Annotated in this window: 55 protein-coding genes, 1 other RNA gene and 1 riboswitch (2 of these 57 running past the window's edge); of the genes, 8 read left to right on the top strand and 48 right to left on the bottom strand. The window is 46.5% G+C overall.

All coding sequences use genetic code 11. The annotated features are described in order from the left end of the window. The 33 genes from rnz to hisS form a co-directional block, all read right to left on the bottom strand. On the bottom strand, positions 1 to 369 hold the 5' end (the start) of the coding sequence (gene rnz, locus HMPREF9708_RS06650; protein ID WP_006309500.1) for a ribonuclease Z. It extends 585 nt beyond the left edge of the window; the window shows 369 of its 954 coding nt (coding positions 1–369); it begins with the start codon at positions 367 to 369; the stop codon falls past the left edge of the window. An 18-nt stretch (positions 370 to 387) separates the two neighbouring features. Continuing rightward, entirely contained in the window at positions 388 to 2,241 is a 1,854-nt protein-coding gene (locus HMPREF9708_RS06645) for an acyltransferase family protein (protein ID WP_006309499.1), read from the bottom strand. Positions 2,242 to 2,250: 9 nt separating this feature from the next. Continuing rightward, positions 2,251 to 3,555, bottom strand: coding sequence for a GTPase ObgE (gene obgE, locus HMPREF9708_RS06640; RefSeq protein WP_006309498.1), 1,305 nt, complete (start codon positions 3,553 to 3,555; stop codon positions 2,251 to 2,253). Between the two features lie 30 nt (positions 3,556 to 3,585). Then, positions 3,586 to 5,622, bottom strand: a complete 2,037-nt coding sequence (gene glyS, locus HMPREF9708_RS06635) for a glycine--tRNA ligase subunit beta (RefSeq protein WP_006309497.1) — start codon at positions 5,620 to 5,622, stop codon at positions 3,586 to 3,588. Between the two features lie 13 nt (positions 5,623 to 5,635). Beyond that, on the bottom strand, positions 5,636 to 6,526 hold the full coding sequence (gene glyQ, locus HMPREF9708_RS06630; RefSeq protein WP_006309496.1) for a glycine--tRNA ligase subunit alpha: 891 nt from the start codon (positions 6,524 to 6,526) through the stop codon (positions 5,636 to 5,638). 1,423 nt (positions 6,527 to 7,949) lie between these two features. Further along, positions 7,950 to 8,723: a DNA repair protein RecO gene (gene recO / locus HMPREF9708_RS06625; RefSeq protein ID WP_006309495.1), complete on the bottom strand. Its 774-nt coding sequence runs from the start codon at positions 8,721 to 8,723 to the stop codon at positions 7,950 to 7,952. A 13-nt stretch (positions 8,724 to 8,736) separates the two neighbouring features. Continuing rightward, positions 8,737 to 9,642, bottom strand: coding sequence for a GTPase Era (era, locus tag HMPREF9708_RS06620; RefSeq protein WP_006309494.1), 906 nt, complete (start codon positions 9,640 to 9,642; stop codon positions 8,737 to 8,739). A gap of 22 nt (positions 9,643 to 9,664) precedes the next feature. Beyond that, positions 9,665 to 10,048: a diacylglycerol kinase family protein gene (locus tag HMPREF9708_RS06615; protein ID WP_006309493.1), complete on the bottom strand. Its 384-nt coding sequence runs from the start codon at positions 10,046 to 10,048 to the stop codon at positions 9,665 to 9,667. Further along, complete coding sequence (gene ybeY, locus HMPREF9708_RS06610; protein WP_006309492.1) at positions 10,032 to 10,505, bottom strand: rRNA maturation RNase YbeY; 474 nt, start codon at positions 10,503 to 10,505, stop codon at positions 10,032 to 10,034. The genes HMPREF9708_RS06615 and ybeY overlap by 17 nt, the downstream gene beginning before the upstream one ends. 52 nt (positions 10,506 to 10,557) lie before the next feature. Beyond that, complete coding sequence (locus tag HMPREF9708_RS06605) at positions 10,558 to 12,780, bottom strand: HD family phosphohydrolase (RefSeq protein WP_006309491.1); 2,223 nt, start codon at positions 12,778 to 12,780, stop codon at positions 10,558 to 10,560. 22 nt (positions 12,781 to 12,802) lie between these two features. Continuing rightward, complete coding sequence (locus tag HMPREF9708_RS06600; RefSeq protein WP_006309490.1) at positions 12,803 to 13,774, bottom strand: PhoH family protein; 972 nt, start codon at positions 13,772 to 13,774, stop codon at positions 12,803 to 12,805. 198 nt (positions 13,775 to 13,972) lie between these two features. Beyond that, positions 13,973 to 14,146 (bottom strand): 30S ribosomal protein S21, encoded by a 174-nt coding sequence (rpsU, locus tag HMPREF9708_RS06595; RefSeq protein WP_006309489.1) that lies wholly within the window; start codon positions 14,144 to 14,146, stop codon positions 13,973 to 13,975. A gap of 248 nt (positions 14,147 to 14,394) precedes the next feature. Then, positions 14,395 to 14,892 carry a Fur family transcriptional regulator gene (locus HMPREF9708_RS06590; RefSeq protein ID WP_006309486.1) on the bottom strand — a complete coding sequence of 166 codons (498 nt, stop codon included), beginning with the start codon at positions 14,890 to 14,892 and terminating at the stop codon, positions 14,395 to 14,397. Between the two features lie 254 nt (positions 14,893 to 15,146). Continuing rightward, positions 15,147 to 15,908, bottom strand: a complete 762-nt coding sequence (locus tag HMPREF9708_RS06585) for an ABC transporter ATP-binding protein (RefSeq protein ID WP_006309485.1) — start codon at positions 15,906 to 15,908, stop codon at positions 15,147 to 15,149. Further along, positions 15,905 to 16,882: a FecCD family ABC transporter permease gene (locus HMPREF9708_RS06580; RefSeq protein WP_232215553.1), complete on the bottom strand. Its 978-nt coding sequence runs from the start codon at positions 16,880 to 16,882 to the stop codon at positions 15,905 to 15,907. The genes HMPREF9708_RS06585 and HMPREF9708_RS06580 overlap by 4 nt, the downstream gene beginning before the upstream one ends. A gap of 55 nt (positions 16,883 to 16,937) precedes the next feature. After that, positions 16,938 to 17,870: an ABC transporter substrate-binding protein gene (locus HMPREF9708_RS06575; RefSeq protein WP_006309483.1), complete on the bottom strand. Its 933-nt coding sequence runs from the start codon at positions 17,868 to 17,870 to the stop codon at positions 16,938 to 16,940. Positions 17,871 to 17,979: 109 nt separating this feature from the next. Beyond that, positions 17,980 to 18,570 (bottom strand): bifunctional adenosylcobinamide kinase/adenosylcobinamide-phosphate guanylyltransferase, encoded by a 591-nt coding sequence (cobU, locus tag HMPREF9708_RS06570; RefSeq protein ID WP_006309482.1) that lies wholly within the window; start codon positions 18,568 to 18,570, stop codon positions 17,980 to 17,982. After that, entirely contained in the window at positions 18,558 to 19,802 is a 1,245-nt protein-coding gene (locus HMPREF9708_RS06565; protein WP_006309481.1) for a cobyric acid synthase, read from the bottom strand. Before HMPREF9708_RS06565 ends, cobU begins: the two co-directional genes overlap by 13 nt. A 3-nt stretch (positions 19,803 to 19,805) precedes the next feature. Next, on the bottom strand, positions 19,806 to 20,771 hold the full coding sequence (gene cbiB / locus HMPREF9708_RS06560; protein WP_006309480.1) for an adenosylcobinamide-phosphate synthase CbiB: 966 nt from the start codon (positions 20,769 to 20,771) through the stop codon (positions 19,806 to 19,808). Further along, on the bottom strand, positions 20,753 to 21,622 hold the full coding sequence (locus HMPREF9708_RS06555; RefSeq protein ID WP_006309479.1) for a GHMP family kinase ATP-binding protein: 870 nt from the start codon (positions 21,620 to 21,622) through the stop codon (positions 20,753 to 20,755). The genes cbiB and HMPREF9708_RS06555 overlap by 19 nt, the downstream gene beginning before the upstream one ends. Further along, on the bottom strand, positions 21,619 to 22,107 hold the full coding sequence (locus HMPREF9708_RS06550; protein ID WP_006309478.1) for an ECF transporter S component: 489 nt from the start codon (positions 22,105 to 22,107) through the stop codon (positions 21,619 to 21,621). The genes HMPREF9708_RS06555 and HMPREF9708_RS06550 overlap by 4 nt, the downstream gene beginning before the upstream one ends. A 127-nt stretch (positions 22,108 to 22,234) precedes the next feature. Then, positions 22,235 to 22,327, bottom strand: a riboswitch (adenosylcobalamin-variant (AdoCbl-variant) riboswitch). Positions 22,328 to 22,360: 33 nt separating this feature from the next. Next, positions 22,361 to 22,942, bottom strand: a complete 582-nt coding sequence (locus tag HMPREF9708_RS06545; protein ID WP_006309477.1) for a histidine phosphatase family protein — start codon at positions 22,940 to 22,942, stop codon at positions 22,361 to 22,363. After that, positions 22,939 to 23,673 carry an adenosylcobinamide-GDP ribazoletransferase gene (locus tag HMPREF9708_RS06540; RefSeq protein ID WP_269534840.1) on the bottom strand — a complete coding sequence of 245 codons (735 nt, stop codon included), beginning with the start codon at positions 23,671 to 23,673 and terminating at the stop codon, positions 22,939 to 22,941. Before HMPREF9708_RS06540 ends, HMPREF9708_RS06545 begins: the two co-directional genes overlap by 4 nt. An 8-nt stretch (positions 23,674 to 23,681) precedes the next feature. Beyond that, a complete protein-coding gene (locus HMPREF9708_RS06535) occupies positions 23,682 to 24,407 on the bottom strand; it encodes a hypothetical protein (RefSeq protein WP_006309475.1) in 726 nt (241 codons plus the stop codon). Between the two features lie 14 nt (positions 24,408 to 24,421). Next, complete coding sequence (locus HMPREF9708_RS06530; protein ID WP_006309474.1) at positions 24,422 to 25,246, bottom strand: metallophosphoesterase; 825 nt, start codon at positions 25,244 to 25,246, stop codon at positions 24,422 to 24,424. Continuing rightward, positions 25,246 to 25,800 carry a cob(I)yrinic acid a,c-diamide adenosyltransferase gene (locus HMPREF9708_RS06525; protein ID WP_006309473.1) on the bottom strand — a complete coding sequence of 185 codons (555 nt, stop codon included), beginning with the start codon at positions 25,798 to 25,800 and terminating at the stop codon, positions 25,246 to 25,248. Before HMPREF9708_RS06525 ends, HMPREF9708_RS06530 begins: the two co-directional genes overlap by 1 nt. 48 nt (positions 25,801 to 25,848) lie before the next feature. Then, positions 25,849 to 26,535 (bottom strand): Crp/Fnr family transcriptional regulator, encoded by a 687-nt coding sequence (locus tag HMPREF9708_RS06520; protein ID WP_006309472.1) that lies wholly within the window; start codon positions 26,533 to 26,535, stop codon positions 25,849 to 25,851. Between the two features lie 171 nt (positions 26,536 to 26,706). Further along, a complete protein-coding gene (arcC, locus tag HMPREF9708_RS06515; protein WP_006309471.1) occupies positions 26,707 to 27,648 on the bottom strand; it encodes a carbamate kinase in 942 nt (313 codons plus the stop codon). Between the two features lie 69 nt (positions 27,649 to 27,717). Next, on the bottom strand, positions 27,718 to 28,719 hold the full coding sequence (gene argF, locus HMPREF9708_RS06510) for an ornithine carbamoyltransferase (protein ID WP_006309470.1): 1,002 nt from the start codon (positions 28,717 to 28,719) through the stop codon (positions 27,718 to 27,720). Between the two features lie 18 nt (positions 28,720 to 28,737). Next, positions 28,738 to 29,958 carry an arginine deiminase gene (gene arcA, locus HMPREF9708_RS06505; RefSeq protein WP_040447823.1) on the bottom strand — a complete coding sequence of 407 codons (1,221 nt, stop codon included), beginning with the start codon at positions 29,956 to 29,958 and terminating at the stop codon, positions 28,738 to 28,740. Between the two features lie 144 nt (positions 29,959 to 30,102). Beyond that, on the bottom strand, positions 30,103 to 31,242 hold the full coding sequence (locus tag HMPREF9708_RS06500) for a transglutaminase-like domain-containing protein (RefSeq protein ID WP_006309468.1): 1,140 nt from the start codon (positions 31,240 to 31,242) through the stop codon (positions 30,103 to 30,105). 285 nt (positions 31,243 to 31,527) lie between these two features. Continuing rightward, the gene (gene aspS, locus HMPREF9708_RS06495) at positions 31,528 to 33,315 is read right to left on the bottom strand and encodes an aspartate--tRNA ligase (RefSeq protein WP_006309467.1); all 1,788 of its coding nucleotides are present in this window, start codon (positions 33,313 to 33,315) and stop codon (positions 31,528 to 31,530) included. Positions 33,316 to 33,317: 2 nt separating this feature from the next. Beyond that, complete coding sequence (hisS, locus tag HMPREF9708_RS06490) at positions 33,318 to 34,637, bottom strand: histidine--tRNA ligase (protein WP_006309466.1); 1,320 nt, start codon at positions 34,635 to 34,637, stop codon at positions 33,318 to 33,320. Between the two features lie 670 nt (positions 34,638 to 35,307). Between hisS and HMPREF9708_RS06485 the strand changes: the two genes are divergently transcribed. Next, positions 35,308 to 36,711, top strand: a complete 1,404-nt coding sequence (locus HMPREF9708_RS06485) for an N-acetylmuramoyl-L-alanine amidase (protein ID WP_006309465.1) — start codon at positions 35,308 to 35,310, stop codon at positions 36,709 to 36,711. A gap of 75 nt (positions 36,712 to 36,786) precedes the next feature. Here HMPREF9708_RS06485 and dtd read toward each other — a convergent pair whose 3' ends face one another. The 6 genes from dtd to HMPREF9708_RS06455 form a co-directional block, all read right to left on the bottom strand. Further along, positions 36,787 to 37,239, bottom strand: a complete 453-nt coding sequence (dtd, locus tag HMPREF9708_RS06480) for a D-aminoacyl-tRNA deacylase (RefSeq protein ID WP_006309464.1) — start codon at positions 37,237 to 37,239, stop codon at positions 36,787 to 36,789. 11 nt (positions 37,240 to 37,250) lie between these two features. Then, positions 37,251 to 39,449: a RelA/SpoT family protein gene (locus HMPREF9708_RS06475; protein ID WP_006309463.1), complete on the bottom strand. Its 2,199-nt coding sequence runs from the start codon at positions 39,447 to 39,449 to the stop codon at positions 37,251 to 37,253. A gap of 342 nt (positions 39,450 to 39,791) precedes the next feature. Then, positions 39,792 to 40,436, bottom strand: coding sequence for a deoxyribose-phosphate aldolase (gene deoC / locus HMPREF9708_RS06470; protein WP_006309462.1), 645 nt, complete (start codon positions 40,434 to 40,436; stop codon positions 39,792 to 39,794). A gap of 32 nt (positions 40,437 to 40,468) precedes the next feature. Further along, positions 40,469 to 41,227, bottom strand: a complete 759-nt coding sequence (locus tag HMPREF9708_RS06465) for an RsmE family RNA methyltransferase (RefSeq protein WP_006309461.1) — start codon at positions 41,225 to 41,227, stop codon at positions 40,469 to 40,471. Between the two features lie 3 nt (positions 41,228 to 41,230). After that, complete coding sequence (locus HMPREF9708_RS06460) at positions 41,231 to 42,166, bottom strand: 50S ribosomal protein L11 methyltransferase (protein WP_006309460.1); 936 nt, start codon at positions 42,164 to 42,166, stop codon at positions 41,231 to 41,233. Positions 42,167 to 42,170: 4 nt separating this feature from the next. Beyond that, positions 42,171 to 42,686: a DUF3013 family protein gene (locus HMPREF9708_RS06455; protein ID WP_006309459.1), complete on the bottom strand. Its 516-nt coding sequence runs from the start codon at positions 42,684 to 42,686 to the stop codon at positions 42,171 to 42,173. Positions 42,687 to 42,917: 231 nt separating this feature from the next. Here HMPREF9708_RS06455 and gpsB point away from each other — a divergent pair, with 231 nt between their 5' ends. The 3 genes from gpsB to HMPREF9708_RS06445 all read left to right on the top strand — a co-directional run bounded on the left by gpsB (position 42,918) and on the right by HMPREF9708_RS06445 (position 44,903). Beyond that, positions 42,918 to 43,259, top strand: a complete 342-nt coding sequence (gene gpsB / locus HMPREF9708_RS06450; protein ID WP_006309458.1) for a cell division regulator GpsB — start codon at positions 42,918 to 42,920, stop codon at positions 43,257 to 43,259. 28 nt (positions 43,260 to 43,287) lie between these two features. After that, positions 43,288 to 43,665: RNase P RNA component class B (rnpB, locus tag HMPREF9708_RS08205), an RNA gene on the top strand. 113 nt (positions 43,666 to 43,778) lie between these two features. Continuing rightward, the gene (locus HMPREF9708_RS06445; protein ID WP_006309457.1) at positions 43,779 to 44,903 is read left to right on the top strand and encodes a THUMP domain-containing class I SAM-dependent RNA methyltransferase; all 1,125 of its coding nucleotides are present in this window, start codon (positions 43,779 to 43,781) and stop codon (positions 44,901 to 44,903) included. Positions 44,904 to 44,958: 55 nt separating this feature from the next. Here HMPREF9708_RS06445 and HMPREF9708_RS06440 read toward each other — a convergent pair whose 3' ends face one another. Continuing rightward, complete coding sequence (locus HMPREF9708_RS06440) at positions 44,959 to 45,420, bottom strand: ribonuclease HI family protein (RefSeq protein WP_006309456.1); 462 nt, start codon at positions 45,418 to 45,420, stop codon at positions 44,959 to 44,961. Positions 45,421 to 45,456: 36 nt separating this feature from the next. Here HMPREF9708_RS06440 and HMPREF9708_RS06435 point away from each other — a divergent pair, with 36 nt between their 5' ends. Continuing rightward, the gene (locus HMPREF9708_RS06435) at positions 45,457 to 46,443 is read left to right on the top strand and encodes a hypothetical protein (protein ID WP_006309454.1); all 987 of its coding nucleotides are present in this window, start codon (positions 45,457 to 45,459) and stop codon (positions 46,441 to 46,443) included. Positions 46,444 to 46,537: 94 nt separating this feature from the next. Here HMPREF9708_RS06435 and HMPREF9708_RS06430 read toward each other — a convergent pair whose 3' ends face one another. Both HMPREF9708_RS06430 and HMPREF9708_RS06425 read right to left on the bottom strand, forming a co-directional pair. Next, on the bottom strand, positions 46,538 to 46,957 hold the full coding sequence (locus HMPREF9708_RS06430) for a DUF2187 family protein (protein ID WP_006309453.1): 420 nt from the start codon (positions 46,955 to 46,957) through the stop codon (positions 46,538 to 46,540). An 83-nt stretch (positions 46,958 to 47,040) separates the two neighbouring features. Next, positions 47,041 to 47,958, bottom strand: a complete 918-nt coding sequence (locus HMPREF9708_RS06425) for a diacylglycerol/lipid kinase family protein (RefSeq protein WP_006309452.1) — start codon at positions 47,956 to 47,958, stop codon at positions 47,041 to 47,043. A 205-nt stretch (positions 47,959 to 48,163) separates the two neighbouring features. On the opposite strand from HMPREF9708_RS06425, the gene trhO reads away from it, so the two are divergent. Both trhO and HMPREF9708_RS06415 read left to right on the top strand, forming a co-directional pair. Next, the gene (trhO, locus tag HMPREF9708_RS06420; RefSeq protein WP_006309451.1) at positions 48,164 to 49,135 is read left to right on the top strand and encodes an oxygen-dependent tRNA uridine(34) hydroxylase TrhO; all 972 of its coding nucleotides are present in this window, start codon (positions 48,164 to 48,166) and stop codon (positions 49,133 to 49,135) included. A gap of 27 nt (positions 49,136 to 49,162) precedes the next feature. Further along, the gene (locus HMPREF9708_RS06415) at positions 49,163 to 52,309 is read left to right on the top strand and encodes a transglycosylase domain-containing protein (protein ID WP_006309449.1); all 3,147 of its coding nucleotides are present in this window, start codon (positions 49,163 to 49,165) and stop codon (positions 52,307 to 52,309) included. 291 nt (positions 52,310 to 52,600) lie between these two features. On the opposite strand, the gene ccpA is transcribed toward HMPREF9708_RS06415, so the two are convergent. The 3 genes from ccpA to HMPREF9708_RS06400 all read right to left on the bottom strand — a co-directional run bounded on the left by ccpA (position 52,601) and on the right by HMPREF9708_RS06400 (position 54,816). Next, positions 52,601 to 53,611 (bottom strand): catabolite control protein A, encoded by a 1,011-nt coding sequence (ccpA, locus tag HMPREF9708_RS06410; RefSeq protein ID WP_006309447.1) that lies wholly within the window; start codon positions 53,609 to 53,611, stop codon positions 52,601 to 52,603. A gap of 178 nt (positions 53,612 to 53,789) precedes the next feature. Further along, positions 53,790 to 54,236, bottom strand: a complete 447-nt coding sequence (locus tag HMPREF9708_RS06405; RefSeq protein WP_006309445.1) for a YtxH domain-containing protein — start codon at positions 54,234 to 54,236, stop codon at positions 53,790 to 53,792. Continuing rightward, positions 54,223 to 54,816, bottom strand: a complete 594-nt coding sequence (locus tag HMPREF9708_RS06400; protein WP_006309444.1) for a DUF948 domain-containing protein — start codon at positions 54,814 to 54,816, stop codon at positions 54,223 to 54,225. Before HMPREF9708_RS06400 ends, HMPREF9708_RS06405 begins: the two co-directional genes overlap by 14 nt. A gap of 448 nt (positions 54,817 to 55,264) precedes the next feature. Between HMPREF9708_RS06400 and HMPREF9708_RS06395 the strand changes: the two genes are divergently transcribed. Then, positions 55,265 to 56,143: a mechanosensitive ion channel family protein gene (locus HMPREF9708_RS06395; protein ID WP_006309443.1), complete on the top strand. Its 879-nt coding sequence runs from the start codon at positions 55,265 to 55,267 to the stop codon at positions 56,141 to 56,143. 81 nt (positions 56,144 to 56,224) lie between these two features. On the opposite strand, the gene HMPREF9708_RS06390 is transcribed toward HMPREF9708_RS06395, so the two are convergent. The 3 genes in view from HMPREF9708_RS06390 to racE are tightly spaced (each overlapping or abutting the next) and all read right to left on the bottom strand, a layout consistent with a single transcriptional unit that may run on beyond the window. Further along, positions 56,225 to 56,740, bottom strand: coding sequence for a metallophosphoesterase family protein (locus HMPREF9708_RS06390; RefSeq protein ID WP_006309442.1), 516 nt, complete (start codon positions 56,738 to 56,740; stop codon positions 56,225 to 56,227). Continuing rightward, a complete protein-coding gene (locus HMPREF9708_RS06385) occupies positions 56,740 to 57,342 on the bottom strand; it encodes an XTP/dITP diphosphatase (RefSeq protein WP_006309441.1) in 603 nt (200 codons plus the stop codon). The genes HMPREF9708_RS06390 and HMPREF9708_RS06385 overlap by 1 nt, the downstream gene beginning before the upstream one ends. Continuing rightward, positions 57,317 to 57,671 carry the end of a glutamate racemase gene (gene racE / locus HMPREF9708_RS06380; protein ID WP_006309440.1) on the bottom strand. It continues 494 nt past the right edge of the window, so only the last 355 of its 849 coding nucleotides appear in the window; its start codon lies off the right edge, out of view; it ends in the stop codon at positions 57,317 to 57,319. The genes HMPREF9708_RS06385 and racE overlap by 26 nt, the downstream gene beginning before the upstream one ends.

The following is a 57,671-nucleotide window of genomic DNA, read 5'->3' as shown; positions in this document are numbered from 1 at the left end:
TTGACTGGTCAACTCTTCAATAATCAATGGATAAGGTAATTTGGACCGGGAAATCCGAATCGCCGTCTCAATAAAGGTCCGGATCCCTTTGGGACCATAGAGATAGAGAGGCCCCTCCCCACCTTGGAAGGACCGGGAACTTAACAAGCCAGGTAGACCATAGATGTGGTCACCATGAAGGTGGGTAATAAAAATACGATTAATCTTACGTGGCTTCAAATGGGTCCGCAAGATATGATGCTGGGTCCCTTCACCACAATCAAACATCCAAACTTCATTCAATTCATCCAAGAGCTTGAGGGTAAGCGAAGAAACATTGCGTTGCTTGGCTGGGATCCCGGCTCCTGTTCCTAGAAATTGAATCTGCATAGCGATATCCTTTCTAACTTAACGTAAACGATAGATTTCCTTAGCCAAGAACTTGGCAAATTCTAAAGAGCCTTCATCATTCAGATGGTAGCCATCTGAGGCAAACCATTCAAGATGGTCCTTGGAATAGCTAGCCCAGTCAATAACCTTGACATTACCATGCCTTTGGCTGGCACTCAACAGTTGACGATTGGCATCTTCCGTCCAAGGACGTTCGACCGTTACATTAATAAAATACTGGTCATGGTCATTCCCAATGGCTTCAATATAATCATCAATTTGCCCCTTGGTGAAGGTCCCATTCGACCCTAACAAGGTAACAACCGTAGGCTTCAATTGGCCAACTTGCTTGAGATTGTAGACCACATCGTAAGAATTATAAAGTTGCCGTCCAACTTGTGGATCCATAATCGCTTTGGGAAAGACTTCTTGGAGTCTCTGCGCCGCTGCGGCTAAGATAGAGTCTCCAATAAAGGTGATCTCAATGCCATTGGCATAAAGGAGGACTTCTTGACTCAGGCCTTCAATATTATTAACCACTTTGGGAATTTTAGCTGTCTCAGCGGTTGTTTGCGTCTGACTGGCCAATTCAAGATTGTTCTGAATGGACTCCTCAATTTCTTTCGTGTTCTCATTCCCCTTGGCCTGGGAAGACAAGCCCATTCCAACTGCCCCCATAATGATGGCAAAGCAATAGAAGCCAGTCAAAAACTTAACCAGATAGAGTGACTGGGGATGGGTACGCAAATAGTTCAGCTGATACCGCATCTTCTTCCAGTTAAAGTCCTGACCAATTGGCAGGCTCACCCGCCGCTGCTCAAAGATCTGATAAGTCAATTCAGCTAGAACAACGATTAGGAGAAATTGGACCGCATAATTGAGTCCAGGATATTGGTTAAGCAAGCTAATATTATGTGGCATTAAGAGATAGACAGGATAATACCATAAATAATAAGAGAAGGAACGCTTACCAATCCAAACCAGCGGCTTAAAGCTATAAAGCTTATTCCAAATTGTCGACGGATGAAGGGCTGATAGGATCACAGCGCAAGAAATAAGGGTAAAGAGAGATAAACCAAATTGATAGGCAAAAGGTTTTGTCCCGAACATAAATTTAACCATCAAAAAGCCTAAGACAAAACTCACTAGTCCCACTAGATTCATAATATGGGTGACTTTCTTTGGAATCGGCTTAGGGTTTAATTTAGCGGGTAAGAGCAGACCCAAGGCTCCCCCCATGGTGAAGGCAGAGAGTCGGGTTGGCAGGCCATAATAAATGGCCGTTGGATCTTGACCTGGTTGATAGAGAATGCCCATTAAGACCATGGATAATAGGGAAATAATCAATAAGATATTGATCGTGATCTGGGGTTTTTTATGCCAGATGTAAGTGACGATAATTAACAAAGGCATCAAGAAAATCAACTGGCCATACAGCGACACATACCACAAGTGGGTAAAGGGACTGGGGTTGGCCGCTTGGACAAAGTAAGACTGCTCATTGATGATCTGGTAATAATTATTAAAGAAAGCTAAGGCTGATAAGCCCATCTCTCGCACATTGGAGAGAAAATCCCTTGAAAAGAGCAAAATGTAGCTGGTCGTCAAAGCGATCATCGCTAAGAGAGGAAAGAACAAGCGCTCAAAGCGTTTGATTAAGAACTTGCCATAGGCAGGCTTCTGACCAGCTTGGTCAGCCAGGTAAAAATGTCTAAAGTTAAAATAACCCGCAATGACCAGAAAGGTATTCACTGCTAAAAAGCCACCCGGCACAATATGCTCGAAGAAATAGTAAGCGATAATTAATAGGATGGCGAGGCCCTTGAGGCCGTCAAAGATCGGTACGCGTGCACCACTATAATTTTTCTTCATACTGATCACCTAATCAACAAATTCAAATTGGAAATCCATCAAGAGAATGGTATCGCCGTCTTTGGCCCCCGCTTCGCGCAAGGTCTGGTCAACTCCCATCGCTCTAACTTGACGGGCAAACCGCTGTAAGGATTCATCATGGGCTGTATTCGTCATCGCGAACAACTTCTCGATCTTGGGACCGGATAATTCCCACAACCCTTCTTCAAGCTGTTCGACTTGGAAACCAGCCTCTTCTTCCAGTTGGTAGACTTGGTGGCTTGCTTCTGCTTCTTCCAGTGGGATAAATTCGCTCTCTTGCACGAGTTGATAAGTTGCTTGGAGGAGGTCCTTTACCCCAGCTTGTTGCCAGGCTGAAATCGCAAAGATCGGAGGCACTGCCTGGTCTTGATCTTGATAATAGGCGGTTAATTGGTCCTTAAAGGTCGCAAGGTTCGCTTCTGCTTGCGGTAAATCAACCTTATTCGCCACAATGATCATCGGCCGCAGGAGCAACTTGGCATGGTAACGGCCTAATTCCTCCATGATTGACTTGAAATCATCAAAAGGATCGCGCCCATGAACACCAGCCATGTCCACCACATGAAGCAAGACCTTAGTTCGTTCAATATGACGAAGAAAGTCAATTCCCAGTCCGACTCCCTGTGAGGCTCCTTCAATCAGTCCAGGCATATCCGCCACCACAAATTCTTGGTCAAGGGCTAAATGGACCACACCCAAGTTCGGCACCAGGGTTGTAAATTGATAGTCTGCTACCTTTGGCTTAGCGTTGGAGATCACAGATAAAAGGGTGGACTTTCCTACACTTGGATAGCCGATTAAGCCTACATCTGCTAAGACTTTGAGCTCTAGCGCCAGTTCAACCTCTTGACCCGGTTCACCATTTTCCGCTATGGAGGGGGCAGGATTCTTGTGGGTGGCAAATTTAATATTCCCCCTGCCTCCGCGTCCCCCTTTGGCCACAATCGCTTCCTGGCCATGGTCCACTAGGTCGGCAATAATTCGTTGGGTCTTAGCCTCTCGCACCAGCGTACCTGGAGGAACCTTTACAATCAAGTCCTCGGCATTGGCCCCATACTTACTCTTAGACATTCCATTTTCGCCACCCTTGGCTTTGAAATGTCGGTTATAGCGAAAGTCCATCAGCGTTCTCAGACCTTCATCCACTCTGAAGATGACATTTCCGCCATTTCCACCATCTCCCCCTGCCGGTCCTCCGTCAGGGCGGTACTTCTCTCGATTGAAGGCAACCATCCCATCACCGCCTTTGCCTGCGATGGCGGTTACCTGTGCTCGGTCTAAAAATGTCGACATGGTCTCCCTCCTCTCATTTCAATTCGATCTTTATTTATTAACAACTTGTCGGGGGTCAAAGACCCTTAAGATGGCCGCTGTCAAATCTGCCATTAACTGATAGCGATTAAAGCGCAGACCCCGATCTTCTGCATTGACCATATGGTCTTGGAAATAAGCCGCAATCATCGGACTGATCTCATAGAAGACTTGGATCTCTTCAGCCAAGCTCTCACCGGCCTTGAGCGATTGAACCTTGAGGATCAGGTCTCTTTCTAAATCACTCTGAGCAAGGTCTAGCTCTAAAGCAACCGTCTCTTCAACCTTATTACCTAAATTGACAACACGTGATAGATTCTCAATCATCAAGTTGAAACTTGGCCGATCTTCAAAGCGTTTCTGCGCTATTTGACGCCCCGCTTGAACCATTCGCCAGGGAATGAGGCCTGGTTGGCCAAGAACCGCTTGAATCAGATCATAGTCAATGGCTTGATGGTCCATATAGACTTGAACCCGCGCCTTTATAAAGTCAACTAAGGCCGCACGTGCATCCTGATCCGCCATACGGTCCTCAAAAACTAGCAAGAGGTCGATCTGCCAGTCTTGCGCCATCAGAATCTCGACCACGCCCATTGCCTGCCGACGCAGGGCATAAGGGTCATTCGAGCCTGTTGGAATGATTCCCACATTAAAGTAAGCCATTAAAGTATCTAACTTATCCGCCACAGCGAGTAAGGCCCCAACTGGCGATTGGGGCAGGTCCCCCCCTGCAGCAGTTGGGAGGTATTGTTCGCTAATGGCCTGAGCCACCGCATGATTCTCACCATAATGCTGCGCATAGATACCACCTATAACCCCCTGCAACTCAGAAAATTCATCAACCATTAAGGTCACCAAGTCAAATTTATAAATTTGGCTAGCCCGCAAGGCGTCCTCCTTGACTTGAGAATCCAGGGACAGTGAATGACTTAAGGCATCCACTAGAGTTCCCACACGGTCTTGTTTGTCAGCGAAAGTGCCTAATTGATAATGTTCATTTAAACTTCCCAACCGGTCTACAAAATCGGTTAATGTGTGCTTCAAGTCCTCCTGGTAGAAGAACTCTGCATCGGCCAAGCGTGCCCGCAGCACCTTCTGGTTACCCTTAATGACATTGTCCATATGGGCTTGGTGGCCATTACGGACCGAAATGAAATAAGGCAGCAAGTGTTCTCCTTGCGAATCCAGCACATAGAAGTAGCGTTGGTGGTCCCGCATGGCTGTAACCAGTACTTGGTCAGGGAGTTCGAGGTATTGCTCCTCAAATTGACCCGAAAAGGCGGTTGGCCATTCGACGATCGCAGTCACTTCGTCTAGTAATTCCTGGTTTTCTGGTACAACCCAGTTCTTTTCTTGAGCTAAACGGTTAATTTGGTCTTGAATAACGGCTTGACGACGGTCAAAGTCCGCAATCACGAAGGCATCCATCAAGCTTTCTTCATAATCGAGTGCATGGGACAATTCAACCGCCTGCTGGCCCGCTAGAAAACGATGCCCTCTGGTATAACGATCTGCTTGAATACCGGCAAATTCAAAAGGAATCACCTGGTCATTCAAAAGGGAGACAATCCAGTGGACAGGTCGAATATACTCGATCCCTAGATCAGCCCACCGCATGGTGACTGGAAAATTCATATGGGCGACCACAGTCGAGATACCTGCGAGCACACTCTCGACACTCTGACAAGCAGCCACCTTGTTGACAAAGACATAGTCAACGCCCTTAACCTCTTTAATAAAGAGGTCTTCGACTTGCGCCTGCTGCCCTCTTAGAAAGCCAAGCGCCGCCTTACTCCATTGGCCTGCTTGATCCTTAGCTACTTTCAAGGAAGGTCCTCTTACTTCTTCTTCCAAAGCTTGTTGCTGGTCTGCCAAGCCTCTCACACGTACCGCCAAGCGACGGGGGGTGGCAAAAGCCTCGACACCATCAAAAGCAATCCGCTCTGCCTCTAAATAAGCCGCTAGTCTGTCTTTTAATTGTTGGCTGAGTGATTGTAGGAAACGGGCTGGGATCTCTTCCATTCCAATCTCTAATAAATAATGGTTCATCACATTCCCTCCTTTACGCTTGCGTCTGATTCTTTAACAGGGGAAAACCGAGCTCCTCCCGCTCTGCAACAAAGGCCTTGGCGATCCCCCGCGCGAGCTTGCGAATCCGCCCTAGATAAGCAGCCCGATCCGAAGGTGAAATCAAGCCTCGCGCATCGAGTAAGTTAAAGGTATGACTCGCCTTAAGAATATAATCATAGGCTGGGTGGACTAATTGGGCATCTAACAGGTGAAGGGCTTCCCCTTCAAAGGAATCAAATTGTTCAAAGAGCAAGTCTCCATTCGCCAGTTCGAAAGAGAACTTTGAATGTTCATATTCAGGTTGCTTAAAGATCTCACCGTACTTGACGCCTGGTGCCCATTCGAGATCATACACATTCTCGACATCAAAGATATACATGGCTAAGCGTTCCAAGCCATAGGTCAATTCCGACGTCACCGGGTCACACTTCAGACCGCCTACTTGTTGGAAATAAGTGAATTGGGTACATTCCATGCCATCGACCCAGACTTCCCAACCCAGACCTGCACATCCAAGAGAGGGGTTCTCCCAATTGTCCTCAACAAAGCGAATATCATGTTGAAGAGGGTCGATGCCTAGGGCCCGTAAGGAATCTAGATAGTCCTCTTGAATCGTTAAGGGGGAGGGCTTCATGACGACTTGAAATTGGTGGTGCTGATAGAGACGGTTGGGATTCTCACCATAACGACCATCGGCTGGCCGTCTCGAAGGTTCAACATAGGCGGCATTCCAGGGTTCAGGTCCATTTGACCGTAGGAAGGTATAAGGACTCATCGTTCCTGCCCCTTTTTCGGTATCGTAGGATTGTAAAATCAAGCAACCCTTGTCTGACCAGAATTTCTGCAAGGTTAAGATCATGTCTTGTATGGATTCAACTGCCATTGTCTTTTCTCTCCTCATCTTATCTCAAAACTAAAAATATCCCCATGACCCCATCGAGGTCATAGGGACGAAAAGTTCTTTCGCGGTTCCACCCTAATTCTAACAATCTGTTAGCACTTCATTTGATTCAACTTTACCAAGGATACCTTCGATTTGCTCTAGCTTACACCCTCCTAGAGTCGCTATACTATCTTCTTTATCCACCTTGATTGGTTCAAATTTTACTAATAAATCGGGGAATTGTCAATTAATAGATGATTAGCCTAGTCTTGCATTACGGACTAGGTCACTTGGATTAAGTGATTCGAGAACTAAAAAAATAAAAGGAAGGATAGCCGTCAATAAGGCAGCCCCCAAGGCTTATCATAGGGGACCGCCTTCCAAAGCGGTGCTTTTCCGGGCTCGATCCACTAGGCATTCCCTAAACGGTAAACCGTAAGGCAATGCACGCTACGTGGATCGTCCTACTCCCTATGATTAAGCATTGGGACCTGCCTTTTATTGACGGATTCACGTTTCTATCAATTTAAAGCTTTCTAGATTAATCTAAGTGGCAAAATCAAAAATGATTGAATAAACATTGCCAATAACAGTATTAAACCTTTCTTAAATCACTTAAAAATTTAGGTAATCAACCTAAAATTTAAAATTAAAGCTAAATAACCAGGGATCAAAGACTGATTATTAAAACAATCAAGCCTAAGAGGAGAGGAAACCTAGCTTTTTCAATCAATTTCAGGGTATCTTGATCAATAATAGATTTAAAACTTGACTTTTAAATCAGAAAAAAATCAATCAACCTTTAATCTGCTTATTAAATTAGAAAAGGATATAAATGAAAAAGCAGGCTGTCGAAATGGGCAAGACATACTACCTACTCTTTTATTTTCTATTCAAATTCTGCCTTCTGAAAGATTGAAGCTTTAATTTTTTTAATATATCCTAGGACATCAATAAAATGAATACTGATCTTTATTTTTGTATTCTATATCCTGGTACGCTCACCTGTATATTTACTTCATTTTTATCATTCGAAGACGAGTCAAATGCTATCTGTCGGCTTAACTTTCTTTTAAAATAAACATCACCTTATTGACAATAGCTTATTAAACTAGTTTTTATTTTGGTAACTATATTAGAATTAAAAGCCTCAAAATAGATATAAAATCCGTCAATAAAAGGCAGGTTTCAATGCTTAATCATAGGAAGAAGGACGATCCACGCAGCGTGCAATGCCTTACGGTTTACCGTTTAGGCATTGCCTAGTGGATCGAGCCTGGAAAAGCATCGCTTTGAAAGGCGGTCCCCTATGATAAGCATTGAAACCTGTCTTATTGACGGTATCTTAGCTGTTTTTATTTTAGTTTTTTACAACTTTTAATTCTAGTAGAGTAGCCGAAAAAGCAAAGCCTTGAAAGGCGGCCTAGTCTTCCCCCGATGGTTGCCAAGTCTTGGCCGTTCGGTAGAGCGCCTGGAGATAAGAAGCGCTCTTCAAGTGCATGCCCACCCATTCCTGATAGATCATTTGCATGACTGCTTGACAGCTTTCGTAGGTCTGGTCACTCACTTGGACTTCGCCTAACTGCTGGAGCTGAATCTGACTCAGGGTCTGAATGACTGTCAAGACAGGTTTTCTTAACTGCAGGCGGTATGGATCAGCTTGTAAATGATGGGCGCACAAGACCCCTTGACGGACCATGGAGAAATCCATGGGGCGCGCTTGTCCGCCACATTCTTGACAGTGAAGCCAATCGACTTGAAGTCCAAATCGACTTAACAGGTTTATTTCTAACCAGAGTGTCACGGGACGGCCTTCCTTGACTTGGTTCAACTTAGTCAAGACCCTTTCGAATAAGTGATAATGTTGCAAGTCAACCTGGTGGTCTTCGATACTCGCGTCAATCAATTGACTCGCATAGGCCGCATGCGCCTGCAAGAAGGGGTCCGCTTGTAACTGACGAAAGGCATTCAAGGTGGCCCCTTCCTTCAAGAAAGAAAAACCCGAATCATTCACTCGGCCAACATACTGGTGTTGACTTAATGGCAACAAGTGTTTTTTTAAGGGGTGGTTAATAGCCTGGTAGCCCTTGATAAAGAACATCCGGGTTCCAAAATCCTTGGTAAATATCTTCACTAACGCGTCCTTTTCCCGGTAAGGTCTAACAAAAAGGACAATGCCTTCAAATTTGGCATACATCCAGGATGCCCCCTTAATAATCATCTGGACGATAGCCGAAGTCATTGAGTTGGGACTGTCGGTCGCGCCAGTTCTTTTGCACCTTCACCCATAAGTCGAGGTAAACCTTGCTACCTAAGAGGGCTTCAATTTCACGTTTTGCGCCTCGTTTAATTTCTTTAATCATTTTCCCTTGAGCGCCAATCAAGATTCCCTTTTGACTCTTACGCTCCACAATGATCGTTGCCAGCACCTCAACCTCGTCTTCTTCATTCTTCTGCATGGACTGAACACTGACTGCCACAGAATGGGGAACTTCTTCGCGTGTTCGAAATAAGACTTGCTCGCGGATCAATTCTGACACTAAGAAATATTCTGGATGGTCAACCACTTGGTCGGCAGGATAATATTGAGGGCCTTGTGGCATCAATTCCACCAACCGTTCCAATAGGCGGTCAACCGATTCTCCCGTTAGGGCTGAGATTGGGAAGACTTCATCAAAAGGATATTCCTGGGTGTATTGGTCAATGATCGGCATCAATTGGGTCTTATCAATCAGGTCAATCTTATTCACAACCAGGCAGACAGGAATCTTCAAGTCCCGGACCCTATCCAAGACAAAGCGGTCACCAGGCCCCATCTTCTCCGCCGCATTGACAAGAACCAGAACGGCATCCACTCCTTGGATGGCTGAATAAGCAGTCTTCACCATAAAGTCACCCAAGGCATGTTTGGGTTTATGCACGCCAGGAGTGTCCATAAAGACGATTTGAGCATCTGGCCGGGTATAGACCCCTTGGATCTTATTGCGGGTCGTTTGCGCCTTATCCGACATAATGGCGATTTTTTGCCCAATAATCTGGTTCATCAGAGTGGACTTTCCAACATTTGGTCGCCCGATCAAGGTCACAAACCCCGACTTGAATCCTTTATTTTCCATCTAAAAGCTTCCTTCCTCTTATCTAGCCTCGTCCTTTTAACAAGTAAGGTCCAAAGATCAAGGCTCCGATCAACATTGCTTGAAAGGCGGCGATGAGAACCGCTCCAGCGGCAATATCCTTGGCCTCTTTGGCCAGGAGGTGCCACTGGTTACCCACCGTTAAGTCAACCACCCGTTCCAAGGCGGTGTTTAATAATTCGGTGACCAAGACCCCGGTCATCGCTAGAGACAACCAAAGCCATTCATCGATCCCGAGGTCCAAGACCAGTCCTAAAGCAATGACCGCCAGGCCCGCCACCAGGTCAATCTTTAAATTACGCTCACTGGTAAAAGCGGCCTTGAGCCCGGCGAGTGAACACTTGACTGCTTGAATAAAATGGGGGTTCTTTCTATCTTGTAAGTCCATAGTCTTCAAGTACCTCTTCTTGTAGGCGAAACATTTCAAGTTCTTCTTCTTGAGTCTGATGGTCGTAACCATTAAGGTGCAAGAAGCCGTGAACAGCCAGGAAGGCTAGCTCCCGGTCAATCGAATGGCCATACTCCTCTGCTTGGTCAACCGCTCGTTGATAGGCAATAATGATATCCCCTAAGTGGGTCGGATAGTCGACCGTGTCGGATAAGTTGGACCAATCCACTGGCTCTTCTCCTTCCAACAAGGCAAAGGATAAGACATCAGTGACTTGATCTTTTCCCCGATAGTCCCGATTTAACGTTTGAATGGTCGGATTATCCACCAAAGTCACATCTAATTCGTCTTGGTCCGACCGCTTTAACTTCTGACCTGCTAGCTGCAAAACTTCTTCGATCAGAAGCATTTGGTCTGAAGTCAAATAGTGATGATCATCAATAATTTCTAAATTCATTCATGGCCCTCCTCACAAAAACCGCCAAAAAATATTGGCTCCTAACGCACTCTTATTTTGGATAATCAATCCGCGTATGATACATCGAGCCAATCCCTGAAATCAAAGACCGGCGTACTCGATAGAGCTCATCTACTGTCAAGCCACTTTGAGCAAATTGTCCATCTGAAATCTTGCCCTGGATGATCGCATCCACCAGCGACTCAATCGCCTCTTGGCTATAGTCTGCCATCGTCCGAGAGGCAGCTTCCAAGGAGTCCGCAATCATCATCACGGCTATTTCCTTGGATTGGGGGATCGGTCCTGGATAGCGAAACGGTCCCTCTTGCACATTGGCTTTTTGACTCTTAGCTTGATGGTAGAAGTAGGCCACCGGCGTGGTGCCATGATGCTGCTGGCAGACATCAATGATGGATTGTGGCATATGGTAGTCATTGAGAATCCGCACCCCTTGGTTGACATGGTCGATAATTATCGCAGCCGACTCCTCTGCCTCCACCATCCGATGGGGCGACTCGACGCCACCCGAGAGATTTTCGACGAAGAAGAGCGGGTGGACCGTCTTGCCAATGTCATGATAATAAGCCGCCACCCGGGTCATCAAAGAATCCCCTCCAATCACTTCGACCGCGTTGGCTGCTAGATTGGCCACCATCATCGAGTGGTGATACGTCCCTGGGGCTTTTTCGATCAATAATTTTAATAAAGGGTGGTTCAAATTAGCTAATTGGTTCAAAGTCATCGGCGCCTTATCCGACAGTAATTGCTCCCAATAGGGAGTGAGTGTCGCCAATAACAGGATCCCTAAAAGGTTGGCGATGAGGACCAGGGCCAGGATCGTCAAGCCCTGGCTGGAAAAGACCGTGATATTTAAAGCCACCATGAGGGCTAGCGCCACTGCATATTGGATCACTAATTGTACCCCCAAGAGACGAGGATAGGTCAACTGGTGGAACTTACTTGATAATACCATGATTAAGCTGATTCCTTGTACGAACCAATAGAATAAAGAGACAAAGGTTACCATGGTCTGGTTATCATTATCCGAAATAAAGAACAGGCTAAATAAATTTAAGGCGATGAGAGCCATTAAAGTAGCGGACATTTTGATTTTAGGCTTGAGTAAGATCGGTAGGATCATCACTGGCACCATCAGGGTGGCGTAAGTCATCTGAGACCCCTTCATCATCTGGCCCACTTTGACCAAGAGAAGGCTCCCAACCAGCATCAAACCGTAAGCGGTGATCTCACGGTTGGCCGTCTTTATATCCCGCCATTTAAAGCCATCAGAGAAAATGGCAACCATCAAAAAGCCGTGAATGACAATTAAGCCCATAAAAACCATCATCAGGTTCTGCCGCGTAGTAGAATCCAGATAGCCATAGAGGTTCAGCTGTCTAAGATTATTTTGGCTGATAATATGGCCTTTTTGAATAATCACTTGGCCTTGCAGGATATAAGAAGGCTGGACTTGGGCTTCCGCCTCATCCTTCAAACGGTTCGTCTCAGTCTCCGAATAGATTAAGGTTGGCTGAATCAAATGGTCGAAAAAGTTCAAGAAGAGTTGTTGGTTAGCATAAGATAAATCAGATGAAGTCAACCTTGACCGCCACTTATTGGTCTCCTCCTCTACCTCAGCAGACGAGAGTTCCTTCTCCAAGCTACTAGCCAAATCTTCTTCAAGCTGGTCTTGAACCCGGGCTAATTCCTTATTATTCATGGAAACTAATTGTTCCACACTTGATTGGCTCAAGGCCTGGGCCAAGTCTTTAATTCCTGTTGGTTGTTGGGCCATATCTGCCTTAAAAATTACCAACTGCTCAACAAAAGTCAGGTTCATAAAGTCTTCTGCTTGATCAGTACGCCGGTCGACCTCATCTAACAAGGCCACTTCTTCTGGCCAATCAATATCCGATAATGCAGCCATTTCCTTCACCCGCTTAAGGGTATAACGATTATTTCGTAGGAGTTTCATGCGGGCAAAAAATTGTCCCACTGTCTCTAAAGCACGATCGCGAACATCTTCTTGAAAGAGATAAATATCTTTAACAGAGTCCCTAGCCCTTTGCTTGTTAATCGCTGTCTGTTCTTGGTCTTCAATCGTAGCAGGTGCTAGGATGGTCTGATCTGCGACCTGGTTGAGCTCAAAATGATAGGTCTTAGGCTTAACATGACTATAACCCAAGAGTCCAATAATTAAAGTGACTAAGAGCCCAATCAGAGGGAGATAAAAAGGACCCAGCTTCTCTTGAAAATCTTGCAAGCGACGATTCACTGCAACCTTCCTCCTTTACGCACTAGCCATTCTTCTCATGACCATAAGCTCGGATAATATCGGCGACAACTGGATGACGGACCACATCGTATTCATCAAAGCTGACAAAGCCGATTCGGTTTAACCCCTTTAATTTACTATGGGCGTCAATCAGCCCCGAGCGCACACCCTTTGGCAGGTCAATTTGTGTTTGGTCGCCATTGATGATCATCTTGGACCCAAAGCCTAACCGGGTTAAGAACATCTTCATTTGGGCAATCGTTGTATTTTGCGCTTCATCGAGAATCACAAAGGCATCATCCAGGGTCCGCCCCCGCATATAAGCCAAGGGAGCGATCTCAATAACCCCCCGCTCCATCATACGGTTGGTCTGTTCGGTTCCATAGATGGTATATAGGGCATCGTAAATTGGACGTAGATAAGGATCCACTTTCTCCTTGAGGTCCCCTGGCAAAAAGCCCAGGCTCTCGCCCGCTTCCACTGCAGGCCGGGTGAGGATAATCTTCTTCACCTTGCCTTCCCGCATCGCTTGAACAGCCATGACAACTGCCAAGAAAGTCTTACCCGTTCCGGCTGGTCCCATACCAAAGACCACATCCTGGTTATGAACGGCCTTCACATACTGCAATTGGCCATAGTTCTTGGCCCGGATGGCTGAACCATCTGCTGCTCGTCCGACCACTTCCTCATATAAATTAATAAAATAATCGAGCCGGTCATTCTTGGCCATCTTAATCGCTGTAATAATATCCATTGAACGCGGTGTAATTTGCCGCTCCAATAGCAGTAAGAGGTTCAAAAACACTTGTCGTACGGTCTCGACCTGGTCTTCATCGCTGCCAGTAATCGTAATCAGGTCCCCACGATTGGTTATCGATACCTCAAAAGACTCCTCTATTAAACGAAGGTACTTATCGTGACTACCTAATAAGGCCATTAACCAGTCAGGATTCGTCACCGTTACTTGCTTAGAAAAGTTATCGTTGTGATTCAAAAAGTCGTCTCCTTTATCTAAAATTCACTCTTCTCTAGATTACCACAAAATGAAGGGAAATCCTATTTCAAACTCAATCCTTGGCCAAGCCAAGATAGGATCATGAAAGACTATCCGTCAAATTAAAACCGCAAAAAAGAAGGTAGTCTCCTACCTTCTCAAATGAAATTATTTATTTTGCTCACTTAAGCGCTACGCTTAAAACTTACGCTTACGTGCTGCTTCTGATTTCTTCTTACGTCGAACACTTGGTTTTTCGTAAAATTCACGTTTACGCGCTTCTCTCAAAGTACCTGTTTTAGAAACGTTACGCTTGAAGCGACGAAGAGCGTCATCCAATGATTCGTTATCACGAACGATTGTTTTTGACATATGGCTTCCCCTCCCCCCGAGCTTGTAGTAACCTTTCCTTAGAATCATCTTCTAAATAAAGTCCTCTGATAATTATACCACCTAATTCAAGCTTTGCAAGCAAAAGATTAGCCCATTCTGGTATTTTATCAAAAGTGACTCGGGTTTTTTCAGATAAGGGCGAGGTGGATTTCCCAAAAGCACACCGACGCGGCAATTACTTCTAGCCAGTAAATGGAAGTAGGAAGAATCCCTTAATCCACCTCTTCTTAACTGGTTACAGACTGACTTGCATGGGCCTTACAGTCTGCACATAGACCAAAGACTTCAAACCGGTGCGATTGAATCTCTACCTCACTTAAATCCGTCGAAATATGGTCTAATGGACAGGCATCCAATAAGATGGTATGACCACAATTCGTACAAATAAAGTGATGGTGGTGATGGTGGCCATCTTGGTGGGGGTGGCAAGAAAAGCGGAAAAGCTGCTCCTGTTGGTACTCAGTTGTTTCTAAGATCCCAACATCCACAAAGTCATAAAGATTACGGTAGGTTGTGTTATAAGACATGGTCGGATAAGAGGCCTGTAAGGCACTATGAATATTAAGGGCAGTTATGTAGCGCTGGTTAGCAGCAAAAAGGGTTAAAATCTCTTGCCGCTTCTTTGTTAATTTAAAGCCTGCTTCCTTCAACCGCTCCATGCCTACTTCAATTAGGGCTTGGGTTTCAGGACTCAAGGGTTGATTCGTCAGTTGAACAGGTTTCATCACTTCACCTCATCTCAGTCACTTATTAAATGTTTATCTAGTATTTCATAAAAACCAGGCAATTTCAACTGAGGCTTCTCATTCAGTCCAATGTCTCAAATTAATGGAACTGTCTTGTAATAAGGGAAGTCAAATGACCTAAATCCAATGTCATCGAGTGCTGAATGATGAGAAAACAAAAATAAGGCAAGTCCCCCTGATTAATCAAGTAGGACATTGCCTTTGCTAAAGGATTCGATTCAATAGGGAGTCTGTCACTCCGTCTGCCAAGATTGATATTTACCTTGTAGATAGGTCACGACATCCATCTGGTAAGTGGGATCCAGCCAATGACTCGTGAGTACTTCTTGAGGTGGACCGAAGGCCTTGACAAGTCCCTGATGCATGAGGAGGACTTGGTCAGCGTATTGCTTGGCAATACTGAGATCATGAACCACTGAAATTAAGGCCCGTCCCGGCTTACTTAACCACTGGTCCAAATAGCCAAATAATTCCTTCTCATAGACCAAATCAAGATGGTTGCCTGGTTCATCCAAGACCAATAGTTGGGGATCTTGAGCAAAGACCTGAGCCAAGAAGGCGCGCTGTAATTCACCGCCAGATAGATGGGTCAGTGACCGAGAGGCCAAGTGCGACAAGCCCACTTGGTCAATCGCCCTTTCGATCTGGTCATGGTCCTGATTGGTTAAGCCACTGAAAGGCGACCGTCGGTAGGCATACCGACCCAGCGCGACCAAGTCTTCTAGGCTTTGGTCAAAATGCAAGGGATGCTGTTGGTCTAGAAAGCCAATGCGCTTGGCTTTTTCCTTGGATGAATAGGATTGAAGGGGCTGCCCTTGGAGGATGATCTTCCCCTGGGCGGGATATTCACCTGTTAAAGCCTTCACCAAGCTGGTCTTACCAGAGCCATTGGGTCCACAGATCATCAGCCATTGCCCGACCTGCATGTGAAAAGATACTTCTGAGATGAGTAACTGGTCCTTGACTCGAACCGCTAAGTCTGCCACCTCGATCATACACGGCGTCCCCCCCTCTGGTAGAAAATATAGAAGAAAGTAAGGGTTCCTACCAGTGAAGTAATCACCCCAACAGGCAATTCAAGCGGACTGGCAATGGTTCGTGCGATTAGATCTGCCACCATCATGAAGTTCCCGCCTAAGAAAAGAGTTGCTGGAATCAAGCGTTGGTGTTGATTCCCCACTAACATCCTAGCCATATGAGGGATGATCAATCCAACAAAAGGAATCGTCCCTGCTACTGCCACACTGATCCCGATCAGAATGGCGATGGCAATGAATAAGAGGATCCGGGTCTTGAAGACATCCACACCGATATTTCGGGCCATATTCTCACTCACGGCAAAGGCATTCAATTCAATGGCATGCACCCCTATCATCAACCCTCCCAGAATCAGGGCAACCAATAAAACCCCCACGTCTGCATAAGTGGCACCTGCTAAGGACCCCATGGTCCAGAAGATAATCGACTTGAGCTTATCATCGGCAAAGACAATAATCAGATTTAGTGCAGACGAGACCAGCATGGAGAAGATAATCCCTGTCAAAATGACCGTCATATTATTCATCTTAGGGTCAATCTGATAGGTAAAAAAGAGGATCAAGACTAATGATAAGAAGGCAAAAACAACCGCCAGCATAAAACTTGTCTTAAAATAAGCCAGTGGCAAAGAAACCCCGGATACAATGGCTAGGACCGCCCCTAAAGATGCACCTGCCGAGATACCAAGAGTCGACCCATCCGCCAGAGGGTTCTTTAACAAGCTCTGCATGGTCATGCCACTTAAGGATAAGGCCATCCCCATCAAAAAGGTTGTCAAAACCCTAGGCAAGCGAATACTTACCAGGATTTTCCCGTATTGGCTGTTATCTTTTTGCCCCATCAAGAAGTTCTTGAGAATGGGAAGACTCTCCTTGAAAGGGATTGACACGCTACCAATCAGCAAACAGGTCATGAAGATAATAAGTGTCATGAGGAGGGCTATCATAAGCCTGGATCGTTTGATCAAGAGGATCACTCTTTCTTAATTATTCACCGTATACAAGCTGATAGAGGCTTTCAACCGCTTGAGCTAAACGAGGACCAGGACGCGTGAAGGCTGAGTTGTCGATGGCAAAGACATGGTCTTCCTTAACAGCCGTCACTTCCTCCCAGCCTTGACGTTCTTTAATTTCGTCTTGGGGTTCAGGTGCTGACTCATCCATCTGCATGCTGGTTGTCAGAATATAATCCGGGTTCTTATCGAGGACTTGTTCTTGCGAGATTTCAACGAAGGATTTCTGGTCAGCGAAGATATTTTCTAAGCCTAATAAAGAACCAATTTCATCCATAAAGGTTTCAGACCCAGCCGTCCATAAGCCGTACTCTAAGGGACTAATTTCATAATAAATACTTCCCGGTTTTTCTTGTTCGCTGGCTTTTTCTTGGAAGTTAGCAAAAGTAGCTTTCATCTCGTCAATTAATTCTTGAGCTTCCTCTTGACGGTCCACCACTTGCCCCAAAAGATCAATGGCTTCATAAACCCCGTCAATTGTCGTCGCATCCGTAATCAAGACCGGAATTCCTGCTTCTTCAATGGCCTTGACTTGGTCTTCATTTAAGGCCATCCCTGTCATAATCACCACTTGTGGATCGAGAGCAATAATTTCCTCGATGTTCAAGTCTTTACCGGTCGCAATCGCTGGGATATCTTCGACTTCCTCAGCTGGATAATCAACATAGGTCCCCCGTCCAACGATGGTGTCCCCTGCTCCTAGTTCAAATAAGATCTCTGCATCGGACGGCATCAAGGTCACAATCTCTGTTGCGGGTCCTTCTTCTAGGACGACCTCGCGACCCGCCATATCCGTTAGTTTAAGGCCTTCTTTTGTTGCTTGATTCGCTTGAGCAGAATAAGCAGGCACCATGGTTAAAGCCAGGGTCATGGTTAATAGCCATTTAACAATTTTAGTATTTTTCATTTTTTTCTCCTTCCGTTTGACCTGAGTAACCGACTCTTAAGTTCGCTATTCTAGCATCCCCCCCTTAAAAGTAAGACCTTAAATAATAAAGCACATAACCAAGCAAGACTCACTTAATGCGAACACTCAAACCGGACACCATCCAATAGGCGCGATTACTGGCTTGAGCAATATGTTGATTAATCACCCCTTGGTAGTTACGAAAGATGCGTCCCAAGGCGTAACTGGGGACCAAACTGGCACCGACCTCGTTGGAGATCATCCAAACCTCCAGACTGGACTGATCGATCGCTGTCAATAATTTGTCCATCTCAGCTAGCAAGAAGGACTCTCCTTGATCAATCGCTTGCGCGGATAAGGTCTCGTAGTCCATATCTCCTTCTGGTGCTTGCTGGTCCCAATAATGAAAGAGATTATTGGTCAACCACAAGGTCACACAATCCAGGATGACCGCTTGAACAGTCCCATCTAATTGATGAATCACCTGGTCCAAATCCTGGTAGGCTTCAACCGTTTGCCAGGATTGGGGGCGGCTGGCCTGGTGGTTGGCGATCGCCCGTTGGATCTCCTGATCCTTGAAATCATTGGCTTGTGTTGCCAGATAAGCTACTGATTGAAAATTGCCAGCTAGGACTTGGTCCTGGGCGAAGCGGGTCTTTCCACTCTTAGCACCACCCGTTATATAGGTTAACTTTCCCATTTATCATCCCTCCCCTCATCGATTATGGCTTGTAATTGCTCCCGATCCAGATGCTTGATGACATGGTCCGCCCACCGGTCATATTCCCGCTCCAAATCAGGGCGGCCAGAAGCTGTCGTTTGCAAGATAGCCATGTGCTTTTGCTCTAATAAGGGGTTCAAAATGGCGAATAATTTCTGTTCATCCAATAAGTCTTCTTGTTCATCCAGACGATGGACTTGGGGAGGATTCCATTCACTGGGTCCGACCACCAAGACCTCTCCCCCCAAGCTGATATAATTCTCAAGATAGACCTGGTGGTGGCGAATTATTTGGTCCCTTCGATCAAGATCTAAACTATGGGGAATTAGGACCAGATCGGCCTGGTCCAATTCCTTCAAGTTCTGGATAAGGCGTAAGGACAAACCAGGGTAATGGTTCAATGCGAGAACTGCTTCCAGATGGTCAATCCGGTCTAACTTCAGAACAGCCAGGTCCAATTGCTGGGAGGGTCCTGGTGATTTTTTTAGATGGTCTAAGGCCAAGGAATCCTCCTCCCATAGCTGGTGCGGGAGGTAAGGAATAACGCCTAGAACCGGCAGGCCGGTAAGAGACTCAATCGTCTTAATGCCAGGTTGCAGTAGGGAGAGGTCCCCTCTGAATTTATTAATGAGGATTCCTTTGACCAGTTGGCGCTCTTCTGGTTGCAGCAAGGCAAGGGTCCCATAGATACTCGCGAAGACCCCTCCTCGGTCAATATCTGCCACTAATAGCACGGGACTCCCCGTCATCAAGGCAAGGCCCATGTTGACAAAATCGTGGTCCTTGAGATTCAACTCAACTGGACTGCCCGCTCCTTCCATAATCACCAAATCATTCTGGCTAAAGATCTCCTTTAAGAGGGGCTTTAAATTTTCTTTTAACTGGGGCTTTAGCTGGTGGTAGTCACGGGCTGGATAAATCCCGAGCGACTGTCCCAGGTAGATGACCTCGGACCCATTTTCCTGGCAGGGCTTGAGGCAGATAGGATTCATGGCCACTTCAGGAGTTCGCTTACTCGCATGAGCCTGGCTAACCTGTGAAAGTGCAATCTCTCCCCCATCCTTCAGCCGGTAGGTATTGAGGGACATGTTCTGTGACTTGAAGGGGAAGACTTGGATTGCTTGATTGGCAAAATAGCGACACAGAGCACTGACAATCATCGACTTACCAACATCCGACATGGTTCCTTGAATCATCAAACTCTTTGCCATGATCTAAATCCCCTCCTTCCAGCAAAGCAATTGGATCAGTCCCAATAAGACAAAGACCAGGCCACTCGTCAAGTAAAGAATCCGATTGACCCGGGTAATATCCTTCAAACTTGCCTGGTTAAGATGATCCCCGATACTTGCCTTGTCAACCCATTGGCCATGGTAGTAATGACCACCCCCCAGCTGGAGGCCGAGTGCACCGGCCACCACTGCTTCGGCATAACCCGCATTCGGTGAAGCATGTTGGCGACGGTCTCGGATCAAGATCTGGATCGCCTTTTGTGGCTGATAATTCAAGAGCCAACAAGCAAACACCATGAATAAGGCTCCCAGTCGAGCTGGAAGATAATTGAATCCATCATCCATCAAGGCGGCCGGTTTGCCTAGGTGTTCATAAGCCGGACTCCGGTAGCCCAACATTGAATCCATGGTATTAACCGCCTTATAAACCATCATCCCTGCCGGTCCAAAGAGCAAGCCATAGAAGAGGGGCGCAATGACCCCGTCACAGGTATTCTCGGCGACGGTTTCGACAGTTGCTTTAATCACCTCTTCCTGGCTCAACTGGTCAGTTTGCCTACCCACAATCCGGGCAACCTGCTGACGACCAGCTATGAGCCCCCTTTCCCTCAAGGCCTGCTGCACTCGACGGGCCTCTTGCGCCAATGACTTGATTGAAAGACCCGAATAGAAGAGGTAAAGCGACCAAATATCCGCTAGGCCCTCATGGATTGTAGCCAAACCCTTTGTCACTAGAAGAACTACTGTCAGGGTCATGACAACCAAGCTGACCCACAGCAAACTTCCCCGGATTAATTTCTGGTTGGCGGTTAGGGAGTCACGAATCCACCGACGCTTAAAATAGACAATATAACTGCCCATCGCCCGCACTGGGTGTGGCCAAGATTCAGGATCGCCAATGAGTAAATCGAGTAGAATAGCACATAATATTAATGGGATCCGACCCATGTGACTTCACTCCCTCCATCAACGGTTCGATAGACTTGGTAATCATGATAGGCAAGCTTAATCGACCTTAATAGCGACAGAATTTCCTGACTCCTAATCTGGTCTGCCCTAAACCAAATTGCAATCACCGACCCGGAATGGGCAATATTAAAGCCAGCAATTCCCAGGGTCTGTCTTAACTGGTTCAATTGCTCTAATCCAGGTAAGGCATGAATCGCTTGGTTGAGGCAGGCTGATTGAAAGGCCAAGTCAGCCAGATCCGACTGTGATTGGACGCGGAATAACTGATCACGCATCCGGCTATAGTCTCTTCTCTGCCGGTGGCGAATGGCTTCCAGTCGCGGGTCTTGGTAGTGCTGGCAAGTCTCCACCCGTCGGTCAGCAAAGAGACATAATACGTCATAATCAAAATCAGCTAAGCGATAGGCCACTGGTCCTCCCTCCATAAAGTTCACCAGGCTGGGCTGGCTAAACATCACCCCATCACTGGGTTCTTCCTTGACACATAGGTCAAAGACCTCCTGGTTACTGATCGGGATCTGGTACCACATAGCCAAACCCACCACCAGTCCAGCTAAATCAGCGGTCGAAGAGCTCATGCCCATGCCAAGTGGAATATCCGAATCGATCTGGATCATCAGTTGGTCTAGATCTGGTAAATTCCATAAGGCTTGAAGACGATGAACCATGGCCTGCGACTTGGGAGGCAAGGGCCGCCAAGGCCCAGGCGTGATCTGAATCCGACTGTAACAATTGATGGCATAGGAAAGCAGAAAGGACCCCTGATCATCCCGCCCCTCTACGATCTCACCACAAGAGGCTGGCGTCTTTACAAGCAACTTTCGGGTCATACAATCCGCTCTTTGATCGAATCCGGCAGCACTTGGGCTATGATAAGAGCCAGATAGAGATTGGCCAAAGTTGCTAGGGTCAAGGGCAGTATGAAGGCCATAAAGAGTCCTTGACCAGCAATGGGAATCAAGAGGACGAGAGGGAGGACCGCATTGAAGAGCCAACCGACTAGGCCAAGAACTAAGGCCTTCAGATAGAAGGGAAGGATCAGTTTGCGATAGCCATAGCCGAAGACCCCCATGGTCACTACCATCGCCAAGATCGTAATCAAGTGGACTAGCACTCCCAAAGGAAAACCAGCAGTCAAGGCCGTGATCAAATGCCCGAGCCCACCGATGATCCCGCCGGCCAGTGGCCCAAGCAAGATGGCCGCTAAATAGGCAGGTAGGGAATCAAAAGCCACCGTTGAAAAGACCTTCAAGGTCGATCCAATCACGGACAAGGCGATCAAGACCGCCATCAGAACAAGCTTGTTTAATTTCAAATTGACGCTCCCTCCTTTATCTAGAATCCCAACAAAAAAACCAAGCAAAGACTCATTGCTTAGCTTGGTTAAAAAAATCATACTAAAAAGACATGCCACTAAACCCTGAGAAGTAACATATTCGATCAATCAAGTAGGTAATCTGACTTAGCACACGGCCATACAGTAGCAAGGGGCTGTGTAGGATTCACACCTACTTCCCCTACTTCATTCACTGATTTCAAAGAACTTCTTCCCCATTATAGCACAGGAATTAGAATTCACCATGCCGATTTGCTAAATCCAAGACTTTAAAGGTTCCTTGTGGGAAGGTGTAATCCCAAAAACGATCCCCCACCTCCGGAGCGAGCCAGTCTTGAATCACCCGCAAAACCCCTAAATGACTCACCAAGAGGACCACTTCCTGGCGACCTAATTCTTGATCCAGGGTGCGCAACCCCCTTTGGACCCGGGCCTTGACCATCTGCAAGGATTCTCCCTGAGGAAAGGTGAAGTCTAAGGGGTGGTCTAAATAGGCTTGCCATTGAATGGGATCTTGACTTTGAATCTGGCGGGCGGTTTGCCCTTCCCAAGAGCCAAAGTGAATCTCACGAAATTCCGACATAGTCTCAACCGGTATATGAGACCACTGATTGGTCGAACAGACCACCTGAGCGGTTGTCAGAGTGCGGTCTAAGTCAGAAGCGACAATCCGGTCTGGCGGATTCTGTATGCCAAGGGCCACTTGTCGCGCCTGGTAGTAGCCTTGGTCGGTCAAGGAAGATTGTGACCAACCCACAAATTCTTGGGCAAGATTAGCTTGGGTCTGTCCGTGCCGGACCAGGATTAACTTCATACCATCCCCCCCAATATTAAGGCAAAGATCACCTGCCCCAGTAAGACCAGGGCTCCCATGGTGTCTCCTGTCATGCCACCAATGCGTGCAATGACAAAACGGCGGTAACCCAAAGCAAATAACACAGCTCCCCCATAGGCCGCCAGCAGGGTCAGTGACTGAGTCGCCAGGATCACGCTAGCCAGGACTTGGCTCAAGCAGATCCGCCAGCTGGCTACCTGGGTAAATAAAGACCCCAAGCCATGAGGGTTCAAGCCCACATAGGTTAAATGGTAAAAGGTGATGGGAAGTAGACTTCGCCCTACAAAGAACCAGGCCCAGACAAATGACAGGAGGTGAACTTCCATCCTGGATTGGGCCAGATGGTCTCCCAGATGCACCGCCAGTAAGAAATAAAGAATCAAGGCCAGGGTCCCATTCGCCCCAATCGTGGAGTCCTTCATAATCGCCAGCATCCGGTCTGGCGACCGTGACGAGAAGAGCCCATCGGCCGTATCAGCCAAGGCATCATAATGAAAGCCTCGAGTCAAGAGGACATCCACCACTAGCACTAGAATCCAAGCCAGCTTAAAGGGCAGAAAAGCCCGCAAGAGAAAATAAGCGCCTGCTAGGATCAAGCCATAGAGGCCAGCGTAGAGTGGCAAATACCCTACCCCCTGCTTGATCCGCTGGTCGACCTGGTCAATTGACCAGGGTAGAGGAATAGCGGTAAATAATTGAAAGTATAAGATAATAGCCCTTAGGATAAATAGTCCCCCACTTTCCAGATGTCATCAAAGTGTTGATTAAGCGCTGCTTGTAGACAAGCGGGACCCACCACTAAAAAAGCCGTCGCCGGACCCGCAGATTGGTCAATGACCTTCGATCTAGACGTTAGCCGAAAGTCCAAACCATTAGCTTGACCAACCTGTAGGGCCTCTTGGTAGGCTCCTTTCGATCCAATGGGAACAACTTCATGGACAGATAGGCTCAGGATTAAAGCAAGATCCTGGTAGGAGGGCAAAGTCTCCCAGCCATCCGCCACTTCCTGTCCTAATAAGGGTTGGCCCACTAGGAAGGCACCATCCCCTGGCTTGACCTGGTTCTTAAGCAAGGTCTCCTGGTGACCCCTTGCTAACAGGGTCACCCCCATGGCCGTCATGGTCGTCACCATATTGTCCTCACAAGACCCATTGATGGCGAGGTCTTGATAGCCAGCCTTGGCCAACTCCTTTCGCATGGCAGCTAAAGCCTGACGGGTCGTCGGCTCCCATTCATTATTGGACAAGTAGACCAAGACCTGGGGCTGAGCCCTCAGACTCAAGACTTCCATCAAGGCCACCCGAACCATGGACTGGGCGGTCATTTCAACGGGGACTGCCAAGTGGTCATGAACCTTCTCACCAATCGAAGCCACGCTATCACAAGCGACCAGCCAGACTTGACCGCTCCCTCCTTCAAGTAGCGTTAAGTCACGGTACTGCATCCTCTCTCCCCCTCTTAGCCATCTAAATCTAGGCGGTAAATTGCCTGGTCCAAATTGCTAGCCAGTGTCGTTTCCGGTGCCCATTCCCGCTCAGTTCCCAGACAGCATGTCGCAAAGATCCGATCTTGATCAACCACCTGCTTACGATGGTGAACATGCCCCATCAAGGAATAACCAATTGGATAATCCTGATAAATCGAAGCTAAACCTGCGGTTGAAATAAAAGCATTAAAATAGTTAATCGACTCCTGGTAGTCAGGATCATCCGGAATCTGCAGACCAGGATGGGTCACAAAGTGCGTCACCACGATCGCTTGGTCACACACCACCTGGTCCAGGTCTCTTCGCAACTGGTCGGCAAAGAAGTCACTGATCTGCCGGTCACTTTGTTGCCAGCGGACATATAACTTGTCCTCCCAGCGATAACCCTGGTAGACTCCCCTATCAAGAAAAGCTTCACTGAAGGCCTGCCGACTGGCCGAATGGTCGTACCACAGACTATGCCCCACCAGGGCCCATTGCGAGTTCAGGACCAGCGGACGGCCAATCAAGCATTGAGGATGATCCAGATAGGTGCGGTAAATCAACCAAGTGTCTTCATCCTGCGACCAATAATCATGATTACCTGGAATAAAATACACATCGACCGGTAAGGCTTGACGGACCTGGTCCAAAAAGGATAAGACCTTGGAGTGGTGGTCAGCAATATCTCCAGCTATCACTAAGAGGTCCCATCGCTCCTGGCGTGCCATCTCCGCCAAAAGGGGGATTAAATCCTGCCGATTCTGGTCACTCAAGTAATCGACATGTAAATCCGCCACAACCGCTAATCGGGTCACTAGCGAAAGACCCTGCCAGACCGTTCATAGAAAGACTCCGGATGGTTTGCTTGGTGGTTAACCAGGCGGGCCACCGCAAATAAATAGTCGGATAAACGGTTGATAAATTTCAAGACATTTTCATTGCTTTCATGCACCTTGAAACTGGCGACCACTCGCCGTTCAGCCCGCCGGCAAACAGTACGCGCATAGTGAAGTTGACTGGCCAAGGGACAGCCTCCAGGTAGAATAAAGCATTCAATCTTAGCCGGAATATCTTGATAATAGGTAATCCGCTCTTCCAGCCAGGTAACCGCTTGGCTGGAGGTTCGGTCTTCAATTGTTCCCTTAGGGGCCGCTAAGTCGGACCCGCAATCAAATAGCAATTGTTGAATTTCTTGTAATTCACCTTTTAAGGTCGAATCCAATTCAGGGTCGGAAATGATCACACCCAAGTAGGAATTTAATTCATCAATCGTTCCATAAGCTTCCACCCGGATATCATCCTTATCTACGACCTGGCGGCCGATTAACCGGGTCTGGCCCTTGTCCCCTGTCCGTGTATACAGTTGCATGTTTCTTCCTCCTCTTATTAATTGGACTGGGCAAAATCCCCAAGCCCATTAGGTCTCAATCAACTTCTCAAAGTATTGCCAATCATGGTAAATAATATTCTTGCGGTTAATCGAAATGCGCCCGTCATCCTTTAAGACTTTGACCACCCGACTAGCTGTCTCCCGGGTCGTCCCGGCCACCAGGGCCAGCTCGGTAATCGTTAGAGGGTGCGGAATGATCACTTGCTGCTGGTCGAACTTAGCCATATCATACATCCACAAGGCCAATGTTTGCAGGACCCGAACCGACGCACTCGGCACAGCCGTCATCTGCACCCGCTTTTCTAAGTAGAATTGGGTATTACACAGATTCTGGTACATGTACTTGAGCTGGTCATTATTATGGGTGACAATCTCTTCCAACAAAGCCTTGGGCAGGTAGGCAATCTCAAGATCTGTCTGGGCAATGGCCGTATAGACATGGTGGTCATGGGCCAGAAATTCAGCATAAGGACAGAAGCTCTCCTCCGCGACATAGTCGATATAGCGATAGTCGCCCGTTGAATCCTCCTGTTCCAAGCGCAAGAGTCCCTTGAAGATGAAGTAATAGTAGATCACCGGATCTTCGCGAAAAAAGAGGATCTGCCCCTTTGGAATCCGATGATAGAGCGCCGCCTGACTCAGACGGGTCACCTCCCCTTCACTCAAAAGCGAGAAGAACTCATACCGCTTCAAGTCCGCTAAATAAGGATTCAAATACCATCCCCTCCTTCATGCTCAACTGGTTGCTCCAAGCGAACGCTTACAATTTGTCTCATCAATTATCTTAGCAGCAAGTGTTCATTAAGACAAGATCGAATAAAAAAGAATAGATAAAAAGCCGATCCTCCCTTTTGGAAGCGATCGGCTATATTTATTTTGTGATCCCTACCGACTCACAATTGTTCCAGATTGTGATTCGATGAAGCCTTGGAGATTCTCCAAGGAAGTGATCACAGCCTGGCTATTAGGCGAGTGTTCAATAAATTGAATCACGGCTTCCACCTTAGGCAACATGGATCCAGGTGCGAATTGGCCTTCTTCGATATAAGTCTTTAATTGGTCAATGGTCACATGGTCTAACTGCTGGCGGTCTGGTTGGTTATAGTTGATGAAGACATGGTCAACACCGGTTAAGACTACGAAGAGGTCTGCCTCCAGGGCATTGGCGAGTTTTTGCGAAGCAAAGTCCTTATCAATAACAGCTTCAACGCCCACTAACTGATCTTCTTGGTCGACAACCGGCACACCACCGCCACCCGTCGCGATGACGACGTGTCCCGCATTGACCAGGGTGGAGATGGCATCAATTTCTTTAATGGCCACTGGCTTGGGTGAGGCCACGACTTTCCGCCATCCTCTGCCGGCATCTTCCTTGAAGACGCCCTTGCCTTGGTCCATCTGGTCTTGGGCTTCTTCTTGGCTGTAGAAGGGACCGATTGGCTTAGAGAGATTATCAAAGGCCGGATCCTTCTGGTCAACCACGACTTGGGTGATGAGTGAAACAACGCTCTTATCAATGCCTTCCTTAGCGAGTTCCACTTGCATGGCATTTTGTAACCAATAACCAATAGACCCTTCGGTCATAGCTACCAGGGAATCCAAGGGGAAGGCAGGATTCTTGGGTGAATCAGCGGCTAAGTTCTGCAACAATAGATTCCCCACTTGGGGGCCGTTACCATGCGTAATAATGAGCTCATCGCCATTCTTGATCAATTTAACTAGGTGCTGAGCGGTCGCTCTTAGCGCTTCTTTTTGGGCTTGGGCAGAAGGATCGGTTGATAGGATCGCATTTCCACCCAAGGCCACGACGATTTTACGATTGGACATTTCCAACTTCCTTTCTTTCAGAAAGTCCGACCAGGATGGGGCCCAGTCGGACTAAGGGGTGGCGAAAAATTAAACGCGAGGGATGAACAAGTGACCGTTAGTTGCTGCCATAATCGCCTTGATGGAGTGCATCCGGTTCTCAGCTTCTTGGAATTGACGGCCTTGTGGGCTGCGGAATACTTCATCAGTAATTTCCATCTCGCCAATACCGAATTTATCGAGTACATCTTGACCATAGCGTGTATTCGTGTCATGGAAGGCTGGTAGACAGTGTAGGACGATGTAGTCGCCTTGGATCAAGTCGGTTAATTCTTTATTGATTTGGTAGGGCTTCAAGAGATTAATCCGTTCTTCAAACTTATCTTCTTCCCCCATGGATACCCAGACGTCAGTATAGAGAACATCGGCATCCTTAACCGCTTCCTTGATGTCTTCTGTAAAGGTCACTTCTGCGCCAGAATCCTTGGCATAGCCTTGCGCTAAGTCAATCACTGATTGGTCTGGGAAGAGTTCCTTAGGTGATGCAATGGTCACGCTCACGCCTAACATCGCACCGGTGACAACTAATGAGTTGGCCATGTTGTTACGACCGTCGCCACAGTAGACTAATTTCTTGCCCTTTAATTCGCCGAATTCTTCTTTGATAGTCATGTAATCGGCAATCATCTGGGTGGGATGCCAAGCATCGGTTAAACCATTCCAAACAGGTACGCCGGCATATTTACCTAGATCTTCAACCACTTCTTGCGAGAAGCCGCGGAATTCAATTCCGTCGAACATGCTGCCCAAGACTTTGGCTGTATCTTCAACTGATTCCTTCTTACCTAATTGGATGTCGTTCGCACCTAAGAATTCAGGAGCAGCCCCTAAGTCATTCGCTGCTACAGTAAAGGCAGAGCGCGTCCGAGTTGAGGTCTTTTCAAAGAGTAAGGCGATGTTTTGCCCTTTGAGGTATTCATGTGGGATACCGCGTTTCTTAAGGTCTTTCAAATGGATAGAGAAGTCAATCAAGAATTCTAATTCTGCTGGAGTAAAGTCGATTTCTTTTAAAAAGTTTTTGCCTTGGAACATTCTGTCATTCTCCTTTTTTTAATTTAATTTTTCACGAACAAATGGCATGGACATGCAGCGTGGGCCACCTCGTCCTCGGACTAATTCGGTTCCTTCAATCTGGTGGATCTTAACGCCGGCATCCACTAAGAGCTTGTTGGTGATCGTATTTCGATTATAAACAATGACTTCACCGGGTGCAACGGCTAGGGTATTCGCCCCATCATTCCACTGCTCACGTGCCCCTGCGACCAGGTCGTCCCCGCCACAGCGGATCAGAGTCACGCGCTCAACTTCAAGGGCATCGGCTAAGATCTCTGCTAGAGTGCCATCCTTCTCTTCAACCTTGACTTGGTCATTGACCTTCTTAATCGAGAAGACCTTGAGACTGCCTTCGATCTCTGGGTGGATGGTGAATTTATCATAGTCAATCATGGTGAAGACCGTATCTAAGTGCATGAACTTGCGGTTATTATCAATTGAGAAGGCTAGGACTTCTTCATATTGCGTATGAGCGAATAAAGCAGTGGCTAATTTAACAATCGACTTCTTGTCGGTCCGTTGAGAGATTCCAACCGCGATCACCTTATCAGACAGAACCAGCTCATCGCCCCCTTCAATTCGGGTGGATTCCTCGCGCTGATAGAACTTGGGAACGCTTTGATAATCTGGATGATGGTCAAAAATATACTTCCCATAGAGGGTTTCACGATTGCGGGTATCGGAATACATGTGGTTGAGGGATACCCCGTTGGCCATAGTAGCGAAAGGATCCCGTGTGAAATAAAGGTTCGGCATGGGATCAACTAGGAAGGGATAATCTGAATCTAAGACTTCAAAGCCTGTGAGCTCCACCTTCAATTCAGACTTCTTGAAGCCTTCCATGGTCTTGAGCACCATCTCATAAGTATCTGGCATGGCTAAGAGATATTCTCTCACCGCTTGATAGCTCGCGCTCGACGCTTCTAAGCCGGTCTCACTCAACCACTCATCAACAAACGCTTCCCTCGCCCCTTGAGCATCCAGGGCTTGTGCGACTAACCGTTCCAGATAGACCACTTCAACCCCTAGGTCACGGAATTGTTGGGCAAAGGCATCATGCTCTCTTTGAGCAGCCTCTAAGAATGGGATGTCATCAAACAAGAGACGGTCGAGATAGTCTGGGATTAAATATTCCAATTCTTTACCGGGACGATGGAGCATCACTTTCTTTAGACGTCCAATCTCGGAAAAGACTTGAATGGCATCAGTCATTGTCATTCCTCCTTTCCCTTAATGATACCCCTTTCATTCAGTGCTTGCGGTCTAATTGGTCACTAAAGATCCCCCAATACCGCACAGTCAGACTGTGATATATATCACACTAAAAAAAGAGAACCCGCAGGTCCTCTTTTATCTTTTATTTTACTCTTCGACTGTTTCTTCCGCTTCTTCTGTTTCTTCCGCTTCTTCCGCTTCTTCTGCTTCTTCTTCTTCACTTGCTTGATCAGCTTCATCTTCGCTGGATAAGGCTTCAAAGGTATAAGTATAGGTGAAGGCTTCAGGATCGTAGCAGTCTAAGCCCACTCCGTCGACTTCGGCATAAGGATAACCAAAGTTATTGAGCGGCCCTTCTTCTTGTTCAGGAACTAAGACGAGATCACGACCGGTTGATAGGCCTACACGGTAGGGATCTAAGTTCCCCCAGTAATAGTCTTTTAATGCAAGGGCTTCTTCGCTATCTTTCTCTAATTCATCATTTAAGATCAATTTGAGAACATCGGCGATATCAACAGCTACCCAACCTGTACCAGGAAGGTAGAATTCTGCCCAGCAGTGTTGTCCCTTGGTCTCATCTGCTTGGTCTTCCTTGGCAAGACGAACCCCAAAGACTTCACGGGCAGGAATTCCGACAGAACGTGCGAGGGAAATGAAGACAGAGTGAATATCGGTACATTTACCATCAAGGTCGACCAATAATTGCTTCACATCGCCTAGGCCGCATCCCACCACGTCGTTGTTACGTTCCATGTTGTCATAGATCCAATCGTAGATCGCTTTCGCCTTGTCGAGTACGGTTTCCTTGCCTGCGGTAATCTCTTCCGCTAATTCCTTGACTTCACCGTCTGTTGGCATCATGCTGTTGGGTGCTAAGAATTCAGCAAATTCTTCAGCGTCCACTTCCCCTTCTTCAACCAATTCTGGTCGTTGGACTTCTTTTCTTTCCACATCAAAGGAATAGGTGACTTTACGTTCCTTGGCATCCTCAGCAAATTCAATATAAAGGATTTCGTTACCGTGTTCATCGGTATTGATTTCACTGGTTGCTTGACTTTCATCAAATTCAACTTCCACATTGGAAATCGTTTGGTAATCGTCTGACTTGGCATAAGGAATCCATAAGCGGACTTGTTTACCTTCGTGGTCCGATAAGTCAAATTCATTCACAACATGACCTGACCGGCTAGATTCTTCCGCTTGAACTACCTGACTTAAGGGGCTAACCAATAAGGAGCCTCCTAATACCACAGTCGAAACGAGCTTCATAAAACGAGAAAATGTCATTTCTTCGCCTCCTATAAGATAATAAGTGCATTATATCACAAAGACCGGTTGCTGACTGTTTTACAGTCGGCAGAAAAGACACTTATTAAAACATTAACAACTGGTTTGTTACTCTTTACCACATGACCTGTCCTTATTTATATAATTTATCAATAAATTTTATAAAAACGATTTTAATATAATTGCTGAGCGTGCAGTCAATCCTTTCATGCATGGCCACTAAAAATCCCCCACAAGCTTGTCGCTTGTGGGGGGGTTAGCAGATCTGATAAGTCAGCTTTAGGCTTAATGCGAGTGATCATTCTTTGGCATCCGAACTGCCAGATGTAAATCATCCAACTGGTCTTTAGCCACAAAGTTTGGTGCATCGGTCAATAAGTCTTGGCCACGGCCAGTCTTCGGAAAGGCAATGACCTCCCGGATATTCGGCTCCTGGGCCAGAATCATAACGAGACGGTCTAATCCTAGGGCCAAGCCACCATGGGGTGGGAAGCCATAATCGAGCGCGTCCAACAAGAAGCCAAATTGCTTTTCGGCTTCTTGCGGTGTGAAGCCAAGTAATTCGAACATCTGGTCTTGCATCTCCCGGGTATGGATCCGCAAGGACCCGCCCCCAATTTCATAGCCATTGAGGACAATATCATAAGCATTGGCCTTGGCATGACCAGGATCTTCCTTCAGTACTTGGACATCGTCATTTTGTGGAGCAGTAAAGGGATGGTGCATCGCGACATAGCGTTGCTCTTCTTCATCATATTCGAAGAGTGGCCAGTCCGTAATCCAGACAAAGGCTAATTCTTCTGGGTCGTAGAGCTGGTGAACTTTAGCCAGATGACTTCTTAAGGCACCTAGGGCATTGGCTACTACACTGGCTTGGTCTGCGACAAAGAATAGGATGTCACCGACTTGGGCATTCAAATCCGCCATAATCGTAGCTTGGTCTTCTTCCGACAAGAACTTGGCGATCGGACCATTGAAGCCTTCTTCTAGGACCTTGGTCCAGGCTAAGCCCTTGGCACCATATGGCTTCACCACATTGAAGAGGTCATCAGCAGTCTTACGGGTATAGTCATCGGCCTTGCCCTTGAGATTAATGGCCTTGACTTGTCCCCCATTCTTAATCGCATTCTTAAAGACACCAAATTCACTCTTACCAGCAAAGTCTGAAAGGTCAACCAACTTCATTTCATAACGAATATCTGGCTTATCAGAACCATATTCACCCATAGCTTGGTCATAAGTCATGGTTGGGAAAGGATCTTCAAGGGTCAGTCCCCGTGTCGCCTGAACCACTTCCTTCAACATAGCCTCCACCCCTGCTTGAATCTCTTCTTGGGTCAAGAAGCTGGTCTCCAAGTCGACCTGGGTAAATTCCGGTTGGCGGTCCCCTCTTAAGTCCTCATCTCGGAAACATTTGACAATTTGATAGTAGCGGTCAAAGCCAGCTCCCATTAAGATCTGCTTGAAGAGCTGAGGCGATTGGGGTAAGGCATAGAACTTGCCTGCTTCACGCCGAGTTGGAACGATATAATCACGCGCCCCTTCAGGGGTAGACTTGGTCAACATGGGCGTCTCAATATCAATGAAGCCATGATCATCCAAGAAGCGCCGGATAGTCTTGGTCACTGTGTGACGCAGGCGGATATTTGCTTGTAAGGGCGGACGACGCAAGTCTAGCATCCGGTTCTTCAGACGAACTTCCTCATCACTATCGATTTCTTCTTCAATATAGATCGCAGGGGTCTTAGACTTAGCATGCAGAATAATTGAAGTTGCATAGACTTCATAGTGACCTGTAGGGATCTTCGGATTAATCTGGTCTTCGGCCCGGTGGTCCAGTTTACCAGTGATTTCAATAACGTATTCAGACCGTAATTTATCAGCCTGGTTGAAGTCCTCTTCAGATAGGTACTCTTGGTTGAAGACCACTTGACAAAAACCTTCCCGGTCCCGTAAATCGACAAAGATCACGCCTCCCAGGTCGCGTCTCTTTTGCACCCATCCCTTTAGGGTCACTTCCTGGCCAACATACGCCTCACTCACTTGTCCACAATATACACTTCTCTTAGCCATCACTATTCTCCTTTAAAATATTGATCAATGACAGAGGTATCCACTGTCAATCGCCGATAAATCCCATAAAAATCTTTGATTAAGTCGTCTAAAGCCACCTTTTCCTGCTTCTGGGTTTTGGTATTCTTAAGTGGGATCTGCCGACTCGCTAATTCTTCCTCACCCAGGGTCACAATCACTTGACTGCCTAACTTATCGGATGTCTTAAATTGAGACTTCATTGACCGATTTAAGTAGTCACGCTCAGCAATCAAACCGGCCCTTCTAGCTGCGGTGACGACCTCCAAGGCCAATCCATTGGTCTCTGGGCTTAAATTCATGACATATACATCGACCGGGTCATAAGATGGCAGGTCAATGCCTTGGGCTTCTAGTAGAATTAAGAGCCGTTCCATCCCAATCCCAAAGCCAAAGCCAGACTTATCTGGTCCTCCCAAGGACTGAACCAAGCCATCGTAGCGTCCCCCTCCACAGATCGTAGCCTGGGAGCCGATGGTCTCATCATTAATCATGATCTCAAAGATGGTGTCTTGGTAATAATCCAATCCCCGGACCACACGATCATTGACTTGATAGGGAATATCCAAGGCCTTTAAGAGGGCTTGAACTTGGTCAAAATGGGCTTGGCTCTCGCTAGACAAGTAATCCAGAATACTGGGAGCTTGAGGTAGGAAGGCATGGTCACGCGGGTCTTTTGAATCCAGAACCCGTAGGGGATTCTCATGCAAGCGTCGTTGCGAATCTTCACTCAATTCTGATAAATGGGGTTCCAAATAAGCAATTAAGGCTTCACGGTAAGCCTGGCGGTCTGCTGGCTTACCCAGTGAATTGATCTGCAAGGAGAGATTGGTTAGGCCTAACTCCTTAAAGAAGTCCCAGGCCAAGCAGATCGCTTCCACATCCGTCGCTGGATTATCGCTTCCGAAGATCTCCACGCCTAACTGGTTAAATTGCCGCTGACGCCCCGCTTGAGGCCGTTCATAGCGAAACATTGGGCCCATGTAATAGACCTTGAGGGGCTGAGGGTGTTCGGGACCGAACAACTTATTCTCAACATAGGCCCGCACGACCCCAGCTGTGCCTTCTGGTCGCAAGGCATTATGACGGTCACCCTTATCCATAAAGTCATACATTTCTTTCGAAACAATGTCGGTTGAATCACCGACTGAACGTGCATATAAGTCATAAGACTCAAAGAGTGGCGTCCGAATTTCTCGATATAAATACTGGTCAAAGAAGTCTCTTGCCAGATCCTCGACATACTGCCAACGATCAACACTTTGGGGCAAAATATCTTCTGTTCCTTTTATTCGTTGAATCATCTTGTCCTCCTTAATAAAAAAAGCCCTAAGCTTGCGCTTAGGACGTCAAAAACGTGGTACCACCTAATTTTGTAACAAAGTTACCTCACATCTTAACGCGATGAACGGAATAACTTTTCATTATTCTTCTCCGTAGTGTCTTCAATTCAGCCTGTGACCTTTCACCCCTGGCCACTCTCTGTTGCTTGCTGAACCTTTTTTGCTACTTCATTGAATTTATTAATTGCCATTAGATTACTAGAAAGCCTCTGGGTTTGTCAAGTCACTGTGTTATCCTTTCGATCGATTTGCCAAAGGCAAATGATCATGGTCTCGATCACTCCTTGAATCGTTAGCTTGATCCATCATCATTCACTGGTAATGAATGCGAAAGTAAATATAAAGAAAACAGCCTAATCCTCAATTCGAGAGGACCGGTCCGCGTGATTAATCGAGTTTGTTCTAAATACTTTATTACTCTTATAACCTTTTTATCAGTCAAATACACTTTATTCTGTATGATCTGGTTTGACCGTCAACCTCGTCCGTCCAAAATTTAGATAAAATACCATCTTTACATTAAGGAATCATCTCATATTAATTACTATTGTGTAACAAATTACCAGGCACATAGTCTCAAGATCGCTAAATGTATATAATGAGAATCATTGAATGAGTAGGGAGGGAGTCTATGCGTGTCAGTGAATTAAATCGAAAGTGGTCAAAATCCCAGCTGAGTCCTTTTATTCCGCTGGCGATTACTTTGCTGATCTTAATTATTTCAGGAATTGGATTAGGCTACCTGGCTCAACATAGCCTCCTTACGATTGACCGGCCAGGAGTTGTCATCCGCCAACAAGCCCAGACGAATGCCAAGGGGCTAGCTAGCATCAAAAAGGACCAACAAGTCGCCATCCTCAATGAGAAAGAAGGCTGGTTCAAGGTCCGGTATGACGGCAATATTGAAGGATGGATTCCCAACTTCCTCCTCCAACAAACAGACCTGCCTTCCGATCAGGAACTGACCGCTCAATTCGACCAAGACACCTCGATCTACCCTTCCAAGGCTAAGAAAGAAGACCAGGCCTTAACCGTCCCAGCAGCAACCTATATCTCGATTAATTCCATTCAAGGCAATTGGGTGCAATTGACCTACCAAGGTCAACCGACTTATGTCCCTCTGGATGCCATCCGCCTTCAATCGACCCCCAAGATTGAAGAAATGTTAGCTGACCAAGAGGAACAAGCGCAAGCGCAAGCAGCCTACCAGAAAGAACGTCAGGCTTTAGCTGAGAAGGTTTACTACATGCAGACCAATGAAGCATTTTATCTCCAAGCAGACCAGGCTTCAGGTTACCTCTACCAGCCCGATTATAAGCAAGAATTTAAGCGTTTAGAAGCAGACATGACCATCGGGAGTGACGGCATTGAATATGTGCATGTCCAAGATCATAATGGCAATCAAGGCTACCTCAAATATTCCAGTATCCTTGAACCCTCCTATTCAATCAACCATCGCAGCCTCCCCAAGGCCCAAACCCTCAAGGAATCTACCATTTTAATCGATCCAGGTCATGGGGGAGAAGATCCGGGTACGCTTTCCAGCGACCAGACCGACAATGAAAAGAACTACACCCTCCCAATTGCCATGAAATTGAAGCAAACTCTCGAGGCACTAGGGGCAAAAGTGTCATTGACTCGTGACCAGGATGAATTTGTTAGCCTTGAAGACCGGACCAACCAGGCCAACCAGGAAGATCCCGACCTTTTCCTTTCCATCCACTTTGACTCATCTTGGGATACCACCTTAAGCGGGACCACAACCTACTTCTATCATATGGAAGATGAACATCTGGCTGAGACCCTTAATAGTTCCTTGCGCGACCACAATCTCAACAATATCGGGGTAGCTTTCGGTAATTACTTTATCCTGCGTGAGAGTCAAGTCCCTTCTCTTCTCCTGGAACTTGGCTTTATCTCAAATGACGAAGAATTAAGCCAGCTCAGAGATGAAGATTACCAACAAGAACTCACTGATAGTGTCTGTGATGGGATTGTCAATTACTTTCAACAAGTACAAACACTCGCCAACTAACCTGCAAGCTTTCACAGTAAAAGAAGCGCCTCCTGGACTATCCAGGGGCGCTTCTTTTATGCAATTGATGAAGAATTACTGGCGGTCGGCGACTGAATCTAAGAGAATCGTAACCGGACCCTCGTTGGCAATCTGGACCAACATGTCAGCTCCAAACTGGCCTGTTTCTACTTGGTAGCCATAGCTTCTTAGCTGTTGGTTGAAGTATTCATAGAGGTCTTGAGCGATCGCTGGATCCGCTGCTTGACTAAAACCAGGTCGATTCCCCTTACGAGTGGCTGCATAGAGAGTAAATTGACTAATCGAAAGAATGGATCCCCCCACTTGGTCGAGTGAGCGATTGATCTTACCTGCCTCATCTTCAAAGAGTCGCATCTTGGCTACCTTCTTTGCACAATAATCACAGTCTTCCTCCTGGTCACCATGCGTAAAGCCAACTAAGAGGACATAGCCTTGGTCAATCTGACCCACTACTTGCCCTTCAATTGAGACGCTAGCCGCTCGGGTCTTTTGGATCACAACACGCATGAATCATCCTCCTAAATCTTCCGTTTCACTTCATAAACTTCTGGGACATTTTTTAATTTGACCATCAAGTCATCTAGTTGACGGGTATTTGAGATCATTAAGCGCAAGGTGATCGTGGCGATGCTTTCATCGTTGATCTTGCCATTAATTCGCTTCAAGTTCTTGACCGTATGATTGACAACATGCAAGACATCATTAAATAATCCTGCCCGGTCAAAACCGATCACTTCCACTTCGGTCTCGTAGTCATCCCCTAATTGGTTATCACTTTCCCAATGGACATCAATGGTTCGATGGTTCAAGTCCGGCTCGGACCGCAGGTTGGCACAATCCTTACGGTGCACCGAAATTCCCCGTCCGCGCGTAATATAACCAATAATCTCATCCCCTGGCACCGGATTGCAGCATCGGCTGAGGCGGATCATCAAGTTGTCAACCCCCTCGACAACGACCCCACTTTCGTGGACACTGGTTCGCTTGGGAGGTGTTTCCGTGACTTCCTTATTGATGACATTGCTTCTGAGACTTTCCTCTTCCTTGTCTTGGCGAATATTGAGATAAGAAAGAATGGTATGAATGGATAATTCGCCCAGGCCAATGGCTGCATATAAATCGGTCAACTGATAGAAATTAAACCGGTCAAGTAGGTCTTTTTCTTTGTTGCCTTTTAATTCAGCCTTCAGACTCGTATCATTCTCTTTCAGAGCCTTTTCCAGCATCTGTTGGCCGAGTTCACTGTTACGATCGCGTTCTTGTAATTTAAAGTAGCGCTTGATCCGATTTCTTGCTTTGGATGTTTTGGTGAATTTCAGCCAATCGCGACTGGGTCCATTTGAATTCGGATTGGTCAAGATCTCCACTATATCCCCATTCTTGAGGATGTAATTGAGGGGTACGATATTGCCATTCACCTTAGCCCCAATCGTCTTGTTCCCAATTTCAGTATGGATATGGTAAGCAAAGTCAATCGGCCCCGATCCAGCGGGTAATTCAAAGACATCGCCTCGCGGGGTAAAGATATAGACCTGGTCCTTAAAGACATCTTCCTTGATAAATTCCATAAATTGGCTGGCATCATCGGCATCATCCTGGTAATCGACTAGGTCACGGAACCACTTGAGTTGTTTTTGAATGTTATCAACCGGCTCCCTGTCTCCCGCCTTGCCTTCCTTATAAGCCCAGTGGGCAGCCAAGCCATACTCTGCGACTTCATGCATGAAATGAGTTCGAATTTGAACTTCAACTGGCTTACCTTGAGGACCAATGACCGTGGTGTGGATCGACTGGTACATATTAGACTTAGGCATGGCGATATAGTCCTTAAACCGACCCGGCATGGGCTTCCACTTGGTATGGATTAAGCCTAAGACACCATAACAATCCTTAATGGAATCCACTAGGACCCGGACAGCCAGTAAGTCATAGATATCATCAAATTCTTTATTCTGGTCGACCATCTTCCGATAAATCGAATAAAGGTGCTTTGGCCGCCCGTAAACCTCGGCTTCAATATTGAGCTCTTGGACTGAAGATAGGATATCTTGGATCACCACTTGAATGTAAGCTTCGCGTTCATCACGCTTGGCGTCCATTTTGTGGACAATATCATAGTATGCGGCTGGGTTGATATAGCGCAAGGCGATATCTTCTAATTCCCATTTAATGGCACTCATCCCGATCCGTTCCGCTAGTGGAGCATAGATATCAAGCGCTTCTTGGGACTTCTCCAATTGCTTATGGGGTTTCTGGAACTTGAGGGTCCGCATATTATGCAAACGGTCCGCCAGCTTCACCATGACCACCCGAATGTCCTTGGCCATTGCCAGAAGCATCTTACGGTGGTTCTCGGCCAACTGTTCTTCCTTACTCTGGAACTTAATCTTACCCAACTTGGTGACCCCATCCACGAGAAAGGCCACAGCTTCAGAGAAGTGATCGGTAATATCTTGGAGGGTATAGTCAGTATCCTCGACGACATCATGAAGAAAACCAGTCGCCACCGTATCGGGGTCTAGCCGCATCTTGGCTAAGATGCCGGCCACCTGAATGGGGTGAATAATATAGGCCTCTCCCGAGAGTCGCCTTTGTTCCTGATGGGCTTGAGTCGCAAATTCCAAGGCCTTTTCAACAAATTCAATACTCTTCTCATTCATATAGGTCCGACATAAGTCAATGACTTCCGGTCCAGTAAAGACCTCATTCTTAGACATCCTCTCACCCCCTAAACTTTTAATTTAACTAATATTATAACTCAAAGATTGGTCTAATAACAATAGTCGGCTTGAAAAGACCAAAATAAATGGCCAAGAGAAAGGATCCGATCTCCCGAATGGATCAAATAAAATGGCTTATTGGTCCATGATTACCTTATAAAAGATCAAAAAGCATCCAGCCCCAATGGATAATCTAAGGGACCATCCTTCAAAGCTGGGCTTTGAAGGACGGTCCCTGGGATTTTCAATTCGTTACGACCTGCTTTTAGAGCCAGTCACTTCTATTTAGCATGAACCGATCAAATTAAAGTTAATTAGATGGATGATCGACACCACCAGCTAGGCTGAAACGATTTCAATCCCCTTAGAAGCTCCCAGGCGGTTAGCGCCAGCTTCAACCATGGCTAGCGCATCTTCCTTGGTCCGAATGCCACCAGACGCCTTTACCCCCATGTCGGGGCCAACAGTTGCCCGCATTCTTTGCACGTCTTCAACGGTCGCTCCACCCGTTGAGAAGCCGGTGGATGTCTTAACGAAGTCCGCTTTGGCTCTTTGAGCTGCTTGACAGGCCTTGACTTGTTCCTCATCCGTTAAGAGACAAGTCTCGATGATCACTTTGACGATGACGTGATTTGGTACGGCTTGAACCACCGCTTCAATATCCGCTTGCACTACATCCCATTGTCCGTCTTTGGCTGCACCGAGGTTGATGACCATATCGACCTCTTCTGCCCCCTGGTTCACCGCCTCTTTGGCCTCAAAGGCCTTTACTTCCGGCGTATTAGCCCCTAAGGGGAAGCCGATCACAGTACAGACCTTCACGGAAGCATCCTTGAGCAAGTCATGGCTATAAGCAACCCAAGTTGGCTGAACACAAACAGACATGAAATGGTGGTCTTTGGCTTCTTGGCAGAGCTGAGTAATCTCTTCTTTTCTGGCATCGGCCTTCAAGAGTGTGTGGTCAATATACTGATTTAATTCCATTAGATAACATCCTTTCGAATAAATGATTTATTTTATAATTCAAGGGCATAAGAGATCGCGCTCAGAGCATAGATGGGGGCTGTTTCAGCCCTTAGAATTCTTGGGCCGAGACTACAGGCTCGAAAGCCGTGCGCCTCAAGATAAGCTGCTTCCTCTGGGTCAAAGCCCCCTTCTGACCCGAAGACGATGCGAACCTTTTGGCCTGGTTGAAGCTGACGAATGGCCACCTTCAATTGGGCATGGTCCCCCTCCTTCGCCTTTTCTTCATAGGCATAGAGACACAGGGCATCCTCCGGCTGGTCTGCTACCCATTGGGACAGCTGTTTGAGCGGGGCAATTTCTGGTACGGTGAGTCGCTTACTCTGTTCAGCCGCAGCTTGGGCAATCTTTTCCAGGCGACTGCGCTTAGTTTGGGCCTTTTTCTGGTCCCATTTGACGACATCGCGTTTGAGGGCCAAGGGTTGGAAAGCGGTCATGCCACATTCTGTTGCCTTTTGAACAATCTGTTCAATCTTATCCTGTTTGGACAAGCCACAGGCAATGACGACTTCGACCGGCAGTTCTGTCTGGGTCAAAGAAGGCTTGAGGGTCTGAACAATCTGAACCTGAGCGCAGTCCTGGTTATTCTTGACTAAACGCGCTAAATACTTCTGGTCGCCAAGGACCACTATCACTTCTTGACCAATCTGCCCCCTTAAAACCTTAACGAGATGGTATGAATCTTGCGGGCCCAAATCAAGATGGTCTCCCATCTCCACCGTCTGGTTCGACTCAACAAAATATTGCTGCATGGCTCACTCCTTCTTCTGGATAATTAGACCGACCCAACCCTTGAGAAAGTTGACTTGCAGGATCTCCCACCGCTCCTGAGCTAAATGGTCGAGAACGCCCTCTAACTTATCCTCCATAATACCACCTAAGATTAAGTAGCCGGATGGGGGTAATAGGCGATAGGCGTCCTCAAACATTCCGACTAAGATATGGGGCAGGATATTGGCGACAATCACCTGAGCCTCTTCTTCAATGCCTTGGAGCCGATCATTGACAAAAAACTCAAAATCAGGAGAGGTCTCGCCAAATTGCTGGTGAGTTAAATTCTTCTTAGCCGCATCAACGGCTTGAGGGTCCAAGTCCATCCCCTTGACCTTGGTGGCACCTAAGTGTCCCGCGATAAAGCTTAGGACTCCAGATCCGGTTCCGACATCATAGACCGTCTCGCCCCCTCTTAGGACCAGCTCCAAGGCCTGCCCCCCTAATTGAGTGGTCGGATGGTCTCCTGTACCAAACGCTACACCAGGGTCCAAATAGACCAACTTCTCATCCGCAAATTGCGGCTGATAGGATTCCCAGACGGGGACAATCTTGATAAACCGGGAAATTTCCTGGACATGATAATATTTTAACCAATTGTCTTGCCAATTCTCCTGGTGAATCATTCCCCCTTCAATCTCAAAAGGGATCGGCAACTGATCTTGTAGATGCTGGCCCAGGTCTTCCAGAGAAACGGAGTCTTCAAAATAAGCAAGCACTTGGGTCGGATGGTCTAAGACAGCTTGTGGCAGACTTTCAGGAATCTCACCGAACAAGTTCGGATGGTTCTCTAAATAGCCAGCTGCATATTTAACCTGGGTGCCGCTCGCCCCATATTCAATGAGTAAATAGGAAATATAATCAATCAGATCGACCTCCTTCGACTCGAAGGAGACGGTCACTTGAAATAGGTCTTGCATGGATTCACCTCTTCTTTCTTAATTTACGATAATTAGCGGAGGCGAGATGGACACGTTCTCGACTATACCGGCCCTGATCTTTCAAGGTCTCTACTTGTTGGTCAAAGTCTTGCCAAGACCATTCGACCCCAAATTGACGCGCTTGCGAATCTTCAATAAAGCACCGCCAGTCCGCTTGAAGACTGGTAACTAAGTGGCGCAGCTGCTTGAAAAGAGCAGCCAAGTCTCCTACTGGCACCCCTTGACGCTCATCGAAGTGATAACAGAACAGGTATTGGCTAGCATGGTCCACAAAGGATTGAGCAGTGAGGAGGGCTTTTAACTGATAGGTCACCTTCTCCTGGTCGATCCGTTGGTCAGACGGGCCAACAAGCCTGACTCTGTCTGGGTTGGCCAGGTCAAGCTGTAAGTTGATGACCACCTGTTCTTCCTCTTCAGGATAGACCACCTGCCACTGACAGGGAAAGTAATAGTCTGCCATAAAAGCACAACAAAGCTGGTACAAATTCTTAGCTGCCATTCCTTCACCTCACTTTCCTCATATTATGAATGAGCCTGGACTTGATTGCAACGATTAGGAAGGAAATTCATGGAATTAGACTAGCTATTTTGTCTGGTCCGTGTCATAATAATAGGTAGAATTCTTTCCAAAATAAAATTCCTTTGAAATAAAACCAGAAAAACGTTACAATGTTTTTTGTGTTTTTAAATTTATTGTTGGAACGAATGGATAGCGAATGAGGTGAACTTCATGGCAGAGAAGAATTTAACCGCAAAGGATATATTGCAAAAAGAATTTTCCCGCTCGATGCGTGGCTATAACGCAGCAGAAGTGGATGAATACTTAGATAGTATCATTCGGGATTATGACTCCTATCAAAAGGATGTCGTCTTCCTAAAAACGGAAAACGAGCGTTTGATCTCTAAGATCGACGAATTAACCAAGCAGCTGACACTAGCGAAGAAGAATGCCCCTGCTACTCCAGGCTCTGGCGTAACTAACTTTGACATTCTCAAGCGCTTGTCAAATTTAGAAAAGCATGTGTTTGGTGCCCGTATTTCTAACCCGAATGCTTCGAATGACCAAAATTAAAGCACTCCATGATTGATAGCGCATAGTAAATTTTAGGTAATCGCGGTCTTAATTGGCTGAGGAAAGTCCATGCTCGCACAAGCTGAAATGCTTGTAGTGTTCGTGCTTAGCGAAACAATAAGCTAAGGTAGTCTTATGACTAACGGCCGAAGAAATTTCTAAGGGTCTCCTAGGAAAGAGTATTCGATAACGTGCCACAGTGACGATACTTTGTGGAAACGCAGAGGTGAAACGCGGTAAACCCCTCGAGCGAGCAACCCAAATTTGGTAGGGGCACTCTTTGAAAGGAACGGCTACCCTGTAGCCGGCTAACTGAAGAAGAGACAAGAAATCTTGTAGATAGATGATTACCCCATCGATGGCTGGCACCTATCCTGCCATCGGTGACAGAACATGGCTTATCGAAATTTACTGCTGATAGGTATTTGACGTAATTGTCCCGTTAATCCGTCCATTCTCGAGCTTTTTGCTGGAAAATGGACTTTTTTCATCTAAACATTGAACCCAGAAAGGAAAGCTATGAAACAATATGATCTGATCGCAACCGCTGCAGCTGGCGTGGAATCACTGGTTAACCAAGAACTCAAAGCGCTCGGTTATCAAACTCAGACCGAAAATGGCCGGGTACGTTTCAAGGGGAATGCTCAAGATATTGCCCGGACCAACCTCTGGTTAAGGACCGCAGACCGCATCAAGATCGTGGTCAAGGAGTTCAAGGCCACAACTTTTGAGGACCTCTTCGACCAGACCTATGCCATCAACTGGGAGGACTATCTCCCGCTCGATGCTGAATTTCCAGTGGCAGGTCGGTCACAAAAGTCAAAATTGCATTCCGTCCCCAACTGCCAGCGGATTGTCAAAAAAGCGATTGCCAAGAAATTAATGACCTACTATGCCCGCAAACAAGCCTTACCCGAAACAGGGGCTTATTATCCTTTAGAGATCATACTCAATAAGGACCAAGCTATGATTACCCTCGATACCAGTGGAAGCAGTTTATTTAAGCGCGGCTACCGGAGCGAAAAAGGCGGTGCCCCCCTCAAGGAAAACCTCGCCGCTGCCCTGGTGATGCTGACGACCTGGCATCCCGACCGTCCCTTATATGACCCGACCTGTGGATCCGGTACCATTCTCATTGAAGCGGCCCTGATGGGGCATAAGATTGCCCCCGGCCTCAATCGATCCTTTGCGAGTGAGCAATGGGACTACTTCCACCCTGAAGTCTGGCAGATTGAACGGCAGGCAGCCCGTGACCAGATTGATTGGGAAGTTGACTTAGACCTCTACGGCAGTGATATTGATGGCCGCATGATTGAAATCGCTCGCGAGAACGCCCAGAAAGCCGGGGTCGCTTCTTCGATTCGCTTCAAGCAAATGCAGGTCGCGGATTATGTACCTGATCAAGAATATGGAATCCTAATCGCCAATCCCCCCTATGGTGACCGGCTGCTGGATGAAGAAAAGGTGCATAAACTCTACAAGCAGATGGGTGATATTTACCGCAAGATGCCGACCTGGTCTAAATATATCTTAACTTCAGATGAGGCCTTTGAAAGTTATTACGGCGAGAAAGCTACCAAAAAACGCAAGTTATACAACGGAGCCTTAAAGGTGGATTATTATCAATTCTGGGCCAAAAAATAAGAAATTAGACCCCATATCAATCCTCAAAATAAAAACCAATCCGCGACTCATAAAGTTAGTGCTGGATTGGTTTTTTCCATTTATGAAGCAAGGTTTCTTCATTTAATTGGATGACCTTGCCCTGCTGTCTCAAGGCTTGCTTCGCCAATTGGTCTGCACCGCGATTGAACTTTTCAGCTACCCAATCCACAAATAATAGAGGATAGGCCGTCATCTCCTGTAAAATTATGTTAAAATACGGTTGATATTGGGGCGATTTAACATAGCGCTTGGCAATCGAAGCCACCAGAATCTTAGAGTCTGATTTGATCTGAATCAATTGATTGGGGTCTGTCTGGATCTCTTTGAGATAATCCAACAAGAGAATCAGGGTCTGAAATTCCGCAACATGGTTATCCGCAATCTGCGCCAGATAATACTTGCGACTGATCGATTCAGCCCCTGCTTGAATATGAAAAGCCAAGCCTGCTTCTTTCGTCTTTGGATCGTAAGAAGCATCAATATGAATTACTAACACCGATACCCACCTCTTTAAGATGACAAGGAGAAGAAAATGTCTGATATCTTTAATCTACCAAATAATGCCCAGAACTTCTACCGTAAGGGACAGAACGCACGGGGCCATGGTGACTATTTGCAGGCCATTGACTACTATGAGAAGTCTTATGCCCTAGAAGAAGAATTTCTGGTTTTACGCGAGTTGGTTGAGCTCTACCTGATGACAGCCCAGACAGATACTTTGGACCGGTTATGGGCTCGTAAACTCAGCCAAGTTCCCCTGGACCAACTCGACATCAACCACATCCTTCTTTATGCCCATTCCCTCACCTACCTCTACGAAAGCCAACCCGCCCTTATTGAACTCTATCAGATCAAGGATCATTTCCTAACCGTAGGCTGGGACCCCCAACCAATTGATAGGCTGATCCAAGAGATGCTGCACTTAAAGAAAGTCCAGGACCAGGTCCAACAAGCGACAACTGATCAAGACCGGCATCATTTGATTGACCAATTTCTCAAGGCAGGACCCTTAAACTTTCTTGAACAGATGAAGACCCTTTACCGGCTCAAGGCAGATCAGGTGCAAGCCCTCCTCTTCCAAGTCCTCAAGCGTGAGGATGTAATACACTTTGTTAAAGGAGATATCCTCCACTATTGTATCCATCAAGGAATCCAACGGGAGGTTGTCCTGAACTGGTTTCAAAAAGATTACCCCATCCACTTAGAGGATTTAGTCGTCTATAAGAAGGATCCGACCTACCAAACCATCCTCAAACAAGTCGAAGACTATAGCCAGGTCAATAATCCTAACTTAAGCCAGGAACTGATCAACCATTTAAACCTATTGATAATGGTTTACTTCCCTTTTATTGACCAGGCCATCCCTGATCCTAACCTCTGGGTTCAGCTCTTCCTGTCATACTATGACTTAGAAGACACAATAGTAGACTCCGTACCGAACACCACCACTCACTATCTGGACCAGGCCTTTCGTGAAGTGAACCTTCTCTTACAGGATACCTGGACCCCGTCTTCCTAATTCTTCCTGTACTCCGAAGCAAAAGCGACCCTCTAAAGGGCCGCTTTTTGCTTGTAGAAAGTCGATTGGGTTCATTAGCTCCGCTGCCACATAACTAACCTTCTGAATCCGAATCGGATTCATTTAGGTGAATAGTGGGTTGGGGGTCCAGAACAATCGTCTCATCTTCTTCTTGGGGAGGAAGGACAATAAAGTCGATAATATCCTTAAAGTTCACGATGGTCTTATCTTCAATAATATCTTGCATGGTCATGTCAGATTCTTGCCAGTAGATATCAACGACTGCACTATTGGATAGTAATTTCGTAATAATGCCCGCCATATCACTCTCTCTAAACTTAAAGCGGATCTTATCCCCAATTTCAGGTCGGATATCTGCCTTGACCTTATCGATCATCTTGAGTCCAGCTTCATAATCAACATCCAATAATGAAGAGATACGGGACTTGCTTGTTCCACGTCTCAATTCCTTCTCAATCAGAGCTCTTTGTTCCTGCGAAAGTCTCTTAGACACAGTATCCCTCTTTTCTGTTATATATGACCATTACTATGTAAACTCATTATACCATACTTTGTGACCAGATGAGCTGAATATGCTTAGCCTTTAGGAACCAGCAGTTGAATCGCCCCTTGGTGGACTTGAATCGTTAGGGGTAAAGCCGGTCCCTGGTCCCCATCAATGTTACAATCAATTGCCTCTGTCTCCTCTTGGGCCGCGACAATTCCAAAATGAGACCCCTGCAGGGATAGAAGATGGTCGTTATCCAACTCCTCAGCGGGCAAGCCACTTTCTTGTATCAGGGTCTGGAAGCTTGAGACCGCCATCGAATCCTTCAAGGCATAGAGCCGGCACATTCCATCCCCCAGGTCTGATTCTGGGAAGAATTGACCCATCCCCCCGACACTGGAGGTTAAACAAACCATTAATAGCTTAGTGGTTATGGAATAGGATCTTTGGTCTTGGTCACGAACGGTCAGTTGGTAGTCTTCCCCTTCAAAGATAGCCTTAATCCCATCGATGAGATAAGCCAATTTACCAATCTTATTCTTGACCTCTGATTCCGTCTGTAGAACCGCTGATGGGATAGGCCCAATGGCTAAGACATTCATAAAATACTGGTCATTGGCTTGGCCAATATCGAGAGCGACCGGGCTGAGCTGACTAAATTGCTGGATCAGATTCTCCTGGTCCAGGTCAAAGCCCGCACTGCGGGCCAGGTCATTCACCGTCCCTAAGGGAACAAAAGAGAAATGAGGTCGTTTATCTGGGTCGACCTGCATCAAGCCTGTAATGACCTGGTTTACCGTTCCATCGCCACCTAGACAGATGACCGTATCAAACCCTTCATCACAGGCTGATCGAGCCCACTCGGTTGCGTCTTCCATCTTCTTGGTTAACTTCAGGACGACCTGAATCTGATGTGCTTGTTCAAGGACTTCCTGCAATTCTTGAGCGTATTCTTCTGCTAGCCCCTTGCCGGAACCAGGATTGGCGATTAATAAGACTTGCTCCATCATTTTCCCTCTTTTCTAATTTCCTCTTCTTATTTATTATAACGATTTCATCTTTTCACTTCATCTCAAAGCCCTCCATCATATTACTGTTTGGTTACGGATGGGATTATTTAAATTCGAAAGATTGAGTCTTGCTATCATTTTGCGTATAATATATTACCATGAGAATAATTGTAGCATGCAACTACAAGGAGGTTTTTTTATCATGTCAAAAGATTATCGTGTATTACTCTATTACAAGTACCAAGCTATTGAAGACCCTGATCAGTTTGCTAAGGACCACCTTGAATTCTGCAAGAGCATTGGCCTTAAAGGTCGGGTCTTAGTTGGAAAAGAAGGGATCAATGGAACGGTATCCGGGATCCTTGCCCAAACTGAAAAATATAAAGATTATGTGCATTCCCTACCAGGCTTTGAAGATCTCTGGTTCAAGGAAGATGAAGCAGATGGCTACGCTCACCGGAAGATGTTCGTCCGTCCCCGTGAAGAAATTGTCGCCCTCAACTTAGAAGAAGATATTGATCCCCTTCAAACAACTGGACAATACCTATCACCCAAGGAATTCCATGATGCGATTCTGGATGAAGATACGATTGTCCTCGACACCCGGAATGACTATGAATATGACCTTGGTCACTTCAAGGGAGCCATTCGCCCCGACATCCGCAATTTCCGCGAATTACCCCAATGGGTGATCGACCATAAGGAAGACTTCATGGATAAGCGGGTCGTGGTCTATTGTACGGGCGGCATCCGGTGTGAGAAATTCTCTGGCTGGATGGTCCGCGAAGGATTCAAAGATGTGGGCCAACTTCACGGAGGCATCGATACCTATGGTAAGGATCCCGAAGTTCAAGGAGACCTCTGGGAAGGACAGATGTATGTCTTCGATGACCGGATCTCTGTGCCAATCAATCGCGTGAATCCAACTGTTATCGGTAAAGATTATTACGATGGGACACCTTGTGAACGTTATATCAACTGTGCCAATCCTGAATGTAACGAACAATTACTCGCTTCTGAAGAGAATGAAGCCAAATACCTCAGAGGATGCTGCGCGAAATGCCGTCGTCATCCTAGAAATCGCTATGTTGCTGAACACCAATTAACAACCCAAGAATGGGAAGAGCGCTTGAATGCAATTGGTGAATCCTTAAATGACTCACAAACCGCTTAATGAATAAATGGCTAAGGGGGTGAAGGCATGGATAAAGACCAACCTTCACGTAAGGATCGACAATCAAAGCTTGATCCCAAAAACAAAAAATATTCCACTCTTTCGAGGCGACACAGGGACGCAAACCACCCACATGCCCATCAAGAAAGCTTCGATTCAAAAAGTCGTCATCAAAGACGGTTAGAAAGAATTGCCCAGCTTGAAAAGAGGCAAGGTGAATCGGCGGTTGCATCGACTTTTCAGTCCAAACAATCCGACTTAAACCGCCATGTGGCGTTGCAAGAAAGGCCCTCTAAGAAGAGGGAAAGTCTGAGAGGAGCTACCCAGTCGGTTAGCGAGCAGACCTTTAAAGCAAGGCCACAAGACGATGATTCACTGGCTTCCATGGAGCCGATGGACTTTAAGGCTTTGCCGCCTCTAGCTTTTAAAGGGGGAACCCAATCGTCTAAAGTGACTGGTCCCCCGGTCAGATCGCACCAGACCGGTCGACAATCACACAGTGAGTCCCTTAAAGCCAAACCTTTTCAGCCTGCTAATTCTGATAGCCTTCAGAGCCAAGGGTCTGGTAAGGACGACCATACGCTGCAAGCGAATCCCCCCCAATCCTCAAAGACTAAGAAAAAGCAATCTTCTAACCAATATTCGCTGGAAGGCTACACACTTAAAGAAAAAACGGGTATTTTCACTGCGGTCTTCTTTAATTTAGTCCGTCGGTTCATCCTCCTGATCTTGGTGGTGGGTACCCTCTTAGCAGCCTTAATGGCTGGAACAGGAATCGGCTACTTTGCTTCCCTCGTTGGTGAGACGGAGCCACCGAGCCGTGAAGAAATGGCTGAAGCAATCAATCGCTTAGACCAACAATCCACCCTCTATTATGCTTCCAAGGAGCCGATCGCCAATGTCCGCTCAGATGTTGTACGGTCTGTCGCTTCACTGGAGGACATCTCACCACATATAATCCAGGGCTTAATCTCGATCGAAGACCAAAATTTCTATGATCACCCCGGCGTCAATCCCAAGTCTACCTTAAGAGCGATTCTCCAGACCTTCCTAACGGGATCAGGTACCGGTGGATCGACCCTAACCCAACAGCTGGTCAAGCAGCAACTCCTGACTCACGACGTCACCTTCTTCCGTAAGGCGAATGAAATTCTCTTATCCTTGAGGTTGGAGAAATACTTCTCTAAGGATGAAATCTTAACTGCCTACCTCAATGTGTCGCCTTTCGGCCGCAATAACAAGGGGGAAAATATTGCCGGAATCCGTGAAGCTTCTGAAGGAATTTTTGGTATCAGCCCTGCCGATGTCAACCTCAATCAAGCGGCCTTCCTGGTCGGCTTACCGCAAAATCCGTACACCTATACCCCCTATAACCAATATGGTGAACGCTCAGAAGACATGACAGCTGGTATCGCTCGGATGAAGAATGTCCTCTATAGCATGTACCGTAACCAGTACATCGACAAGGATACTTATGATAAAGCCCTGCAATACGACATCACCAAAGACTTTATCAAGAGCGAATCCCGGCCTAAGGAAAGACAGACCTACCTCTATCAGGCGGTCATGAATGCAGCTGTTGAGAAGATAATGGCCCTTAATATCAAGAAAGATGGCAACAGCCTGAGCCAAGTCTACCAAGATGTTGATTGGTACAATGACTATTACTTCGCTGCAGAGCGTCAATTACGTACCGGCGGCTATAAGGTTTACTCCACGATTGATAAGGAGATTTATAACCAGCTGCAGATTTCTGCCAAGGAGCATGAAAGCCAGCTTGGTCCTCTCTATGAGGGCGTCTATACCGACCCAAATACAGGCGAGGAAATCTATTATGTTGAGAAGCCACAATCAGGCGTTGTTGTCATGGAGAATGCAACAGGTAAGGTCCTCGGCTTTGTAGCAGGAACGGACTTTGAAAGCAATCAAATCGACCATGCCTTCCGGATGCACCGGTCACCTGGCTCGACCATCAAGCCATTAGCTGTCTATGGCCCTGCCTTAGAACAAAATATTATTACACCGGCTTCAATCATTCCGGATACTGAACTGGTTGAGACCTATGCGGATGGTACCGAGTGGCGTCCAACCAACTATGGTAATGTCATCTCGAATAAGTTCTATACCGCCAGAACGTCGCTTCAATTCTCCTATAACCTGCCGACCATCCGGATCTATCAAGCCCTCCTTAACCAAGGCGTTCCCATCTCGGACTATTTGACTCGCATGGGCTTTAATCCGATAACCTCCTATACCCCTGAAGAGACCCATAACCTAGCCTTTTCAATTGGAGGTGTGACCAATGGTCCAACCGTTTTTGAGCAGACTTCGGCCTTTACAACCTTTGCAAATCAAGGTAAACATATTGAAGGTTACCTGATTGAAAAGATTGAAGATGCTTATGGTAATATTGTTTTCCAACAAGAATCCAATCCTCAACAAGTCTTCAGTGAAGATACCAACTATCTCATGGTGGACATGTTGCGGGATGTCAACCGGCAAGGAACGGGTGGCGTTGCCGCCAGCATTCTATCCGCTATCGGTGGAGATTGGATTGCTAAGACTGGAACCAGTGAAAGCCTCAAAGACATCTGGTATATTGCCTCAACCCCCAAAATTACCATTGGGTCTTGGATCGGTTATGATAACCAGTATGGCGAATATTTCATTGACCCGGCAGATGGCTATGGCCAAGAAGGGACTCGAAGCCAGCAATTCTGGGGAAAACTTGTCAGTGACCTGTATGCTATTCGCCCTGAAATCTTTGGCATTGACCAACAGTTCCAACAACCCGCTTCAGTCGTCCGCCAGTCAGTGGTCGAAAGAACCGGAACCCAGCCAGGTAGTGTCACAGTCAATTACCAATCCATACCTGTGACCGGCCCGCTTAAAGATGAACTCTTCAAGGCCTCTTACCCAGCGCCCCAGTTGAGTGCTGACTTTATGATTAGTGGTTCTGAACGGGACTATCAATTGTTCTGGGGTGAGATCTTACGTCGATTCCAAGAAAGTCAAACGACCAGCAAGGATGCAACAGAAGAATCTTCTGAAGAAGATGATGAAGATGAAGAGAATCCTGATGATCCAGACCATTCGACGCCACCTGACCTCTATGATCCAAGTCAGCCCGAAGAACCCTATGTTCCCGAACCGGTATCGGAAACTACCCAGTAACGACAGTCAACCAACAAAGAAGCCAGGTAGCTCATTTACAGATGAGCTACCTGGCTTCTTTTGATAGTAAATTAATGGTATCCTCTATGAAAGGCATTCAATCAACCTTTAAACCAGTTCGGCCTTCCATGCAACAGCCTAGCTGTCGTGCGGAGGATCTATGCTTGTTGTGCGCTAAATCCGATCGGGTTCATGACGAATTGAATAGTAGAGTTCAATTCCTTGAACCACAAATAAGGCGATGGACAGGGCAATTTTTAGCCGGTTTAGATTCTTTGGCATCGACTTCACCTACTCTTGAGGTTTAGTGGATTGACGTGAAATAAACTTATGAGGCAAGATAATCTGCCGTTGGTCAATCTCTTCATGGTTCATAATCTTCGTCAACAACCGCATCGCCACAGCCCCGACATCATAGAGGGGATATTGGAGGCTAGACAGCTGTGGGCGGGTGTACTTGGTCAAGACGGAGTTGCTTGAAGTGATCACTTCAAATTCTTCAGGCACTTTCACCCCGCTATCCGTCAAGGCATTTAGGATACCAACTGCGATATCATCCTTAGTGACAACCACGCCTGTCGCCTTAGCAGACCGTAATTGGTCCACAATAATTGGTCCCTCATCATCGGTAAAATCACTTTGAATAATCAGGTCGTCATCGACTTCGATGTCATACTTGGCTAAGGCAGATTTATAACCTGGAATGCGGTGAACTTCGTTGACATAATAGCGGTCAGAATCTGTCACAATGGCTGGTCGCTTGCCTCCTGATTGGATCAACCGCTCCGTCATCTGTTCGATTGCTAATCGAATATCAATCGAAACAGTATAGAGTTCAGGATCATCACTCACAATCCCGGCGATCACCACGGGCGTTCTTGAAGCTTTAATCGTCTTTATCATTTCATCCTCAACGTTATAGCCCATGTAGACAATCCCATCGACTTGCTTAGCCAGGAGATTATTAATGACATTAAGTTCTTTATCGACACTCTCATCCGCATTCGCGAGGATAATATCATATTTATACATAGCGGCGATATCATCAATCCCTCTGGCTAAGGCAGAGAAGAAGACATTCGTAATATTTGGAATGATCACACCGACAGTCGTAGTTTTTTTACTTGCGAGTCCGCGAGCAACAGCATTAGGACGATAATCTAACCTTTCAATCACTTCAGATACTTTCTTACGGGTGCTCGGTTTAACATTAGGATTCCCGTTTACTACACGAGAGACAGTTGCCATTGATACGCCCGCTTCACGCGCCACATCATAGATCGTGATTGTTTGTTTTTCCATGACTCTCCTTCTTTCGCAATGTATTTTCCTTTAAAATTTACCATAGAAGGAAGGATTATGCAAGCGTTTTCTACTTATGTTTTTAAGTTTTCACAGTTTTTTCATTTTATCATACCACAAAACCACCTTCAAAAAGAATTTTTGAAGGTGGTTGCGAGATCGTCTTTTGAGCTGATTCTTATTGATGGTCTTCTAAATATTCTTTAGCCGCTTCTTCAATCTCATCTGCTGAATGGGTTAATTCGTTCTCAACTTCGATGGCAACCTCTTGAGCTTTAGCCTCCACATCCTCTTTGGATTGGTCTGCTTCTTTTTTGATATGCTTCCACTCTTTGCTGGCTTCATCTTTGAGTTCTTCAGCTGATTCTTTCAAATGATCAGCCGATTTCTTCAGGTTCACCCGGATATCAGTTCCAGCTTCTGCCGCTGCGTCATACATTTCTACACCACGTTCAACCGCATAGTCTGTATAATCGCTTGCTCGATCTAACCAGTAATCAACCTCATCACTGAGGTCTTGGCGTAACTCATGACCTGATTTTGGCGCATAGAGTAAAGCGACAACACCCCCGATGGCAGCTCCCACAATTGCTCCGAATAAAAATCCTCCATTATTTTGACTCATAATGATTCATCTCCTTATTTTTGATTGTAATCTCACCTGCTGTGGCAGATGGTGCATGGTCTGTAAATTGTTTTAATCCATGAGTCGTCCCCTTGTCTTTGACCCCAGTCGGTTTGACTTGAACCACTTGTTCTTGCTTAGGATCAGCAGGCTGGTCCGACTTAGGACTCGGCTTTTTAAAATTTTGGGCAGCCTTCACAAATTTCCCAAAGGGAGACTTAGCTTTCTTCTGGCCTTTTACACCCGATACCAAATTGGCGGTCATGGTCTTGGTTGAGCTGTTTAATTCAGACACCGAAACTCCTAAATCGCCTATGGCTGTAAAGAGAGGGTCCGTCTTACCTAACTTTCCATTCACATCATCGACCAACCGGTTCGACTTATTCAGGAGTCCTTCGACTTCGATGGACAGATTATCAACATCCTTGGTCACAATATCAATCGTCGCATTTAGTCGCGTGACTGTCTCTTTTAATTCTCCGATCACACCGGAAACCTTCAAGAGTGCCAAACATAAAAAGACAACCAATACTGCAAAGGCTATTGCTGCAATCAGACCCGCTAATTGACCGATTGTCATTTATTACCACATCTCCTTTGCGATTACTTTAATAGCTATAATATAGCACTAAACGCACGCTATCTCAATCAAATCGACTTTCATAGCGGGACACTGTCAAGGCTAATGGTCCGATCACAGTATAAGGTCCATCATCCTCCAATATCTGATCAGATGATAGATAGAACCTATAATAGGATCTAAATTAAGACCGTACTAATCGTCAATCGACTGGATAGCCTCTCTTTTCTTATAACTTCATATGAGTAGGGGCTATTATTTAGCTATAAGTGTTATTTTTTAGGGAATCAAATTAGTGGAAAGTAGGAGTATATTTATTCGCCCAGATTTAGAGTGCAATGAGAGGATTAGTGATCACTCAAAACATTGTGATTCTATTAAGATTTATGGCTGTATGTCTTCCCCATGTCCTGTTTTGTGGTATGCTAGGTAGAGTAGGAGGTGCCTTATGATTATTAACCAATGGATCCATCTGATCCTTGACGGAAATTGGCAGGATTTTATCAAGGAATTTTCTGTCTTTCTCATTCAACTGATCCTCTTAACCGTGGTCTATTTGATTCTTAAGTACCTGGTCAAAAAAATCTATCACCAATCAGGTAAACCTAACACGAAGCGATCACGCATCCTCATCCGCAAGCCTCACGCCAGCCGGGCACGCCAGCGGACGATCCAGGATATCGCCTATAATGCCATTAACTATTTGCTTAATTTCACCTATCTGTATCTTGTCTTGTCCTTGTTCGGCTTTCCGATGAGCACAATCATTGCCGGAGCTGGAATTCTGTCGGTTGCCTTTGGTTTAGCTGCCCAGAACTTCGTCAAAGATGTGATCAATGGTTACTTCATCCTTCTAGAACACCAATTTGAAGTAGGAGATGAGGTTCAGATCTATGATTCTGGTATTCAAGGAACCGTCCTCAAGACGGGTATCCGAATCACCATTATCAAGTCCTTTGACGGAGACTACTACTATATTCCCAATAGCCTCATCCAAATCGTCAAGAATACTAGCCGCGATGCCATGCGCGTCACCATCGACTTGCCCTTACGCTTAGATGTCCCCTTAAAGGATTATATCGAAGCCATTCAAGAGATTACGGACCATGCCACTAGCTTATACCAAGAAAGCTTAACGCAGGCTCCCCAAATCTATGGCCTCATCAATAATGCGCCCTACGGCTTTACCTATCGGATTAACTTCTATACTCAACATGGGCACCAGTACCGTTTATCAACAGACCTCTATGCCCTCTACATTCAAAGGCTCCAAGACCAGGGCCTTCCTTTAGCTCAAAGCCTGGTTGACCTCGATCCTAAGCCATAAGGTCAAAAGCTCACCCCCACCCGATCATCAGGTGGGGGTGGTTTATTTGGCTTCCTCTAAGGTGAGAAAGGAAGGCTAGCATTAGCGAGCATAGACTTGGGTCAGTCCATCAAGGACTTTGCCCTTCTCATCTCGAAACTCAACCTGGTAGCGATCCGGCTCAACTGTCACAATGGCAAAGGTGGTCTGATTAACGGGACCACGCGAATGGTTCAAGGAACCGGGATTCACCATTAAAATCCCCTGCCTGTACTCCGAATACAGGCGGTGGGTATGACCATGAAAAATAAATTGCACCTGGTCCTCTAGGCCAATTTGTAATAACAAGTCGTTACTTTGGTTGACTTGGTGGCGGTGGCCATGAACCAGCAAGACCCTACCTACTGGTGTCTCAACCACGCTTTCTTGGGCATAGCCTGCATCAAAATCCATATTCCCTGTAACATTGCCAGCAAAGACCTGCCAAATGGGATCGCTCGCCGCAAATTCCGAGTCCCCACAGTGAAAGAAATAATCCACTTGACCTTGAAAGGCTTTGACCAGCTCTTGAACTAAACTATGTCGACCATGGTTATCACTCATAATGAGAAATTTCATTAAAATGTCGCCTCCAACCAGCCACCGAGTTGGTCTTGTAGCTTCGCCACCGCCACTGCTCGATGCGAGATTTGATTCTTAACCGCAGGTTCCATTTCAGCAAAAGTTAAGCCTAAGGGCTCATAGTAAAAGATTGAATCATAACCAAATCCTGCTTGACCTTTTTCTTCATGGGTAATTCGGCCCGTCACCTGCCCTTGGACAACCAGCGACTCGACCCCAGGATAAGCCACTACGATACAGGTGGTAAAATGACCGGCTCGGTCAGGGCCAGTAAAGTCTTCCATTTTTTTGAGTAGCTTCTGGCGATTCTTGCCATCATCCTTTGGCTGACCCGCATAGCGAGCGGAGTAGACTCCTGGCGCATTATCTAAGCTGGGAACAGACAGGCCAGAATCATCCGCTAGGGTTAAACAGTGCATTTCTCGCGCAATTTGTTCAGCCTTAAGCCGCGCATTTTCCTCGAATGTGGTACCCGTCTCTTCGACTTCCTCAATCTCTGGGTAGTCCAGTAAGGAACATACTTCTAGGCCCAAGGGAGCCAGCAACTGCTGAAACTCTTGAACCTTCCCCGCATTATGGCTTGCTATTAGTAATTTCATTAATCATTTCTCCTCTTATCTGGCACCCCCGGACATCCAATAGGGGGTCTTGTAGCCACTTACCTGCCATCTCCTTAAAGGAGTCTACCGAACCCGTCGTATAGTAAATCTGGTAGGGTGGATTCGCCCGCGCTTCATCCGCTGAACGACTTAAATTGAAATAATCCAAGAGCATACTGACTTCATTAACCGTCTCGACACCCGAATCGATGAGGGTAACACCCAATCCGACGGCCTTTTGAATCTCTGCTTGGAGGTGAGGATAATGGGTACATCCTAGCACCAGGGTATCAATTCCTTGATCAACTAAAGGAGCAAGTACTTGGTCA

Origin of the sequence: Facklamia languida CCUG 37842, from assembly GCF_000245795.1 — a bacterium.
Classification (GTDB): domain Bacteria; phylum Bacillota; class Bacilli; order Lactobacillales; family Aerococcaceae; genus Facklamia; species Facklamia languida.
This window is presented reverse-complemented; position numbering and strand designations above follow the sequence as displayed.

What these genes read in the sequence shown, in the direction of transcription:
- HMPREF9708_RS06500 (WP_006309468.1), bottom strand. Translation starts at nt 31,242, where the DNA reads ATGACATTTTCTCGTTTTATGAAGCTCGTTTCGACTGTGGTATTAGGA.
- arcC (WP_006309471.1), bottom strand. Translation starts at nt 27,648, where the DNA reads ATGTCCAATCGTAAAATCGTCGTGGCCTTGGGTGGAAATGCGATCCTA.
- HMPREF9708_RS06435 (WP_006309454.1), top strand. Translation starts at nt 45,457, where the DNA reads ATGTCTGATATCTTTAATCTACCAAATAATGCCCAGAACTTCTACCGT.
- HMPREF9708_RS06565 (WP_006309481.1), bottom strand. Translation starts at nt 19,802, where the DNA reads ATGGCAAAGAGTTTGATGATTCAAGGAACCATGTCGGATGTTGGTAAG.
- recO (WP_006309495.1), bottom strand. Translation starts at nt 8,723, where the DNA reads ATGTATGCCAAATTTGAAGGCATTGTCCTTTTTGTTAGACCTTACCGG.
- HMPREF9708_RS06525 (WP_006309473.1), bottom strand. Translation starts at nt 25,800, where the DNA reads ATGCAACTGTATACACGGACAGGGGACAAGGGCCAGACCCGGTTAATC.
- HMPREF9708_RS06425 (WP_006309452.1), bottom strand. Translation starts at nt 47,958, where the DNA reads ATGGAGCAAGTCTTATTAATCGCCAATCCTGGTTCCGGCAAGGGGCTA.
- cbiB (WP_006309480.1), bottom strand. Translation starts at nt 20,771, where the DNA reads ATGGGTCGGATCCCATTAATATTATGTGCTATTCTACTCGATTTACTC.
- HMPREF9708_RS06575 (WP_006309483.1), bottom strand. Translation starts at nt 17,870, where the DNA reads ATGAAAAATACTAAAATTGTTAAATGGCTATTAACCATGACCCTGGCT.
- HMPREF9708_RS06555 (WP_006309479.1), bottom strand. Translation starts at nt 21,622, where the DNA reads ATGACCCGAAAGTTGCTTGTAAAGACGCCAGCCTCTTGTGGTGAGATC.
- glyS (WP_006309497.1), bottom strand. Translation starts at nt 5,622, where the DNA reads ATGAACCATTATTTATTAGAGATTGGAATGGAAGAGATCCCAGCCCGT.
- HMPREF9708_RS06485 (WP_006309465.1), top strand. Translation starts at nt 35,308, where the DNA reads ATGCGTGTCAGTGAATTAAATCGAAAGTGGTCAAAATCCCAGCTGAGT.
- HMPREF9708_RS06590 (WP_006309486.1), bottom strand. Translation starts at nt 14,892, where the DNA reads ATGAAACCTGTTCAACTGACGAATCAACCCTTGAGTCCTGAAACCCAA.
- aspS (WP_006309467.1), bottom strand. Translation starts at nt 33,315, where the DNA reads ATGGCTAAGAGAAGTGTATATTGTGGACAAGTGAGTGAGGCGTATGTT.
- HMPREF9708_RS06415 (WP_006309449.1), top strand. Translation starts at nt 49,163, where the DNA reads ATGGATAAAGACCAACCTTCACGTAAGGATCGACAATCAAAGCTTGAT.
- ccpA (WP_006309447.1), bottom strand. Translation starts at nt 53,611, where the DNA reads ATGGAAAAACAAACAATCACGATCTATGATGTGGCGCGTGAAGCGGGC.
- hisS (WP_006309466.1), bottom strand. Translation starts at nt 34,637, where the DNA reads ATGATTCAACGAATAAAAGGAACAGAAGATATTTTGCCCCAAAGTGTT.
- HMPREF9708_RS06465 (WP_006309461.1), bottom strand. Translation starts at nt 41,227, where the DNA reads ATGCAGCAATATTTTGTTGAGTCGAACCAGACGGTGGAGATGGGAGAC.
- HMPREF9708_RS06645 (WP_006309499.1), bottom strand. Translation starts at nt 2,241, where the DNA reads ATGAAGAAAAATTATAGTGGTGCACGCGTACCGATCTTTGACGGCCTC.
- HMPREF9708_RS06460 (WP_006309460.1), bottom strand. Translation starts at nt 42,166, where the DNA reads ATGCAAGACCTATTTCAAGTGACCGTCTCCTTCGAGTCGAAGGAGGTC.
- rpsU (WP_006309489.1), bottom strand. Translation starts at nt 14,146, where the DNA reads ATGTCAAAAACAATCGTTCGTGATAACGAATCATTGGATGACGCTCTT.
- HMPREF9708_RS06585 (WP_006309485.1), bottom strand. Translation starts at nt 15,908, where the DNA reads ATGATCGAGGTGGCAGACTTAGCGGTTCGAGTCAAGGACCAGTTACTC.
- glyQ (WP_006309496.1), bottom strand. Translation starts at nt 6,526, where the DNA reads ATGGCAGTTGAATCCATACAAGACATGATCTTAACCTTGCAGAAATTC.
- HMPREF9708_RS06405 (WP_006309445.1), bottom strand. Translation starts at nt 54,236, where the DNA reads ATGAGTCAAAATAATGGAGGATTTTTATTCGGAGCAATTGTGGGAGCT.
- HMPREF9708_RS06395 (WP_006309443.1), top strand. Translation starts at nt 55,265, where the DNA reads ATGATTATTAACCAATGGATCCATCTGATCCTTGACGGAAATTGGCAG.
- HMPREF9708_RS06455 (WP_006309459.1), bottom strand. Translation starts at nt 42,686, where the DNA reads ATGGCAGCTAAGAATTTGTACCAGCTTTGTTGTGCTTTTATGGCAGAC.
- argF (WP_006309470.1), bottom strand. Translation starts at nt 28,719, where the DNA reads ATGTTCCAAGGCAAAAACTTTTTAAAAGAAATCGACTTTACTCCAGCA.
- HMPREF9708_RS06385 (WP_006309441.1), bottom strand. Translation starts at nt 57,342, where the DNA reads ATGAAATTACTAATAGCAAGCCATAATGCGGGGAAGGTTCAAGAGTTT.
- HMPREF9708_RS06615 (WP_006309493.1), bottom strand. Translation starts at nt 10,048, where the DNA reads ATGGACTTACAAGATAGAAAGAACCCCCATTTTATTCAAGCAGTCAAG.
- deoC (WP_006309462.1), bottom strand. Translation starts at nt 40,436, where the DNA reads ATGGAATTAAATCAGTATATTGACCACACACTCTTGAAGGCCGATGCC.
- cobU (WP_006309482.1), bottom strand. Translation starts at nt 18,570, where the DNA reads ATGGGAAAGTTAACCTATATAACGGGTGGTGCTAAGAGTGGAAAGACC.
- gpsB (WP_006309458.1), top strand. Translation starts at nt 42,918, where the DNA reads ATGGCAGAGAAGAATTTAACCGCAAAGGATATATTGCAAAAAGAATTT.
- HMPREF9708_RS06475 (WP_006309463.1), bottom strand. Translation starts at nt 39,449, where the DNA reads ATGTCTAAGAATGAGGTCTTTACTGGACCGGAAGTCATTGACTTATGT.
- era (WP_006309494.1), bottom strand. Translation starts at nt 9,642, where the DNA reads ATGGAAAATAAAGGATTCAAGTCGGGGTTTGTGACCTTGATCGGGCGA.
- HMPREF9708_RS06535 (WP_006309475.1), bottom strand. Translation starts at nt 24,407, where the DNA reads ATGCAGTACCGTGACTTAACGCTACTTGAAGGAGGGAGCGGTCAAGTC.
- arcA (WP_040447823.1), bottom strand. Translation starts at nt 29,958, where the DNA reads ATGACAATGACTGATGCCATTCAAGTCTTTTCCGAGATTGGACGTCTA.
- HMPREF9708_RS06390 (WP_006309442.1), bottom strand. Translation starts at nt 56,740, where the DNA reads ATGAAATTTCTCATTATGAGTGATAACCATGGTCGACATAGTTTAGTT.
- trhO (WP_006309451.1), top strand. Translation starts at nt 48,164, where the DNA reads ATGTCAAAAGATTATCGTGTATTACTCTATTACAAGTACCAAGCTATT.
- HMPREF9708_RS06445 (WP_006309457.1), top strand. Translation starts at nt 43,779, where the DNA reads ATGAAACAATATGATCTGATCGCAACCGCTGCAGCTGGCGTGGAATCA.
- HMPREF9708_RS06580 (WP_232215553.1), bottom strand. Translation starts at nt 16,882, where the DNA reads ATGACACTTATTATCTTCATGACCTGTTTGCTGATTGGTAGCGTGTCA.
- obgE (WP_006309498.1), bottom strand. Translation starts at nt 3,555, where the DNA reads ATGTCGACATTTTTAGACCGAGCACAGGTAACCGCCATCGCAGGCAAA.
- dtd (WP_006309464.1), bottom strand. Translation starts at nt 37,239, where the DNA reads ATGCGTGTTGTGATCCAAAAGACCCGAGCGGCTAGCGTCTCAATTGAA.
- ybeY (WP_006309492.1), bottom strand. Translation starts at nt 10,505, where the DNA reads ATGAATTTAGAAATTATTGATGATCATCACTATTTGACTTCAGACCAA.
- HMPREF9708_RS06400 (WP_006309444.1), bottom strand. Translation starts at nt 54,816, where the DNA reads ATGACAATCGGTCAATTAGCGGGTCTGATTGCAGCAATAGCCTTTGCA.
- HMPREF9708_RS06545 (WP_006309477.1), bottom strand. Translation starts at nt 22,942, where the DNA reads ATGAAGTTAATCCTGGTCCGGCACGGACAGACCCAAGCTAATCTTGCC.